Genomic DNA, 56810 nt, shown 5'->3' with positions numbered 1-56810 from the left:
CGAACGATTGCGGTCCAATGCAAGGTCCGAGATACGCGTGCAACGCGTGCGCTTCTACGCCGGCGAGTTCGGCGACGCGGCCGGCCGTCTGCTCGACGATGCCCGCAGCGAGTCCGCGCCAGCCCGCGTGCGCCGCGCCCACTGCGCGCCCTGCTTCGTCGCACAGAAGCACCGGCATGCAGTCCGCGATCATCACCACGCACGCGATGCCCGCGCGATCCGTGACGCTCGCGTCCGCTTGCGTCGGCTTGCCGTTCGCTTGCGCTTCGCGAAGCGCGTCCTCGGCTCGCACGATGCGCGCCGCGTGAACCTGATCGAGCCACGCGGCATCGGCGACGCCTGCCAGCGTGAGGAGCCGCTCCCGATTGGCCGCGACCGCGGCGGGATCGTCGCCGGACTTCATGCCCAGGTTCAGGCCGCCGGGTTCGTCCGCGCCGTCGCGCCAGCGACCGAACGGCGGCTTGCTCACGCCGCCGTTACGCGTTGTGACGAGCGCGCGCACGCGCGGCGCCACATTCCACGCGGGTTGCACGACATCGGCAAAGCTTAGTTCGGGCAGGCTCGTCATGCGCGATCGTCCTTGTCTTGCTGGGGGTTGTGGTCGTCGGGTTCGTCGGCTTGGTCGTGCTCGTCGGACTCGTCCTGCTCGTCGTATTCGCCGTGCTCGTCGTATTCGCCGTGCGCGCCGTGCGCGCCGTGATCGTCGGCGTCGTCGTGCTCGTCGTAGTCCGCGGCCTCGTAACCGTCTTCCTCATAGTACGTCTCGTCGAACTCGCCCGCATCGTCGCGACCGAGGCCGAGCGCCGCCGACAGCGCCGCGATATCTGCCGGCACGTCCGCGCGCCATTGCATCGTGCGGCCGGTCTTCGGATGAATCAGACCGAGGCGCCATGCATGCAGCGCCTGGCGCGCGAACTCGCCGGGCAGCGGCGTCACCGAGCGCTTGCCGCGCGCGCGCCCATACACCGGATCGCCAAGCAGCGGATGGCCGATATGCGCGCAGTGCACGCGGATCTGATGCGTGCGGCCGGTTTCGAGATCGCAGTGAATCGCGGTGACCGGCTGACGCTGCCAGATCGCCGTATCGACGCGCCGGAAATGCGTGCGCGCCGGTTTGCCCGATGCGCCCGTCACCACGGCCATGCGCGTGCGCTCGCGGGGATCGCGGCCGATGGGTGCGTCGATGGTGCCTTCCTCGGGCATGTTGCCCCACACGAGCGCGAGATAGCGGCGCTTGACCGTGCGCGCCTGCAACTGGCGCACGAGGTCGGTCTGCGCCTCGAGCGTGCGCGCGACCACCATCAGCCCCGATGTTTCCTTATCCAGCCGATGCACGATGCCCGCGCGCGGCAAGCCCGCCGCGGCGTCGCCGTAGCGGTACAGCAAACCGTTCAGCACCGTCCCGCTCCAGTTGCCGGCCGCCGGATGCACGACCATGCCGGCGGGCTTGTTGATGACGACGAGCGTGTCGTCTTCGTAGACGATCTCGAGCGGCACCGGTTCGGGCGTGAACGCGAGCTGTTCGGGCAGCAGGTCCGGCACGAGTTCGATCGTCGCGCCAAGCGGCACCGGCTGGCGAATCTTTGCCGGCTTGCCGTCGATCCGCACGCGCTCCGCCTCGATCCAGCTTTGCAGACGGTTGCGCGAGAATTCGGGGAAAAGGCGCGCAAGCACCTTGTCGAGGCGCTCGCCTGCCAGTTCGTCGGGCACCACGACACTGCGCGGCGTTTCGTCCGCGACACGGTTTGCCACACTCGGCACCATGCTGGCGAGCGCGGCTTTGCCGAGCGCGTCGGCGGGGAGGTCGTCGTCGAGCGAATCGGGGCCCAACGCGTCGGAGGGGTCGGCGCTTACGTTATAATCTTCGTTGCTATTCCGGGCACCGGTTGCAGCGCCTGGAGTATTTGAGCGGGTCATTGAGTCTGGGTCACCTGGACGTAAAGCTAGACTGGAAAATGCGAGCCTTGAACACCATCACTAAAGCGGCGATCAATTTGAAGGCCATGAAGAGCGCGGCCCGGAAAGTGGCCGGATACATTGCGTGTGCCGCAGCCGTCGCGGTTGTTGCGGCTTGCCACGGCCTGCCGGAGAAGACCGACGAAACGGCAACGTGGAACAACAACAAATTATATACGGAGGCGAACGACGCCCTGAGCGGCGGCGACTTCGGCAAGTGCGCGAAGTACTTCGAAATGCTCGAAGGCCGCGACCCGTTCGGCCACTTCGCCCAGCAGGCGCAGATCAACGTCGCGTACTGCAACTGGAAAGACAATGAAGCCGCGGCCGCCGATCAGGCTATCGACCGCTTCATCCAGTTGCACCCGGATCACCCGGACATCGCCTATGCGTACTATCTCAAAGGCATGATCCACTTTAACGACGACCTCGGTCTCTTCGGCCGCTTTTCCGGCCAGGACATGAGCGAGCGCGATCCGAAGTCGCTGCGCGAGTCGTACGACGCGTTTAAGGTCGTGGTCGACCGGTATCCGAACAGCAAATATGCGCCGGACGCCGCCCAGCGCATGCGCTACATCGTGAACGCGCTGGCGTCGCACGAAGTCCATGCGGCGGATTACTACTACCGCCGTGGCGCGTATGTGGCTGCGATCAATCGCGCGCAGCTCGCGTTGAAGGAATACAAGAACGCACCGGCTATCGAAGACGCGCTGCACATCATGATGCTGTCGTATCAGAGGCTGAACCAGCCGCAACTCGCCGACGACACCAAGCGCGTGCTCGCCGGCACCTTCCCCGACAGCCCGTACGTCACGGGCCATGCAAGGCCGGGTAAGGAAAAATCCTGGTGGCAGTTTTAAGCCGCGCCGCGGTTTGAACCGCGGCTGAACACGAGTTGCAAAGCAAAACGCCACGACTTCGGTCGTGGCGTTTTGCTTTATGCGTTAGCGGGATGGGTTGGCCATATCGACTAGCCGAATCAGTCCCGCTCGAACAACGCAATCGACTCCACATGCGACGTATGCGGGAACATGTTGACGACGCCCGCACCCACCAGCCGGTAGCCGGCCTCGTGCACGAGCAACCCGGCGTCGCGCGCGAGCGTCGACGGATTGCACGACACGTAGACGATGCGCTTCGGCAGCGGTCCATCGCCGCTTTGCGCGATTTCCGCCAACGCCTTCGCGACGGCCAGTGCGCCTTCGCGCGGCGGGTCGACCAGAAACTTGTCGAAGTGGCCGAGCGCGCGCATGTCGTCGGCGGTGACTTCGAACAGATTGCGGCATGCAAACGACGTGTGCGCCGCCACGCCGTTCAGCTCGGCATTGGCCAGCGCGCGCGAGGTCAGCACGTCGCTGCCTTCGATGCCCACCACTTCCCTCGCGATGCGCGCAAGCGGCAGCGTGAAATTGCCGATGCCGCAGAACAGATCGAGCACGCGGTCCGTGCGCGCGGGCGCGAGCAGGCGCAGCGCGCGGCTCACGAGCACACGGTTGATCGCGTGATTGACCTGCGTGAAGTCGGTCGGCTTGAACGGCATGCGGATGTCGTACTCGGGCAGCGTGTAGTCGAGCTGCACGTCGAGCGGATACAGCGGCGTGACCGTGTCCGGGCCGCCTGGCTGAATCCAGAACTGCACCTTGTGTTCGTCGGCGAACTCGCGCAGCACTTGTTCGTCGGCGGCAGTCAAAGGCTCGAGATTGCGCACGACAAACGCCGTGACCGACGAGCCGACCGCCAGTTCGAGCTGCGGCATGCGGTCGTAGATGGACAGCTTGCGCACCATGAAGCGCAGCGGCATCAGCATCGCCGACACATGCGGCGGCAGCACTTCGCAGGTTTTCATATCCGCGATGTAGCTGCTCTTCTTCTCGTGAAAGCCAATGCGCATGCCGCCTTTTTCCGGCAGAAAACGCACGGCGAGACGCGCGCGATAGCGATAACCCCAGGCCGGTCCGTGAATCGGCCGGAACACCGTTTCGGGGCGCAGCTTCGCGAGATGCTGAAGGTTGTCCTCGAGCACGCGCTGCTTCACCGCGACCTGCGCGCGAATGTCGAGATGCTGCATCGAACAGCCGCCGCAAATGTCGAAGTACGTGCATTTTGGCTTCGTGCGCATCACGCTTTCGCGGAACACCTGCACCACTTCGGCCTGTTCGAACTTCGGCTTGCTGCGATGTGTCGAGTAGCTCACGCGCTCGCCGGGCAGCGCGCCTTCGACGAAAATCACCTTGCCGGGCGTGCCGTCTTCGGACTCGATGCGGCCGACGCCGCGCGCTTCCATATCGAGCGAAACGATTTCGACGACCGGCTCGTTGCCGGTAATGACGGGCGCCGGAGCCGGCGCGGCTTTGTGGTATTTCGACGTGCGCTTCGGCGAGCGACGATGGTGGGCAGTTCGGGACACCTGCTACTTCCTGACAAACTTGGGGGAAAGGCGAGATTGTAGACGAAGCCGGCGCGAGCGACGCCCCGGCTCCGTACACACAGCCGCACTGCTATTGATCGAACGCCGCCAGATATTCCGCCCATTGCGGCGCGGTTTCGAGCGCGAGCGCGTTCTTGACGAGATTGATCTCGTCGGCGTATTCGGCGGCGGAGAACGCACCGCGAATCAACTGAAAGCGGCAATACAGCAGATACGTATTGACGACGTCGGTCTCGCAGTAATTGCGGATTTCCTCGATGCGCCCTTCCTGATACGCCTGCCACACCTGGCTGCCGTCCATGCCCATCTTGCCGGGAAAGCCGCACATCTTCGCGAGCGCGTCGAGCGGCGCGTTGGCGCGCGCCTGGTACATCGCGAGGACGTCCATGAGATCGGTATGGCGCGCGTGGTAGCGGCTGATGTAGTTGTTCCACTTGAACTCGCGGTCGTCCTCGCCGAGATCCCAGAACCGGTAGGCGGGAATGCCGTTGACGAGCGCGCGGTAGTTCAGCACCGGCAGGTCGAAGCCGCCGCCGTTCCACGACACGAGCTGCGGCGTGTACTTCTCGATCACGCGATAAAACGACTGCACCAGCGCCGCCTCGCCGTCTTCGAGCGTGCCGAGCGAGCGCACGCGAAAGCCGTTGTTATCGCGAAACACGCAGGAAATCGCGGCGATGCGTTGCAGATGATGCGGCAGAAAATCGCCACCGGTCTTTTCGCGGCGCGCGGCGAACGCGTGCTCGGCGACTTCGGCGTCGCTCATCGTGGCGGGCAAATCTTCGAGACGGCGGATGCCGGCGACATCGGGAATCGTCTCGATGTCGAAAACAAGAATCGGTGTCATCAAGTCAGAGAACGGCGTCTTTGCGAACGCCATTAGAGGCGAAGAAGCGCTTTAACCGCACGAGCGCTTCCTGTTGGATCTGGCGCACACGCTCGCGCGTGAGGCCCATTTCATCGGCCAGCTCTTCGAGCGTGGCGGGTTCGATGTGATTCAGACCGAAGCGGCGTTCGATCACATGGCGATGCTTGTCCGACAGACGCGCGAGCCATGCGCGCGTGAGCGTTTCCAGTTCGCGATGCTGAACCTCGGCATCCGGCGACTGGCTCTGGTCGTCCGACAACAGATCGAGCAGACTGCTGGCCGGATCGAGATCGAGCGGCGCGTCGAGCGAGGCGGTGTGCTCGTTCAGCGCGAGAATGTCGGTGACTTCGTCGGTGGTCTTGCCGGTCAGATAAGCGATGTCGTCAATGCTGGCGTCGCGGCGCTCGGCCGCTTCGCCGGAGTTCATCGAATTCTTTTCCAGATGGCGCTTCGCACGCAGCACCTGATTGAGCTCGCGAATCACGTGCACCGGCAAGCGCACGGTGCGCGCCTGGTTCATGATCGCGCGCTCGATGCTCTGTCGGATCCACCACGTCGCGTAAGTGGAAAACCGGAAGCCGCGTGTCGGATCGAATTTCTCGATGGCGTGCATCAGGCCAAGGTTGCCCTCTTCGATCAGATCGAGCAGCGGCACGCCGCGATTCAGATAACCCTTAGCGATGCTGACGACCAGCCGCAGATTGCGCTCGATCATCACTTGCCGCGCTTCGAACTCGCCCGCCTTCGCGAGACGCGAGTACTTCTGCTCTTCCTCGACGGTGAGAAGCGGCTTCACGCTGATGCGATTCAGATAATGCTGGATCGTGTCCGCTGTGAGCTCGGCTTGCAACAGCGCGCGGAAGTCGTCCGCGTCGGGCACGACCTCGGCTGCGCCTTCGCGCGCGTCGCCGCCTTCTTCGGCGCTCGGGCGCTCGTCGAGCTCGCGCTCTTCGACGAGCTCCTCTTCCGCTTCCGAAGCGCCGCTGTCGTCCACCGAAGCGGACGTGGCATTGCTGATCGTTTCAGATTCGGCTTGCGGCAGGCGGCGCTTCGGTTTCGGCATGGTCGTATCGCTTATTGCGGCGGCAAATACTTCAGTGGGTCGACAGGTTTACCCTGCCGGCGAACTTCGAAATGCAACATGACACGGTCTGAATCGCTGTTACCCATCTCGGCGATTTTCTGCCCCTTCGTGACCGCATCCCCCTCTTTTACCATCAAAGAGCGGTTGTGTGCATACGCGGTGAGATAAGTTGCGTCATGCTTGATGATAATTAGATTGCCGTAACCACGCAGCCCATTTCCGGCATAAACCACGCGGCCGTCCGCGGAGGCCTTCACCGCTTCGCCCGCCGCGCCGCCGATATTGACGCCCTTGTTGGTCGAATCGTTGAAGGTGCCGAGCAACTGGCCGCGCACCGGCCAGGAGAAGCTGATGTTGCTCGACGCGCCGGCAGTCGAATCGCTTGCAGCAGCGGCGCTCGACGGCGGCGTGAGCGCCGCGCTGTTCGCGCTCGAGCCGTAGATGGGCGGCGCTGCCACGCCGGCTGCCGCGCCCGTCGAAGGCGCCGCGCCATTGAGCGGCGCGCTTTGCACGGCGCCGTTACTGCCGAGCGGCGCAGTCGCGACACCCGGCGTCAGCGCAGCGGTGTTCGCGCCCGGCGGCACCACGCGCAGCAGTTGATCGACCTCGATCTGATTCGGGTTCGTCAGGTTGTTCCACGCGGAAATGTCGCGGTAGTTCTGGCCGTTCTCGAGTGCGATCCGGTACAGCGTGTCGCCCGGCTTCACGCGATAGTAGCCAGGCGGCGGCGGGCCGAGCGGCACGGCCGGTTGCTGCCCGGCCTGCGCAGCTTGCGTGCCGAGCACGCCGCCGCCGGAGCGGTCGACGACCGGCGCCTGATCGAGCCGGGATGCACAGGCTGTCATCAACAGGGACAAGGCGAGCACGCACACGCTACGCTGGGTTACGGACATGGGGACATTCAGGCTGGTTCTTTGCATCGCGCGCAACATACTCATCGGTGTCAAATCACTCCGGATTTTAAGGGTACAAAGAAAACGCGATCAAGCTGCGACTCGCGCCACTGCGCCGGCCCGAGGCGCTCGACGAGCGTCAGCACCTGGTTCTGGCCTTCCTGCGAGCCGACCGGCGCGATCAGGCGGCCGCCGATCGCGAGTTGTTCAAGTAATGCTTGCGGCACGTCGAGGCCCGCGGCGGCGATCAGGATCGCATCGAAAGGCGCCGCCGACGGCAGCCCCAAACGTCCGTCGCCATAGTGCAGCCGGATGTTCGGAATTCGCAGCGGACGCAAGTTTGTCTTCGCGCGCTCGGACAACGGCTTGATGCGTTCGATCGAATACACCTCGCGCGCGACCTGGCTCAGCACCGCCGCCTGATAACCGCAACCGGTGCCGATCTCGAGCACGTTGTTCAGCGCGCGGCCGGTTGCTGCGAGCTCGATCATTCGCGCGACCACCGACGGCTTCGAGATAGTCTGGTGATGGCCGATTGGCAACGCCGCATCTTCGTAGGCCTGAACCGCGAGGCCGGGATCGACGAACATATGGCGCGGCACCACGGACATCGCGCTCAACACGCGCTGATCGGTGATGCCGTTCGCACGCAGGCGTTCGACCATGCGTTCGCGAACCCGTTCCGACGTCAATGCGGTTGCACGGTTCAGCGCGACGTTCGGCGCGGCGCCGCGCTCGTTCGAGCGGCTTGTCACGGACTTGGCGGACGGCGAGGACGGTGCAGAGGAACTCACGGCCTTGCTCGCGGCTCGCGTAGACGACGACGCTGCACCCTTCACCGCGGACGACGGACGCGCGCCCGTGCTCTGCGCAATCGGCCGCGCCGGCGTCTTCACCGCAGGCGCGGCGAGCGCCCTGGGCGGCGTCACGATGAGCGGCCTCGCTGGCGTGCCGGCCGGCAATCTGTCCGCGACCGAAGCCGGCGCTCTCGCCTGCTTCGGCTGCGTCTTGCCAGCCGAACCGGGCTGCCCATGCTTCGCCGGCTGCTGCCGCGCATTGAGCGCGGCACTCGCGGCAAGCGCCGCCGCGCGCACTTCCCCTGGACGGCCTTCGGGCCGGCGCGGCTCGCGCACCAGATCTTCGAGGCCGAGTGGAAAGCGCTTCGCGCGCTCGCTCGTCATGAAGCGCCGCTGCCCGCGCGCGCCCAGTCGTGTGCGGCCGGGAGCATTTGCGTGTGCGTCAGATCGAGCTGCAGCGGCGTGATCGACACATGGCCGTTCGCGACTGCGTGGAAATCCGTCCCTTCGCTCGCATCGCGCGCGCTGCCCGACGGCCCGATCCAGTAGATCGGCTCGCCGCGCGGATTGGTCTGCCGGATGACCGGCTGCGACGGATGCCGCTTGCCCAGACGAGTGACGCGCCAGTCGCGCAGTTGCTCGTACGGCAGGTTCGGAATGTTGACGTTAAGAAGCGGATGCCCCGGCAGCGGCTGCGCGAGGTAATGCGCGACGATTTCCGCGGCGACGCGCACCGCGTCTTCGAGATGCACCCAGTCTTTATCGACGAGCGAAAAGGCGATGGCCGGCACGCCGAACATGATGCCTTCGGTAGCCGCCGCGACGGTGCCCGAATAGAGCGTGTCCTCGCCCATGTTCTGACCGTTGTTGATGCCCGATACGACGAGATCCGGCGTGTGGTCGAGCATGCCCGTCAGCGCGATGTGCACCGAGTCGGTCGGCGTGCCGTTCACGTAGTAGAAACCATTGGCCGAGCGCAAAACCGAAAGCGGCCGCGACAAGGTCAGGGAATTCGACGCGCCGCTGCAGTTCTGCTCGGGCGCCATCACGGTCACGTCGGCGAGCGGCTTGAGCGCTTCGTAAAGCGCGCCGAGGCCGGGCGCCAGGTAACCGTCGTCGTTGCTGAGTAGGATTCGCATGCGGCGATTGTAACCGAGGAAAGATGGCGCGCGAACGACACGGCAAGCGCGTTGCGCAGGCCACGCAAAGCGCTTGCGCTGGTGTGTGAATGCGGGCTTGTTGTCTTGTCCCTATGCGCTCGTGCGCAGCGCAGTAAATGCAGATCGATGCGCGGCGCCCTGCTTCCGCCGAACCGCGAACCCGCGAAACGTACGGTCGTGCGCATGCATTACACTCGAAGCCATTGCGAACTCTGATCGAATGGAGACACGATGCGCGCGATTCGCTGCAATCAGTACGGCCCGCCGGAGAGCCTCACCGTCGAAGAGTTGCCTGATCTGGAACCGCCGCCAGGGCATGTCGTGATCGACGTGAAGGCGGCCTCCGTCAACTTTCCCGATGTGCTGATCATCCAGAACAAGTATCAGTTCAAGCCGCCGCTGCCTTTTACGCCAGGCTCGGAAGTCGCGGGCATCGTGCGCGCGGTCGGTGCGGGCGTCACGCAGTTCACGCCCGGCTCCCGCGTGGTCGCGTTCACGGGCGCGGGCGGCTTCGCGCAGCAGGCGCTCGCGAGCGAGTCGGCCTGCGTGCCGCTCGCGGAAGACGTCGACCTGGAACTGGCCGCGGCCTTCACGCTCGCGTATGGCACGTCGCATCACGCGGTGGTGGACCGCGCCGCGCTACAAGCCGGCGAGACGATGCTCGTGCTGGGCGCGGCGGGCGGCGTGGGACTCGCGGCTGTGGAAATCGGCAAGGCGCTCGGCGCGCGCGTGATCGCGGCGGCGTCGAGCGATGAAAAGCTCGCGGTGTGCTTGCAACATGGCGCCGACGCGACGATCAACTACACGACCGAGGACCTGCGCGAGCGCATCAAGACGCTCACCGACGGCAAAGGCCCGGACGTGATCTACGATCCGGTCGGCGGCGTGTATGCGGAGCCGGCGTTTCGCAGCATCGGCTGGCGCGGTCGCTACCTGGTGGTCGGCTTCGCGAACGGCGAGATTCCGAAGCTGCCGCTCAATCTGACGCTGCTCAAGGGCGCGAGCGTGGTCGGCGTGTTCTGGGGAGACTTTGCGAAGCGCGAGCCCGAGCGCAATCATGCGGCGTTCCGGCAGATGGTCGGCTGGATCGGCGAAGGCAAGCTCAAGCCGCATGTGTCCGCGCGTTATCCGCTCGATGAAACGGCGCGCGCGCTGCGCGATATGGCCGAGCGTCGCGTGATCGGCAAGGTGGTGATCACGCCGTAGCCGGCCTCGCTGAGAAGCGGCGCTCGCTCAAACAAAAACAGCGTGCGGCTCTGCGAGCCCACGCTGTTTTTTTTGGCGCTTTGAAGTTTGCGGCGCCTACAGTTTTTCGGTGTCTCCGGTCTTCGGCTGCCACTTCATCAGATGCCGCTCGCCGACGCCGACGATCGCATCGAGAATCAGCGCGAACGCGGTCAACACGAGAATGCCGGCGAACACGGTATTGATGTCGAACGTGCCTTCGGCCTGCAGAATCAGATAGCCGACGCCGCGCGCGGAGCCGAGATACTCGCCGACCACCGAGCCCACGAACGCGAGACCCACCGACGTGTGCAAGCTCGAAAAGACCCAGCTCATCGCGCTCGGCAAATAGACGTAGCGCAGCAGTTGCTTGCCGTTTGCGCCGAGCATGCGCGCGTTCGCGAGCACGACCGGACTCACTTCCTTCACGCCCTGATAGACGTTAAAGAACACGATGAAGAACACGAGCGTGACGCCAAGCGCGACCTTCGACCAGATGCCAAGACCGAACCACACGCCGAAGATCGGCGCGAGAATCACGCGCGGCATTGAGTTCGCGGCCTTGATGTACGGATCGAACAGCGCGCTCGCGAGCGGCGACAGCGCGAGCCATAAACCGACGCCCAGTCCGAGCGCCGTGCCGAGCGCAAACGCGAGCACGGTCTCGAGCAGCGTGATCCACAGGTGCAGATAGATCTCGCCGGTCGTGAACCATTCCCAGATCCGCAGCAAGACTTTTTGCGGTTCACCGAAGAAGAAAGCCGCCTTGTTCGGGTCGTCGAAATAAAACGCGGGCAGCAGTGTCGGACTCGTCAGCACGTACCAGAGCACGAAGCACAGCACGAGCAGCAGCCACTGCCAGATCACCAGATTCGCCCGGTTCGGGCGCAACGTCTTCCACATGACTCGGTTTGCCTCGGTTTGGCTTGGACGGTTGATAGACGTAAAGCGCGTTGCGTTCAGAGAGCGTTCAATGAGACGTCATACAGCGGTGAGTTGCTGTTGATAGCCTTTTAGCACCTCGTCGCGCAGCACGCTCCAGATCTGCGCGTGCAACTCGACGAAGCGCGGATGCGAACGGATTTCGGCGACGTCGCGCGGACGCGGCAAGTCGATCGTGAATTCGCCGATGGGATGCGTGCCCGGCCCCGCCGAGAGAACGACCACGCGATCCGACATCGCAATGGCCTCGTCGAGATCGTGCGTGATGAAAAGCACGGCCTTGCGTTTTGCGGCCCACAGGTCTAGCAACTCGTTTTCCATGAGTTGCCGCGTCTGGATGTCGAGCGCGGAAAACGGCTCGTCCATCAGGATGATGTCGGGGTCGAGAATCAGCGTTTGCGCCATCGCGACGCGCTTGCGCATGCCGCCCGACAATTGATGCGGATAGCGGTCGCCGAAACCGCCGAGACCCACGCGCTTGAGCCACTCCTCGGCTTTGGCACGCGCTTCCTGCTGCGCCACGCCGTGAAACGCGAGACCGGCGATCACGTTGTCGATAGCGGAGCGCCACGGCATCAACGCGTCGGCCTGGAACATGTAGCCCGCGCGCCGGTTGATGCCGTTCAACGGCTCGCCGAATACGCTGACCGTACCCGCCGACGGCCCGAGCAAGCCCGCGCCGACATTCAGCAACGTGGACTTGCCGCAGCCGGTCGGGCCGACCACCGAGACGAACTCGCCGGGCGCGATCCGCAACGTGGTGTCCTTGACCGCCGTATAGCGCTGCGCGCGGTTGTCGCGTGCGGCGAAGGTGCAAGTGATGTTTTCGAGCGCCAGAGCTGCAACGGTCATGGTTCGACTCGCTTCGAGGATCGGTTGTTCGATGATAGGCTGACACGCGCCGCGCGCGGCATGTCGTCGTCGCGCGGCGCTCGAAGTTTTACGCCTTGACGGTGGCGAGCGCTTTCTTGACGAAGTCGTTGGTCCACGTCTTCGACACGTCGATCGGCTTGCCCTGCACGGTCGCGTCGAACGCCTGCAAGGTCTTGAGCGCGGTGCCGGGGCCGTCGGTCGGCATGAGGCCATCGGGCGACATGGCTTCCTTGACGTGCTGCCATGCGTCGAGATAAACGGCGCGATCGCCGAGCAGATAGCTCTCCGGCACGGTGTTGATCAACTCGGTGCCGGTCGCCGTCTGCAGCCACTTCAGCGCACGCACCATTGCATTGGTCAGCGCCTGCGTGGTGTTCGGATTCTTCGTGATGAAGCTTTGCGACGCATACAGGCAGCCTGCCGGCATGTCGCCGCCGAATACGCTGCGCGTATCGGCAAGCGTGCGCGTGTCGGAGACGATACGAATGTCGCCGGTGCGTTCGAGCTTGGTCATCACCGGGTCGAGGTTCGCCAGCGCGTCGATCTGCCCGGACTGCAGCGCGGCAATCGCGCCCGCGCCCGCACCCACGCCGATGAACGCGACGTCTTTCGCGGTCAGCCCGCCCTTGGCCAGCACGAAGCTCGCCATGATCGACGTCGACGATCCGGGCGCGGTCACGCCGATCTTCTTGCCACGCAGATCGGCGATCGACTTGTAGTTGGGCATCGTCTTCTTCGACACCGCGAGCACGATTTGCGGCGCGCGCCCTTGCAGCACGAATTCGCGGAACGACTGCTTTTGCGCCTGCAACAGCAGCGTGTGTTCGAACGCGCCGGACACCACATCGGCGCTGCCGCCCACCGCCGCCTTCAACGCTTGCGAGCCGCCGGCGAAGTCGGAGATTTCGACGTCGAGTCCTTCGTCCTTGAAGTAATTGCGGCGCTCGGCAATCGTGAGCGGCAAATAATAAAAGAGGTTCTTTCCGCCGACGGCAATGGCCACCTTCGTGGTTTCCAGTTTGCCCTGCGCGAAGGCGAGCGGCGTGGCCGTGAGCGTGGCGCCGGCAAGCGCGGCCGTACCGGCGAGGAAGCTTCTGCGATGCATGTTGGTTGTCTCCGAGGCTCTTGCAATTCTGCTGTTGCGATTTTATTGGCAGGTTGCTGCAGGCGTTGTGCGTGCGTGCGCGGCGTTCATGTGTCGGTCACATGGCTCACATGGCGCTCATGTCTCTCACGCCGCACTCACACAACTTGTTGCGCATGCAACCTTGCGATGTGGTCTGCATCATAACCTAGCGACTGCAGGACTTCATCCGTATGTTCACCCAGTTCGGGGCCGAGCCAGCGCGTTTCGCCGGGCGTCTGCGAGAGCTTCGGCGTGACCGCGGGCAGCGTGATCTCGCGGCCGTCCTGCCACTTGAAGCGCTGAATCATCTGACGCGCGAGGTACTGCGGATCGGTGAACATATCGGCCACGCTGTAGATGCGTCCCACCGGCACGTCGGCGGCATTGAGCACTGCGAGCGCTTCGTCGATGGTGCGCGGCGCGAGCCACTCGGCGATCGCCGCGTCGATTTCCCCGGTGCGCGGCACGCGGCCGTCGTTGTGTGCGAGAGCGGGATCGTTGGCGAGATCCTCGCGTTCAACGGCGATCATCAGCCGCCTGAAAATCGGATCGCTATTGCCGCCGATCACGATGCTGCCGTCGCGGCACGGATACGTATTCGACGGCACGATGCCCGGCAGCGACGCGCCGGTGCGCTCGCGCACCATGCCGTACACGCCGTATTCGGGCACCACGCTTTCCATCATGTTGAAGACGGCCTCGTACAACGCGACGTCGACGACCTGCCCTTTGCCGCCGTTCACCTGCCTGTGATGCAGCGCCATCAACGCGCCGATCACGCCGTGCAGCGCCGCAATCGAATCGCCGATCGAAATGCCGATGCGCGGCGGCGGCAATTCCGGGTAGCCGGTAATATGACGCAGACCGCCCATCGACTCGGCGATCGCACCGAAGCCAGGCCGGTCGCGATACGGCCCGGTCTGGCCGTAACCGGAAAGCCGCACCATCACGAGTCCCGGATTTTCCGCCGATAGCACGTCGTAACCGAGCCCCAGCTTTTCGAGCAAGCCAGGCCTGAAATTCTCGACGACGATGTCCGCTTCACGCGCGAGGCGGCGCACGATCTCCTTGCCCTCCTCGGCCTTCAGATTGATCGTGACGGACTTCTTGTTGCGCGCCTGCACGGCCCACCAGAGCGACGTGCCGCCGACTTCCGGATAAAGCTTGCGCCACTTGCGCAGCGGATCGCCGCCTTTCGGATCTTCGATCTTGATGACGTCGGCGCCGAACTCACCGAGAAAGCGCGCGGCGAATGGGCCGGCGATCAGGGTGCCGAGCTCGAGGACTTTGACGCCGGCGAGCGGACCGGGGCCGGGCCGGTTTTGCGGCGCGCCGTTCGCGCCCGAATCGGGAGTTGCGCTCATAGTCTCCTTCTCTCTTTTTGCTGTTTTGGCTGTTTCGGCGGCAGCGCTGGCGTCCACTCGTGCGGCTTGCCGCTACATCGAGCGGCGGTCGAGCATCGCGCGCGCGATGGTGCCCGCGTCGACGTATTCCAGTTCGCCGCCCACCGGCACGCCGCGGGCGAGGCGCGTGACGGCCAGACCGCGCGCCTTCAGCGTTTGCCCGAGATAGTGCGCGGTGGCCTCGCCCTCGTTGGTGAAGTTGGTGGCCAGCACGACTTCTTTAACGATGCCGTCCGACGCGCGCTTCACCAGCCGGTCGAAATGTATCTCCTTCGGGCCGATGCCGTCGAGCGGACTCAGACGCCCCATCAGCACGAAGTAGAGGCCGCGATAGGTCATGGTCTGCTCGAGCATGATCTGATCGGCGGGCGTCTCGACGACGCACAGCAACGTTGGATCGCGCTCCGAATCGAGGCACACTTCGCAGATCTGCGCTTCGGTGAAGGTATTGCACTTCTCGCAGTGCTGCAGATGCTCGGTCGCGAACAGCAACGCGCGGCCGAGCTTCTCGGCGCCGTCGCGGTCGTGCTGCATCAAATGGTAGGCCATGCGTTGCGCGGACTTCGGCCCGACTCCAGGCAGTACGCGCAGCGCTTCGACGAGCGCCGACAAGGCGGAAGGTTGTTTCATGCGGATCGGCGTCGAGGTGAGTGAGGCCCGGGAATGCGGATCGGAACGCGTTTTTTGCGAACGTGGTACGAGCTTGTTTCAGCGGACGAGGCCGCGCGTGGCGATCTTCCGGCAGGTGGCATGGAGCGGCTCTTCACCGGCGAGTCTGGTCAGACAGCGCGCGGCAGCAAACGGCAACGATGCGCAACCAGGCGCGTCCGCGCTCGTCTCTCGCCAGGCGCACGGTCAGGCATCGCGCGGTGGGACCGACCACGAGTTCGACGCGTGCCGCGCTCTGCGTCGGCCCTCTTTACTCAGCCGCTTTGTGCACGCCCGGCAGACGACGTTGCCAGTTTGCCGCGTCGCCTGGAAGCGTCGCTTAGAACGGCAGTTTGAAGCCGGGCGGCAGCGGCAGGCCCGAGGTCATTCCGCCCATCTTTTCCTGCGCGGTCGCTTCGGCCTTGCGCACGGCGTCGTTGAATGCAGCGGCGACGAGGTCTTCGAGCATGTCCTTATCGTCGGCGAGCAGGCTCGGATCGATCGACACGCGACGCACGTCGTTCTTGCAGGTCATCGTCACCTTGACGAGACCGGCGCCCGACTGCCCTTCGACTTCGATCTGAGCGAGCTGCTCCTGCATCTTCTTCATGTTTTCCTGCATCTGCTGAGCCTGTTTCATCAGCCCGGCGAGTTGACCTTTCATCATGGAAATGCTCCTTCTTGATAGCGTGAAATTCGGGAATCGGGCGCGCTTTTAATGTGCTTGCGTTCAGCGGCGCGGCGAATCAGTGAACCTGGGACGCGCCGTTCTGGCCGGCGTCCGGAGTAATCGGGCGGATCGAGCCCGGCACGATGCTCGCGTCGAATTCGCGGATCAGCGACTGCACGAACGGATCGGCGCTGATCTCGCGCTCGGCTTCCTGCTGACGTTGCGCGCGCATTGCGGCGTCGTGAGCGGCTGCAGTGCGGCGGGCCGGGCCGACTTCGACCACCACGTCGACATGCTGGCCGAGCTTGTCGGCGAGCGCCGCCTTGAGCTTCGCGACTTGCGAGGTTTCCGCGTACTGCGGCACGGGCACGTTGAGTTTGAGCGTGTTGCCTTCGAGCGCCATCAGTTCGCTGTTGAACGCAAGCTGATACGAAATGCCCTTGAGCGGCAGATCGACGGCGAGCGCCGGCCAGTCGCCGTTGAAGCCCAGCGGGTCGAGCGGCACGGCGGGCGGCAGCGGACGCCGATCGACGGCCGGTGCCGGGGCGGACGGCGTCGACGCGTTCACGCGGACGTCGTCCGGGCCGCTGTCGAACACGGGCATGTAGTTGTCGTCGGGCGGGCCGTAGTAGCCGTCGTCCGATGCGGAAAGCGGCATGTAGTCGTCGGGCGGCATGTCGTCCCACGGCGGAACCGGCGAGCCGTTTTGCTGCGCGTCGTTGCGGGGCGCTGATTGTGCTGATTGTGCTGATTGTGCTGATTGCTGTGCCGCGGTCGATTGCGCTGACGCGCGCGCGGTCGACGCGGGCGGCTGCTGCGCAGCAGCGCCGCGCGGCGCGCCGGGCGTCGGCACCGGAACTACCACGCGTGGCGCGGCTGGCTTCGGTGTTGCGGGCGCCGCAGCTTTCGCGGCCGTGGCACTCGCGCGGCCACGATCGGACGATACCTTCAGCCCGGCGCTGCGCAGAACATCGAGCGCTGCGCTCGCACCGCCCGCGCGGCGCGGCGGTACGTCGGATTCGGCTCCGGCGGCGTTGTGGCCTGCGGCTTGATCGACCGCTTCGCTCGCGCGTGCGAACGCGGCGGCGGCGGGCGGGTTCAATGCGGCGGGAGGCGCATCCTCGGCGAGCTTTGTGTCGGTGGAGGCGGAGTCGGATGCAGCGGTAGTTGCTATGTCAGGTGCGGACGGCTGCGCCGTATTCAAAGGTGTCGGCGCAGAAGACGCCTGTCCGGCATCAGAAGATGCGGTGGCGGATGCCTGCCCCACTTCCGAAGATCCGGTGGCGGATGCCGCTTCCGATGATCCGGCGGCGGACGCCTGCGCCGCATCGGAAGGCCGCGCGGTGGATGCCTGCGCCGCATCGGAAGACGCAGTGCCAGCGGATGCAGAAGCAGAGGCATCCGATGCGTCTGCGGCGGCGGGTCTATCAGCTGCGCGCTCAGCCGGCGCGTCCTCCCACGGCGCCAACGGCGGCGCGGCAGCGGCCTGCGCTGCGGCAGGCGTTGCGCTGGACGGCGCGGACGCCGGAGCACTTGCCGCCGATCGCTCCAATTCTGCGCTCTCTACCACTGACGAAGAGGCGGCCTCGACCGCTGACTCAGACGCCGCAGCCGCTGTACGCGCCACATCGCGCGCCGCACGCTCCGCTGCATTCCCGCCATCCCGTCCCGCTGCCGACTGCGCATCCCGCCCAGCGGGCTCCATCGAATCGGCTCGACGAACCGGCTCGGCTAACGCAGCGGGTTCGGAAGACACCTTAGCTGCCACATCTCGCGACTCACCAACCGGCGACGCAACCGCAGCCGCAGCAACGCCGCCCACCCCCGCCGTGCCCGCCCCGCCCATCGACGCAACACTCCCAGGCGAAGCCAACGCGCGTGGCTGCGCGGCCACCGCCGGCGCGCCCGCCCGCTTCGATCCACCCGCGCCCGCCTGCCCGGCTTGCACACCAGAGCCGCCGACGCCGCCACCGCCGCCCGTCGGCGCCGGCTCGAAAGCCAGCATGCGCAGCAGCGTCATCGTGAAGCCCGCGTATTCGTCGGGCGCGAGGCCGAGCTCGCTTCGTCCGATCGTCGCGATCTGATAGAACAACTGCACCTGCTCGGCGCTGAGCGTCTCGGCGAAACGCCGCAGATCGCCGGCTTCGGGCCATTCGTCCAGTACCGACGACGGCGCGAACTGCGCCCACGCAATCCGATGCAGCAAGCTCGCGAGATCCTGCAGCGCCGTGGAAAACGACAGACTGCGCAGCGCCATTTCGTCGGCAATCGTGAGCACCGTTGCGCCGTCGCCCTGCGCGAGCGCATCGAGCAGGCGAATCAGGTAGCTCTGATCGAGCGCGCCGAGCATGCCGCGCACGGCTTCTTCATTGACCTGATTCGCCGAGTACGCGATCGCCTGATCCGTCAGCGAAAGCGCGTCGCGCATCGAACCGTCGGCGGCACGCGCGAGCAGACGCAACGCCTGCGCCTCGTAAGGCACTTTCTCTTCGCCGAGAATGTGTTCGAGGTGCGAGACGATATGGCCGGCCGGCATCTGCTTCAGATTGAACTGCAGACAGCGCGACAGCACCGTGACCGGAATCTTCTGCGGATCGGTGGTGGCGAGAATGAACTTGACGTGCGGCGGCGGTTCTTCGAGCGTCTTCAACATTGCGTTGAAGGCGTGATTCGTCAGCATGTGCACTTCGTCGATCATGTAGACCTTGAAGCGCGCGTCGACCGGCGCGTACACCGCGCGCTCGAGCAGCGCCGCCATTTCGTCGACGCCGCGATTACTCGCCGCGTCCATCTCGACGTAATCGACAAAGCGCCCTTCGTCGATCTCGCGGCACGCCCGGCACACGCCGCACGGCGTGGACGTCACGCCCGTTTCGCAATTGAGCGCCTTGGAAAAAATGCGCGACAACGTCGTCTTGCCGACGCCCCGCGTGCCGGTAAACAGATAGGCGTGATGCAGACGGCCGCCGTCGAGCGCGTGCGTGAGCGCGCGCACCACGTGCTCCTGTCCGACGAGCGACGCGAAATCCTTCGGCCGCCATTTGCGTGCGAGAACTTGATAGGTCATCCGGAAATTGTATCAGTAACAATGCCGCGCAAAACCGATTCGGCTGGCCGCGCGAACGCGCGTCGCCCGTCGATTGAAAGTGACTAATGGAACGATAGAAAAAAATAGTCGCGCGGCGCGCAGTGCGGGTTGCGTGCGGGTCCGTGCGCGTTGCGTGCGTTGTGCAGAGAGTACGCCCACCGCCGCGCGGCAAAGGCCAAGGGCCAAGACACCGCGAGCACGCTTGCGAAGCGAACGGACGAAGCAAAGCGAACCGGCATCTGAAGCAGATGCAATGTCGGCAAACGCAAGGGGGAGAAAAGCAGGACAAACAGAAAGAGGAAGGTGACGAGCCTGACCCTCGGCACTGGTGGAAAACGGCTGTGGCTGCTTCGTTCCCGACCTGACCAGGTTGACCATCCCTCCATGCGAGGAGGCCCGTCACGAAACATTCTATCATCGCGTGGCGCTTTGTGCGACTGTTAATACGACCAAACCGGCAAGCACACGCCGAATCGCGAACCCGGCGATTCCATCGCGACGCGCGCGCCGCTCACTTGAGTTTGTCCGCCGAGCCTCCACATAGGCTACGTCGCAGTTGATGAAATACGGTGGCACTTCATCGGCAGCCGTTGGCCCCACTGCCTGTGATGACTACTATCGCCCCCGGCAACGCATAGCGAATTAAGCTAAACTGCCGTACGGATGACCCGCAAACGCGGGCCCTTTGCCGAAGCCAGAAAGTCTCGTACTTTTCAGGCGCCGGCAGCGGGGCTCCGGGTGCGGCTAAGCGAACGGAAGTTTCCCCAGGTTTTGACGTATCGTGGCGAGCAATTCAGGCGGGCCTCGAACCGATAGAGGTATTCATACAATGAGCGAACAAATCAAGCATATTAGCGACGCATCGTTCGAACAGGACGTCGTGAAATCCGATAAACCCGTGCTGCTCGACTTCTGGGCTGAATGGTGCGGTCCGTGCAAGATGATCGCGCCGATCCTCGACGAAGTCGCCAAGGATTACGCCGATCGCCTGCAAATCGCCAAGATCAACGTCGACGAACATCAGTCGACGCCGGTCAAGTTCGGCGTGCGCGGCATCCCCACGCTGATCCTGTTCAAGAACGGCGCGGTCGCCGCGCAAAAGGTTGGCGCATTGTCGAAGTCGCAACTCACCGCGTTCCTCGACGGCAACCTGTAAAACAGCGGCGCGGGCGCGCCGCGCGGTCCGCCCGGACCCGCGCGCGCCCGCGTTGTTCTGCTTGCTGTCCTGGCTTGCCGTGCTGTTGTCAGCCGGCAACGTTTCGAAGAAGAAAGATGCCGCGCCGGCGCACTGGCGGAAACTGGCGTGTGCTATGCTAGAATCCGCAAAACGTCGAAAAGACGTGTAAGTCCTTGAGCGGTTCCGCTCACTTCTCCTCCCAGATTCCATTTCGTCGCACCTTCTCCTGCGGGTTCTCCGTATGCATTTATCCGAGCTTAAGACTCTGCACGTGTCCGAATTGATCGAGATGGCCAATGGCCTCGAGATCGAAAGTGCGAACCGCCTGCGCAAGCAGGAATTGATGTTCGCCATTCTAAAAAAACGAGCCAAAACGGGCGACACGATTTTCGGCGACGGCACGCTCGAAGTGCTGCCGGACGGCTTCGGCTTCCTGCGTTCGCCGGAAACCTCCTATCTCGCCAGCACGGATGATATTTACATCAGCCCGTCGCAAATCCGCCGCTTCAACCTGCATACGGGCGACACGATCGAAGGCGAAGTACGCACGCCGAAAGACGGCGAGCGCTATTTCGCGCTGGTGAAGGTGGACAAGGTCAACGGCCAGCCGCCGGAGGCCTCGAAGCACAAGATCATGTTCGAAAACCTGACGCCGCTGCACCCGAACAAGGTGCTGCTGCTCGAACGTGAAATGCGCGGCGAAGAAAATGTCACGGGCCGCATCATCGACATGATCGCGCCTATCGGCAAGGGCCAGCGCGGCCTGCTCGTCGCGTCGCCGAAGTCCGGCAAGACCGTGATGCTTCAGCATATCGCGCACGCCATCAAGCAGAACCATCCCGACGTCGTACTGTTTGTTCTGCTGATCGACGAACGTCCGGAAGAAGTGACGGAAATGCAGCGTTCGGTGGCGGGCGAAGTGATCGCGTCCACGTTCGACGAACCCGCCGCGCGTCACGTGCAGGTCGCCGAAATGGTGATCGAAAAGGCCAAGCGCCTCGTCGAAATGAAAAACGACGTGGTGATTCTGCTCGACTCCATCACGCGTCTCGCGCGCGCATACAACACGGTTGTGCCGGCTTCGGGCAAGGTGTTGACGGGCGGTGTCGACGCGAACGCGCTGCAACGGCCGAAGCGCTTCTTCGGCGCGGCGCGCAACATCGAGGAAGGCGGTTCGCTGACCATCATCGGCACGGCGCTGATCGAAACGGGCAGCCGCATGGACGACGTGATTTACGAAGAGTTCAAGGGCACCGGCAACATGGAAGTGCACCTGGAACGCCGCCTCGCCGAGAAGCGCGTGTATCCGTCGATCAATCTGAACAAGTCCGGCACGCGTCGCGAAGAACTGCTGATCAAGCCCGAAGTGCTGCAGAAAATCTGGGTGCTGCGCAAGTTCATTCACGACATGGACGAAGTCGAGTCGATGGAATTCCTGCTCGACAAGATCCGCCAGACCAAGAGCAACTCCGAATTCTTCGACATGATGCGTCGTGGCGGCGGCAGCTAAGCTGTTTGCCGACCAACGCAGCATCGGATGTGAAAACCGCTCGTCGCCGACGAGCGGTTTTTTTTCGTCTGGCGGTTTTGCGTGGGCGTATAGGGGCAGCGTTTCGGATCGCATCGTCTAACTTGTACGTGAACGTACAGGTTGAAGTACAATCACCCCGCCGCCACTCCGAACGCCACCGCTCATGCCGACCGAGCCGCCTGCCCTGCTGACCGTCGCCGATGCCGCCGAGCGCCTCGGCGTCACGCCGCGCACACTGAAGTACTACGAGGAGCGCGGGCTTGTTTCGCCGACGCGCAGCGAAGGCCGCTACCGTCTCTACGACGAGGACGATTTGTCGCGCTTCGGGCGCATCCTGCGTTTGCGTTCGCTCGGTTTCTCGCTGCACGGCATCACCGAAATGCTGAAACGGCCGCTCGAACCGGTGGAAGGCAAACACCGCTTTTCGACGGAATCGCTGCAGCAGATTCATGGCGCCTTGGCGGCACAAGTCGACGCGTTGAACGCGCGTATCGAAGCCATGCGCCGCGAGCTGAAGGAAGCGCAGAAACTGCGCGACGAATTGAGCCCTGATCTCGACTATCTGAAGCGCCGTCTGGCCGGCGAAAATGCGGACGCGTTGCTCGAGCAGCGCCGCAACGCGCTGACGAAAAACGCCAACGCGCGTAAAACAGCGAGCGCCATCAAAACCGGCAAGGCTGACGCAAAGCCCACAGCAAAACGCGCCAAAAAACCGCGCGCCTCGGCGTCGCGCGAGCGGTCATGAACACATCGCGGGCTCACGCAGGCTGGCTCAGTGCCGACAAGCTGCGTGGCGATTTTTTCCCGTGGGTGCTCGCGGTCGTCACCGGCCTCGACTACTTCGACAATTCCGTCTTTTCGTTTTTCGCGAGCTATATCGCCGGCGGCGTGAATGCGTCGCCGGATGAACTCGTCTGGGCTTCGAGCGCGTATGCCGTGGCTGCTGTGCTCGGTATCCTGCAGCAGGAATGGTGGGTCGAGCGTTTCGGCTACCGGCGCTATGTGGCAGCCTGCATGTTGTTCTACGCGGCCGGCGCGGTGGCCGCCGCGCTCAGCGAATCGTCGGTTGAACTTGCGTTTGCGCGCGGCTTTCAGGGCTACTTCATTGGCCCGATGATGGGCACCTGCCGCATTCTGATCCAGATGAGCTTCACACCCAGAGAGCGCCCCGCCGCAACCCGCGCGTTCCTGATACTGATCGTGTTGAGCAGCGCGCTGGCGTCGTTGATCGGCGGTCAGTTAATTGGGTATTTCGGCTGGCGCGCGCTCTTTGCGTGCACGGCGCCCGTGGGCGCGCTGTTCGCCGTGCTTGCGTTCGCCGCGTTGCCCGACGCGGGCAACCGTCTGCCCGAGGAGCGTGGCTCCGCGCATTTCTGGCCGTACATCATCTTTGCGTTTGCGCAAGGCGCGCTGCAGATCGTGATGCAGCAAGTCCGCTTCCAGTTGTTCAGCGCGTCGCCCGGTCTCATTCTGCTGACGGTCGCCGGCATCGCCGCACTCGGCTGGTTCGCGTATCACCAGTGGCATCACCCCGCCCCGCTCATGCGTCTGCATGCGTTGCGCGAAAAGGTGTTTCAGGTGGGCCTCGTGCTCTACATGTTCTACTACTACCTGTCGACCGCGTTCAGCTACCTGGTGTCGCGTTTTCTCGAAAGCGGGCTGGGTTATCCGGTCGAGAATGCCGGGCAACTCGTCGGCGTCACGTCGCTGATTTCGGCGAGCGCGCTCTTCGTCTACCTTCGCTATGCAAAGCTGCTCACGCGCAAGAAGTGGATCATCGTGCCGGGCTTCGCGATCGCCGCGCTGACGGCCGCGTGGATGACGCGCATGTCGCCCGCCGCCGGCGAGGCCGCGCTCGCGGGACCGCTGCTGTTGCGCGGCCTGCTGTTATTGTTCATCGTGCTGCCGGTCGCGAACCTCACGTTCAGAATCTTCGCGATAGAAGAGTTCTCGCACGGCTACCGGCTCAAGAATGTCGTGCGCCAGTTGACCATCTCGTTTGCGACGGCGTCGGTGATCATCGTCGAGCAGCATCGGCAGGCGTTGCATCAAGCGCGCCTCGCGGAGTTCGTGAATCCGTACAATCCGGTGTTTCAGGACTCGCTGGCCGCGCTCACGCGGGCGTTTTCGGCGGCCGGACATTCGCCCTCGGACGCGCATTCGCTTGCCGTCGTCGAGATCAGCCGGGCCGTGGCGCGGCAGGCGAGCTTTCTGAGTTCGCTGGACGGCTTCTATTTCCTGATCGGCATCGCGATATGCGGCGGGATTTTCGCCGCGTTGCAAAAACAGATCGACTAACGGTTTCATCGCCCATGCTTTCGAAACTCACTGGATGGCTCGGCTCACGCCCGGCGCGAGCGCGCGCTGCGCGACTATGCGATCGGCGACACGCTGTGGCAAGCCACGCTCGACGGCCTGCCGTTCCTCGCGCATCTCGATGCGCCGGACCTCGCGCGCCTGCGCGAAATGAGCAGCCTGTTCATCGCGCAAAAGGAGTTCTCCACCGCGCACGAGCTCGAACTAACCGACGCGATGACCGTCGCGATCGCGGCCCAGGCGTGCTTGCCGGTGCTGAATCTGAGCCTCGACCTGTATCGCGGATGGGTCGGCGTGATCGTCTATCCGGGCGAATTCGTGATCCGCAAGACCGTCGAGGACGAAGACGGCGTCGTCCACGAAGTCGAGCACGACGCGAGCGGCGAAGCATGGGAAGGCGGCCCCGTGATCCTGTCGTGGGAAGACGCGCAGATGACCGACGGGACGGACGCGTACAACGTGGTGATCCACGAATTCGCGCACAAGATCGACATGCTGAATGGCGAAGCGGACGGCCATCCGCCGCTCGTGCGCCGCTGGCATGCGCCGCTCGACTCAGAGGCGTGGGCGGACGTGTTCGATTCCGCCTACGACCAGTTCTGCGCCCGCGTCGACGCCGTGCCGCAGCGGCGCTGGACGCGCTTCGAGCGCGAGTCGCTGATCGATCCGTACGCCGCGGACCATCCGTCGGAATTCTTCGCGGTATGCAGCGAAGCGCTCTTCGTCAAGCCGCATGCTTTCGAGGCGGAGTATCCGGAACTGTACAGATTGCTCGCGCGCTATTACCGCCAGGACCCGGCGCGAGCCGGTCTGACGTTCGCCGCGCAGTGAGTTTCCGAATAGCGGCTGAATTCAGGCGGAAATGGGTCAAGAAAGGGGTCAAGAAAGCGGTCAAAAACCTCGTCAAATTCGTCAAGCGACTGATTTTCTGGCATAATCGCCGTTTTTCGACCATAGGCAAGTGGCTCGCGCCTAAATGCGGTCCGCGCAACAGCGGCCTCACGCGGGTTGGCTACCGCCAGATTTAAGGAAAGATCATGAAAGAAGGCATTCACCCGAATTACCGCGAAGTCCTGTTCATCGACGTGTCGAACGACTTCAGGTTTGTGACGCGCTCCACGATCCAGACGCGTGAAACCGCCGAATTCAACGGCAAGACGTACCCGCTCGCCAAGATCGAAGTGTCGTCGGAATCGCATCCGTTCTACACCGGCCAGCAAAAGATCATGGACACGGCAGGCCGCGTCGAGAAGTTCCGCAACAAGTTCGGCTCGCGCGCTACCGGCAAGGCAGCAGCAAAGTAATACGCGCTTTGATCACCGCTTCGCCGGTTTCGGCCGGCAGCGGTGCAGCGAAACGGAAGGGCAGCGCAAGCTGCCCTTTTTTGTCGCCTGCGAGCGGGCGGCTTGCGTCGCATGGCTATGCTCACGCGCCCATCGCGCTCACGAGCGGCATCGCGCAACTCGCGCCTGAGCGCCCATGCGGGCCGATTGCAGCCCCGTTGCACGCGATTACTTGCCGTGACGCGCACAGTGCCGCCCGACTACAATGCCGGATGCTCCAATCGGGCCATCGCCGGCAGGAAGGTAGTCCGGTGACGGCTTTCGCTTATCCACTATCCCAAACCGCATGAGACCTGTCGTTCGCCTCACTGCCTCCGCGACCAGTGCGCTGCCACGCTGGCTGCTGTTGACCATCTGTATCGTCTACGCGTCGTTCGGCCTGTTCGGCCGCGATCCGTGGAAGAACGAGGACGCAGCCGGCTTCGGCGTGATGTGGACCATGGCGAACGGCAGCGCGCACGACTGGCTGCTGCCGAATCTCGTCGGCAAATACCTCACTGAAGACGGCCCGCTCGGCTACTGGCTCGGCGCGATCGCGATCCGCGTGCTGGCGCCGTGGGTCGACGCGAGCAATGCATCGCGCGTCTTCACAGGGCTGCTGTTCTGCGCGGGCTGCGCGTTCGTCTGGTATGCGGCCTACCTGCTCGGGCGGCGCGCCGAAGTGCAGCCGTTCAAATACGCATTCGGCGGCGAGCCGGAGCCGCGCGACTACGGCCGCACGCTCGCCGACGGCGCCCTGCTGATCCTGCTCGCCTGCTTCGGCCTCGCCGAACGCGGCCACGAAACGACGCCGCAACTCGCGCAATTCGTCGGCATCGCGATGCTGGTGTACGGCCTCGTGCGGATGATCGACAAGCCGATTCAGGGCGCTTCGATCTGGGGCCTCGCACTCGGCCTCGTGACGCTCGCGAGCAGCCCGGTGCTGGTCGGCGCGCTGCTGCTCGGCACGCTCGCGATGACCTTGATCGTGCGCGAAACGCGCTCGCGCTGGCTGCTGCTGGCCGGCCTGCCGATCGCTCTCGGGCTGTCGGTCGCATGGCCGATTGCCGCGCTGGCCGCGTTTCCCGTCGACGCCGTCTGGTATCTGAACCAGTGGGTGCACGTGAGCCTGAGCTCGTTCGCCGGCCCGCCCGGCTCGGTGGCGGCTTACGCGCTCAAGAACCTGCCGCTCTTCACGTGGCCCGCGTGGCCGCTCGCGCTATGGGCGTGGTTTAGCTGGTCGGGGCTGCGCCGCGGGCCGCACGTGGCGATTCCGCTTTCGGTGATCGGGCCGCTGTTCGTGCTGGTGGTGCTGCAAAGCCATCAGTCGAACCGGCTCTATATGCTGCTGCTGCCGCCGCTCGCGGTGCTGGCCACCTTCGCGCTGCCTACGCTCAAGCGCGGCGCAATCAACGCAATCGACTGGTTCGCCCTGCTCAGCTTCACGATTCTCGGCAGCTTCGTGTGGCTCGTTTATGTGGCCGGGCTGACCGGTTTCCCGCATCCGCTGGCGCGCAATCTCGCGCGTCTCGCGCCGGGCTTCGCGCCGCAGTTCAAGATTCTCTCGTTCGTCTGTGCGGTCGCGGTGACGGTGTGCTGGTTCGTGCTGGTGCAATGGCGTCTCGCGCGCCATCCGAAGGTGTTGTGGCGCAGCGTGGTGCTCTCCAGCGCGGGAACGACGCTGATGTGGGTGCTGCTCATGACCTTGTGGCTGCCGGTCGTCAACTACAGCCGGACATATAAGGACGTGGCCCAACAGATCTCGAGCCATCTGCCCGACGACTACACCTGCATATCGCCGGTGCGCCTCGGCAATGCGCAGATCGCGACCTTCGCCTATTTCGGCGACATGCACTTCGCGTTCAATGAGGATTGCGACGTGATTCTGCGTCAGGACACGCAGGACTACGGCGAGCCGAGCGCAATGTCCAACTTCGTGTGGAAGCTCGTGTGGGAAGGCCGCCGTGCGGCCGACCGCGACGAACGCTTCCGCCTGTATGTCCGCATCGACCGGCCGAAGCCGCCCGTCGTCAAACGGCGCAGCTGGCACAAGAAAGCCGACTGAACGACGATGCTCGCCGACCTACGGAAAATCGCAGCGCTCGCGTGGCCGGTGCTGATCGGCCAACTGGCGATCATCGCGTTCGGCGTGATCGACACGGCCATGGTCGGCCGTTATTCGGCCGTCGATCTCGCCGCGCTCGGCCTCGGCTCGTCCATCTACATTTCGGTGTACATCGGCCTGACCGGCATTCTCACGGCGCTGCAGCCGATCACCGCGCAACTCTACGGCGCGCGCCGCTATGAAGAGATCGGCGAGGAGATCCGCCAGGCGCTGTGGCTCGCGCTTGCGCTGACAGTGATCGGCTTTCTGATCCTGTTCTTTCCGGGCCATCTGCTGAAGCTCGCGCGCGTGCCGGAGGCGCTGCACGAGCGCACGGTGTCGTATCTGCGGATACTCGCGTTCGGTCTGCCCGCCGGTCTCGTCTTTCGCGTTTACGGTTCGATCAGCAATGCAGTCGGCAAGCCGCGGCTCGTGATGATTCTGCAGATCGGCGGCCTGTTGCTGAAGGTGCCGCTCAATACGTGGTTTATTTTCGGCGGTCTCGGTGTGCCGGCGCTCGGCGGTCCTGGCTGTGCGCTGGCAAGCAGCCTGATTAACTGGGCGCTCGCGCTCGTCGGCATGCTGCTGCTCACGCGCGTCGACGTGTTCACGCCCTTCGCGATCTTTCGGCGCTTTTGCTGGCCGGTCTGGCGGCGCCAGGCGGCGCAGTTGCGGCTCGGCGTCCCGATGGGACTGTCGTATCTGATCGAAGTCACGTCGTACACGTTCATGGCGCTTTTCATCGCGCGCTTCGGCACGACGACGCTCGCCGGGCATCAGATCGCCGGCAACATCGGCGCGGTGTTGTACATGACGCCGCTGTCCATCGGCATTGCTTCGTCGACGCTCGTCGCTCAGGCGCTCGGCGCGCATCGCCCGGAAGCGGCGCGCACGCTGTCGCGGCACGGCATCATGATGGCCGTCGCGATCGCCTGCTGTTACGGCGTCATCGTGCTCGCGCTGCGCCCGTATGTGATCGAAGGCTATACGCCGAATGCGCAAGTCGTGGCCGCGGCGATGCCGCTCGTGCTGATCGTCGTGTGCTACCACGCGTTCGACGCGTTGCAGATCACCACCGCGTTCGTGCTGCGCGCGTACAAGGTCGCGGTCGTGCCGACGGTGATCTACGCGGTGGCGCTGTGGGGCGTAGGCCTCGGCGGCGGTTATCTGCTCGGCTTCAATGTGAGCGGCACGATCCCGCCGTGGTTGACCGGCGCACGCGGCTTCTGGGTGGCCAATACCGCGAGTCTCGCGATTGCCGGGATTGGCTTGCTGCTTTACTGGCGAGTGGTCAGCAGGCGGCACGTGCGCGCGGCCGCGGCGTTGCGGACCGATGCTGGGGTTTGATAGCTGAAGTCGCGGGCGGCGGTGCGGCGGTGCGGTTGGTTGGAAGCGCGGATTGTTTCTATGTCCGCCCCCCGTACCGGGCGCGGGCGGGCCGGGCATAGGTGCAGTGCGTGTGTTGAGCGCAGGTTCCGAACGCCGGTTCCAGGCGACGACTAAACGCAGCCGCTCAAATACGCGGCCCGCATCCACCGCTTCAACCCGCATCCGCCGCTTCAACCCGCGCCTCCGCCCCGCCCGCCTCCCGATCATGCCGCTCGAAAATCTCGCGTGCGGCAAAGAGCGCGTTCAGCGCCGCCGGAAAGCCGGCATACAACGCCATCTGCATGAACACTTCGACGATTTCCTCGCGCGAGCAGCCGACATTCAGCGCTGCTTCGATATGCACCTTCAACTGCGGCTGCGCGCAGCCGAGCGTGGCAAGCGAAGCGATCGTCGCAATTTCGCGCGCGCGCAAATCGAGCTGCGGACGGCTGTAAATATCGCCGAAACCGAATTCGATCAAAAGACGCGCGAAGTCCGGTGCGATCGGCGCGAGCGCGGCGATGACCTGCTCGCCCGCCGAGCCGTCGATTTCCCTCAGCTTGTTCCAGCCTTGCGTGTAGCGGTCGTTTTGTGCGTGGTCCATGGTGAGTCCTTTTCCGAGTGTGATAGGGATGATGTGTCGTCGATCCGCCGTGTCCGGCCGCCCGCCGCGGGCGTCTGGCCGGCCGCTTCGCCTTCGTAATACGCGATCTTGTCGGTGATCGCGCCGAGGTTCGTCTGCAACTCGGCGATCCGCGCCAGCACCGCATCGCGATGCGCGGCGAGCAGGTCGCGACGCGCGCCCATCGTCTGCTGACCTTCCGCCCGCAGCGCCGCGAAGGCCTGCATGCCGGCGATCGGCATGCCGGTCGCCTTCAGGCGCATCAAGAACCGCAGCCAGTCGAGGTCGGCCGGCGAGTACAGGCGATGCCCCGCCTGCGTGCGGCCGACCGCGCGAATCAGCCCGGCCTGCTCGTAATAGCGCAGCGTGTGCGTGGAGACGCCGATGGTCTCGGCGACCTGCCCGATGGTGAGTGCGTTCGACGTTTTCGACATGACAGGACTCAGGTTAGGACTTCGAGTGCACTCTAAGTCAAGCGCGCCGCGCTGTCATTCGCGCTGTCGTTCATTGCCGCTCATTTCGTCGACGCGGCCACGCGCGCGCGGACGATGTGAGCAATCGGCGCACAACCGCCTTATATCGAGGCAAAAGGTTTAAAGATTGTTCATGGCGATTTACTTGCCATCAATCGATCGGTATAAATCGTCGGCGTTCGCAAATAAAGGGGCGCATTTGTCCTATGCTTATGCGCAGCGCCTGCTGAGCGATGCGTCGCCCGTTTCCGGCTAACTTTTTGCCCCCAATGGAGTGCTTGCCATGCTGAAAAAGCTCGTGATGCTTTGCGTTGCTCTCGCGTTCTCGCTGTCGGCCGGATTCGCGGCAGCAGTGGAAGTCAACTCCGCCGATCAGGCGGCGCTCGAATCGGTCAAGGGCATCGGGCCCGCGCATGCGAAGGCGATCATCGAAGAACGCAGCAAGAACGGCCCGTTCAAGGACGCCGACGATCTGGCCGCGCGCGTCAAGGGCATCGGCAGCAAGTCGGTCGTGAATCTGGAAGCGGCGGGCCTGACGATCAACGGCTCGTCGACGCCGCCCACGGGTGCAAAGGCGGCCGCCAAACCTGCGGCTACGCCGTCCGCGGCCACGAAGCCGACGGAGACAAAGGCCGCGCCCACGGCTAATACGACCGCGACCGCGGCCACAACGCCGGCAACCGCGGCGCCGGCCACGCCTGTCGATGCTTCGGGTGCTAAGGCGTCGAAGTCCTCGAAGTCATCCAAGTCGTCGAAGAAGGCTAAGGAGGCCGCAGCGGCATCGGCGCCTGCTGGCACCGCTACTACCGCCACAACCACGGCCACCGCCGCCACGGCTGCAAGCGCGCCGGCCGACGCGTCGGGCGCCAAAGCATCGAAGAAGAAAGCGAAGAAGAGCAAAGCCGCGTCGGCAGCGGCGGCTTCCGGCGGCGCATAAAGAACCCGTCCGATGCAAACCGTGTCGGACATTGATCGAACAGCAAGGCAGTGCGCCGCGCAGCGATGTTTGCGCCGTGGGCGCACCCAGTGCAGCCGGCACAGTTGGCGCACCACGGGCACCACCGCACCGCACGCACTACCTTCTTTCCCCTCGACGCCGCGCAGCCGCGCGGCGCCTCACCCGCCGGCCCGTCATCGACGTGCCGGCATTCAAGAGAGACCCATCATGAGCCTACTCGATACCCTCGGTTCCCTGGTCGGTAAATCGCCCGAAGGCGGCGGCCAGGCAGCGCTGATCACAGCCGCACTCGAATTCGTCAACAGTCAGCCGGGCGGGCTGAACGGCCTGATCCAGCGCTTCCAGGAAAAGGCCCTCGGCGAGGTCGCATCGTCGTGGGTCAGCAACGGCGAGAATCAGCCGATCGCCGCCGACGCGCTGCATAGCGGGGCTCGGTTCCGACGCCGTCGCTGGGCTCGCGCGAAAGCGGCGTGCACGATCAGGTCACCGGGCTGCTCCGCACAAATCCTGCCGCACGTGTCAACGCGGCCACGCCGAGGCGAAGTGCCGCCGAAGCAAGCTGAACGCACGACCGTGCTGGCGCGCTCGGCGGTTTGTCGGCGCTGTTCGGCAAGAGCACGGCTGAGCGAATCGGGCTGGCGCGAGCGGCGTGAGCGATTGAAGCGCGCCTCGACGCACCGAGCGGACCGCTGAAGCAAGCGGCCCTGCCCGCGAACACGAGCAGCAAAAAAAAGCGGCAACGAAGTCACCTTCGTTGCCGCTTTGCCATCTACGCGCGCTTGATTACCGCGCGTGAGATCGTTCGTGACGTGTGGCTCAATGCACCACGCGCTCGAACACGAGGTTGCCGTCTTCCAGTTCGACCGGAATCACATCCTTCGGACCGAACTTGCCCGCCAGAATCAGCTTGGCGACCGGGTTCTCGATCTCCTGCTGGATCGCGCGCTTCAACGGCCGCGCGCCGAACAGCGGATCGTAGCCGACCTTGCCCACGTGCTCGAGCGCCTCGTCGGAGACCACCAGTTGCATGTCGAGCTTCGCGAGCCGGTCATGCAGACGCTGCAACTGAATCCGCGCGATGGACTGCACGTTCGAGCGGTCGAGCGCATGGAACACCACGACGTCGTCGATCCGGTTCAGGAACTCGGGCCGGAAGTGCAGCTTCACCTCCGTCCACACCGCGTCCTTCACGGCTTCCTGCGGCTCGCCGACCATCGCCTGGATGACCTGCGAACCCAGGTTCGACGTCATCACGATCACCGTGTTCTTGAAGTCCACGGTACGCCCTTGCCCATCGGTCATACGGCCGTCGTCGAGCACTTGCAGCAGCACGTTGAACACGTCCGGATGTGCCTTCTCGATTTCGTCGAGCAGGATCACGCTATACGGCTTGCGACGCACCGCTTCCGTCAGATAACCGCCCTCTTCGTAGCCGACATATCCCGGCGGCGCGCCGATCAGACGCGCGACGCTGTGCTTCTCCATGAATTCGCTCATGTCGATACGGATCAGATGATCTTCCGAATCGAACAGGAACGCCGCCAACGCCTTGCACAGCTCGGTCTTGCCCACGCCGGTCGGCCCGAGGAACAGGAACGACCCGTACGGACGGTTCGGATCGGACAGACCCGCGCGCGAGCGGCGGATCGCGTCGGCCACCGCGCTGATCGCCTCGTCCTGGCCGATCACGCGCTCATGCAGCTTGTCTTCGATCTGCAACAGCTTCTCGCGCTCGCCTTGCATCATCCGCGAGACCGGAATGCCGGTGGAGCGCGACACGACTTCCGCGATTTCCTCGGCGCCGACCTGCGTGCGCAACAGGCGCGGACGCGTCGGATTGTTCTGCTCCTTCGCCTCGGCCTGCGTCACTTCCTTCAGCTGCGCCTCGAGACCCGGCAGCTTGCCGTATTGCAATTCGGCGACTTTCTCGAGCTTGCCTTCGCGCTGCAAACGCGTGATTTCCGCACGCGTCTTGTCGATCTCTTCCTTCAACTGCGCGCTGCCCTGCACCGCTGCTTTTTCCGCGGTCCAGATTTCCTCGAGGTCCGAATACTCGCGATCGAGCCGCTCGATTTCCTCTTCGATCAGTTGCAGACGCTTTTGCGACGCTTCGTCCTTCTCTTTCTTGACGGCTTCGCGTTCGATCTTCAACTGGATCAGCCGACGGTCGAGCCGGTCCATTTCTTCGGGCTTCGAATCAATTTCCATCTTGATCTTCGACGCGGCTTCGTCGATCAGATCAATTGCCTTGTCCGGCAGGAAACGATCGGTGATGTAGCGATGCGACAGCTCGGCCGCCGCGACGATCGCCGGGTCGGTAATGTCCACGCCGTGATGCAGTTCGTACTTTTCCTGCAAGCCGCGCAGGATCGCGATCGTGGCCTCGACCGTCGGTTCGTCGACGAGCACCTTCTGGAAGCGGCGCTCGAGCGCGGCATCCTTCTCGATGTACTTGCGGTATTCGTCGAGCGTGGTCGCGCCGACGCAATGCAGTTCGCCGCGCGACAGCGCCGGCTTGAGCATGTTGCCCGCGTCCATTGCGCCTTCGGCCTTGCCCGCGCCGACCATCGTATGAATTTCGTCGATGAAGACGATGGTCTGCCCTTCGTCCTTCGCGATGTCGTTCAGCACGGCCTTCAGGCGCTCCTCGAATTCGCCGCGATACTTCGCGCCGGCGAGCAACGCGGCCATGTCGAGCGACAGCACGCGCTTGCCCTTGAGCGTCTCCGGCACTTCGCCATTGACGATGCGCTGCGCGAGCCCTTCGACGATCGCGGTCTTGCCCACGCCCGGCTCGCCGATCAGCACCGGATTGTTCTTGGTGCGGCGCTGCAGGATCTGAATGGCGCGCCGGATTTCGTCGTCACGGCCGATCACCGGGTCGAGCTTGCCGGCCCGCGCGCGCTCGGTCAGGTCGACCGTGTACTTCTTCAGCGCCTCGCGCTGGCTTTCGGCGTCCTGGCTGTGCACTTGCGAGCCGCCGCGCACCGCCGCAATCGCGCTTTCGAGCGACTTGCGCGACAAGCCATGCTGACGCGCGATGCGGCCGGCCTCGCCCTTGTCGTCGGCGACCGCGAGCAGAAACATTTCGCTCGCGATGAACGTGTCGTTGAGCTTCTGCGCTTCCTTGTCGGCCTGGTTTAGCAGTCCGGTCAACTCGCGGCCGATCTGCACATTGCCGTCGGTGCCCTGAACTTGCGGCAGACGCGTGATGGCGTCGTCGAGCGCGGTTTGCAGCGCCTGAACGTGCACGCCGGCGCGCGACAGCAGCGAACGCGCGGACCCGTCCTGCTGCGCGACGAGCGCGGCGAGGACGTGAACCGGTTCGATGTATTGATTGTCATGGCCGACCGCGAGACTCTGCGCGTCCGCCAGCGCTTCCTGGAATTTAGTGGTGAGTTTGTCGATTCTCATGCGAGACCTCCAATTTCGATTACCACCAAAATGAGGCGTTTTATTCAGGTTTCAAGCGCTTTTTTGTCCTCAGGACGTAGTTTTTAACGTTGCACGCGAAGAAAAATGCGCGACGCTTCGCGCGAGCCGCGTTCAGGCGACCGGCAGCGGGTTGTCGCTCGCCGGCTCGACGGGCACCGCCGGCACGACCGGGATTACCGTGCGTATGCCGAGCAAGGCCGCCAGCGGCCCTTGCGGACCCGCGACTTCATCGATCGTATGGCGATCGAGTTCGGCGAGAAAGGCGTTACGCGCGGCTTCCAGCACGTTGCGCAACCGGCATTGAGGCGTAATGACGCAAGGACGGCGTTCGCCGTTCTGGTCCGGCAGGCAGGCGACCAGCGCGAAGTCGCTTTCGGTCGCGCGCACGATCTCGCCGACCGTCAGCTTGCGGGTGCGCTCGGCAAGCCGCAAGCCGCCGTTACGGCCGCGCACGGTTTCCACCCAGCCCAGTTCGCTCAACTGCTGCACCACCTTCATCAGGTGGTTCTTGGAGACGCCGTACGCGTCGGAAATGTCCTGAATGGTCGACAAGCCCTCGCCGCGAATAGCGAGGTATAAAAGGACGCGCAGCGAATAATCGGTGTAATCGGTCAGTCTCATGGTTGCAGTATCACAATGAGCGCAAGCCGCGATCCGTGGGATAACCGCGTCGATGCAAGGGTTGCCGGGGGCCGCGGCTTCGCCATAAGATGCAGGGTTGGCACATGTTTAATTATGCTGCATCGATGAATCCGGGCCTTCGACGCCATGGTAACGTTTCGCGCCGCGCCTATTCACACCAAAAGCGCGCTATTTTGAGCTGACTTCCGCGGAACTGGTAGTTTTTATGGCAGTTCCGGACGCCCGGTGGCGCCCGGTGGCGCGCTTTGACGAATCGCAGCGCAATCGTCGCATATTTCTGGAACCCGCATGAAACCGTCTTTTCCGGCCGCGCCGGTTGTCGAGCGCGCCGCCGAGCCTACCGAAACGAACATCCGCGAGCTGGTGTACGCGTTTTATGACCGCGTGCGCGCCGATCCGCTGCTCGGGCCGGTGTTCGACGCAACGCTCGCGGGCCGCTGGGACGACCATCTGCCGAAGATGTGCACGTTCTGGGCGAGTCTCGTGCTCGGCGCGAAGCAGTACCGCGGCAATGTGCAGCAGGCGCATCAGCCGCTCGAGGGAGTCGAACCGCAGCATTTCAGCCGCTGGCTGTACCTGTTTCTCGACACCGTCGAATCGCGCTACGAGCCGGCTGCGGCCGTGCGCTTCATGGAACCGGCGCTGCGTATCGCGCAGAGCTTGCAGCTAAGCCGCTTCGGCTGGGACTACAAGATTCCGGCGGAACAGCAGGCGTTGCTCGAACGCGTGGCGCCGAAGCGGCCTCGGGCGGACGACGAACCGCATCTTCCGGAACGGCCCGCCGGGGAACCGTTTCCGACGCGCATTATCGGTAAATCGCGGGACGAGTGAGAGCGGTTGGCGCCGTGCCGAGCGAGCGCCCGGCGCTTACTCCAACCCGCCGTTGCCCGACTCGATGCCCCAGCGCGCAAGCGCCGCGTCATCGGTCACGCGGGCGTCGACCCAGCGCTCGCCCGCCTCAGTTTTTTCCTTCTTCCAGAACGGCGCCTGCGTCTTCAGATAATCCATCACGAATTCGCACGACGCGAATGCGTCGCCGCGATGTGAAGCGGTGGTCGCGACCAGCACGATCTGGTCGAGCGGATAAAGCTTGCCGACGCGGTGCACGATCAGCACCTCGATGCCCGGCCAGCGCTCGCGCGCGCTCACGATGATCGCTTCAAGCGACTTCTCGGTCATGCCCGGATAGTGCTCGAGTTCCATCGCCTCAACGGTGCTGCCGTCGTTCAGATCACGCACCGTGCCGACGAAACACGCCACCGCGCCGACCTTCGGATTGCGGGCGCGCAACGCGGCGACCTCGGCGGTGAGATCGAAATCTTCGGTCTGGACACGAACGGGCATAGCGGGCTCCTTGCGGCTCAACCGCCCGTGACGGGTGGGAAGAACGCGACCTCGCAGCCTTCGGTGATGCGCGTGCCGGCGTCGGTCATCACGTGATTGCAGGCCATGCGCAGCGCGCGGCCTTCGGCCAGCGTGTCGGCCCAGATGCCGCCGCGCACGCGCAGCCATGCGCGCACGTCGCCGACGGTCGCGATGCCCTCGGGCACCTCGACGGTTTCGTCGGCCAGGCCGAGCGCTTCACGCACGCTCGCGAAATATCGCAGTTGAATCTTCATGGGATGCCGCCGGCTCAGCCGGCCTCAATTCAGCAATTCGGAAAAAGGGATGAAGCGCACGGTTTCGCCCGCGCTGATCGCGTGATTGGGCGGATTGTCGATCAGCCCGTCGCCCCATACCGTCGACGTCAGCACGGCCGAGCTCTGGTTCGGGAACAGATCGAGGCCGCCCTCGGCATTGATGCGCGCCCGCAGGAATTCATTGCGGCGATCGGCCTTGCTCTGCGTGAAGTCCGCGCGCAGCGACAGCGCGCGCGGCACGACGGCCTGCACGCCGGCAAGACGCAGAATGAACGGACGCACAAACAGCAGGAAAGTGACGAAGCTCGATACGGGGTTGCCTGGCAGGCCGATGAAAAACGTCTCGGCTGAAGGGGCAGCGGGAGCCGCGGCTGAATCTTTTGCCGAGCCGCTGTCCGCGCCGCGGCGCACCGCGCCGAACGCCAACGGCTTGCCCGGCTTCATCGCGATCTGCCACATCGCGAGGCGCCCTTCCGCCTCGACGGCCGGCTTCACATGATCTTCCTCGCCGACCGACACGCCGCCGCACGTCAGAATCAGGTCGTGCGCCTGCGCGGCTTCGCGCAGCGTGGCGCGCGTCGCATCCAGACTATCGGCGACGATGCCGAAATCGCTCACCTCGCAGCCGAGCTTCTCGAGCAGGCCACGCAGCGTGAAGCGATTCGAGTTGTAGATCGCGCCGGGCTTGAGCGGCTCGCCAGGCATGGTCAGTTCGTCGCCGGTAAAGAACACGGCGACTTTCACGCGACGGCGCACGGGCAGTTCCGCGCAACCGACGGACGCCGCGAGCCCGAGCGCCTGCGGCGTGAGCCGCGTGCCGGCCGGCAGGATCACCGAGCCGCTGCGGATGTCCGCGCCTTGTGCGGTAATCCATTCGCCCGGCTGCGGGCTGTGCAGGATAGTGACTTCGTCGGCGGCGGCTTCCGTTTGCTCCTGCATCACGACCGCGTCCGCGCCCGGCGGCACGGTCGCGCCGGTGAAAATGCGCGCCGCCGTGCCCGGCTTCAGCGGCTCGGGCGCGTGGCCGGCGGGAATGCGTTGCGATACCGGCAGGCGGCGGTTGACGTGAGCCGTCAGGTCGGCGGTGCGGATCGCGTAGCCGTCCATTGAACTCGTGTTCATGGGCGGCACGTCGAGCGGCGACACGACGTCGGCCGACAGCACCCGGCCCGACGCTTCGAGCGTCGGAACCGACTCGCTGCCGTCGACGGCGCGCGCGGCGCCGAGCAGGGTCGCGAGTGCGTCGGCAGTGGCGAGCATCGGAGCGCGGGGCGTGGGAGTGGACATCTGTGGTTTCAGGCCGCTGGTCAAAAGAACATTGTAGCGGGCCAACGGCGAGCCCTGTCGGGTCGGCGATGCTGGCGCCGACCCGCCCTTCGATACTCAGGCGCCCGTATTCGCGGCAATGAAGTCCTTCACGCGCTGCGCGTCCGCCGGCAACACTTCGAAGCGCTGCGGCAGCGACTCCAGTCCCGCGAACGCCGCCGGACGCTCCGGTTCGCGCAGCAGCGCTTCGCGAATCGTTTCGCCGAATTTGATCGGCTGCGCGGTCTCCAGCACGATCATCGGAATGCCCGGCTGCAGATGTTCGCGCGCGACCTTCAGGCCGTCGGCGGTATGCGTGTCGATCATCGTGTCGTAGCGCTGGAACACGTCGCGGATCGCCTCGACGCGATCGTCGTGACTGCTGCGGCCCGACACGAAACCGAACTCCTTCACGCGCGCAAAGTCGCCGCTCGCCGCAAGGTCGAACCCGCCCTTTTCCTCGACGTCGCGGAACAGTTGCAGCACGCGCGACGGATCGCGGCCGAGCAGATCGAACACGAAGCGCTCGAAGTTCGACGCCTTCGAAATGTCCATGCTCGGGCTGCTGGTGTGATACGTCTCGGCCGCCTTGCGCACGCGATAGATGCCGGTGCGGAAGAACTCGTCGAGCACGTCGTTTTCGTTCGTGGCGACCACGAGCTTTTCGATCGGCAGACCCATCATGCGCGCGATGTGCCCTGCGCACACGTTGCCGAAGTTGCCCGACGGAACCGTGAACGACACGCGCTCGTCGTTGCTCTTCGTCGCCGCGAAGTAGCCCTTGAAGTAGTAGACGACCTGCGCGACGACGCGCGCCCAGTTGATCGAATTGACCGTGCCGATCTTGTACTGCGCCTTGAACGCGTGATCGTTCGACACCGCTTTCACGATGTCCTGGCAGTCGTCGAACACGCCCTCGACCGCGAGATTGAAGATGTTCGGGTCTTGCAGGCTGTACATCTGCGCGGTTTGAAACGCGCTCATTTTCTTGTGCGGCGACAGCATGAACACGCGAATGCCCTGCTTGCCGCGCATCGCGTATTCGGCGGCGCTGCCGGTGTCGCCCGAAGTCGCGCCGAGAATGTTCAGCGTTTCGCCATGCTTCGCGAGCGCGTATTCGAACAGGTTGCCGATCAACTGCATCGCCATGTCCTTGAACGCGAGCGTCGGACCGTTCGACAATTCGAGCAGCGACAGCGGCGCGCCGTTTTCGACGCCAAGCGTTTTGAGCGGCGTGATCTGCGCGGCGCTTTCGTCGTCGCGCACGTTGCTGTACGTGGCCGCCGTGTACGTTTTGCGCGTGAGCGCGCGCAGGTCTTCGGCGGGAATGTCGTCGCTGAACTTCGACAGAATTTCGAAGGCGAGGTCCGCGTACGGCAGCGTGCGCCAGCGCGTGAGTTCGTCGGCGCTGACGCGCGGATAGTCGGCCGGCAGATAGAGGCCGCCGTCTTTCGCGAGACCGCCGAGCAGGATTTCGGAGAAGGTGTGGCGCTCGCCGGCTCCGGCGCCGCGCGTTGACAGGTAGTTCATAGTTGGCCTAGTTCAGCGCTTCCATGCGCAGCTTCGTGACTTGCGAGACAACGGTCTTCAATGCTTCGATCGTTTTGATCGCCGCGTTGACGTGCTTTTCGACCGTTTCGTGCGTGATCAGGATGATGTCGGTCTCGCCCTTGCCGTTGGCGTCGACCTGCTCCGATTCCTTCTGCAGCAGCGCGTCGATCGAGATACCCGTGTCGGCCAGAATGCGCGTGATGTCAGCCAGCACGCCGGTCACGTCGGCAACGCGCAGACGCAGGTAATAGCCGCTCGTCACTTCGTCGATGGGCAGAATCGGCGTGTTCGACAGACGGTCCGGCTGGAAAGCCAGATGCGGCACGCGATGCTCGGGGTCGGCCGTGTGCAGGCGCGTCACGTCGACCAGATCGGCGACGACCGCCGACGCCGTGGGCTCCGCGCCCGCGCCCTTGCCGTAGTAAAGGGTGGTGCCGACCGCGTCGCCGTGCACGACGACCGCGTTCATCGCGCCTTCCACGTTGGCGAGCAGCCGCTTGGCCGGGATCAGCGTGGGATGCACGCGCAATTCGATGCCCTTGTCGGTACGGCGCGCGATGCCGAGCAGCTTGATGCGATAGCCGAGTTCCTCGGCGTATTTGATGTCGATCGCGGCGAGCTTGCTGATGCCCTCCACATACGCGCGGTCGAACTGCACCGGCACGCCGAACGCGATCGCGCTCATGATCGTCGCCTTATGCGCGGCGTCGATGCCTTCGATGTCGAAGGTCGGGTCGGCTTCGGCGTAGCCCAATTCCTGCGCGGCCTTCAGCGCGGTCGCGAAGTCGAGCCCGCGGTCGCGCATTCCGAAAGAATGTAGTTCGTCGTGCCGTTGATGATGCCCGCGATGTACTGAATCTGATTGGCCGTCAAGCTTTCGCGCAGCGCCTTGATGATCGGGATGCCGCCCGCGACCGCCGCCTCGAACGCGACCATCACGCCGTTCGCGCGCGCCGCCTCGAAGATCTCGGTGCCGTGCACGGCGAGCAGCGCCTTGTTGGCCGTGACCACGTGCTTGCCGTTGCCGATTGCGCGCAGCACGAGGTCGCGCGCCACGCCGGTGCCGCCGATCATTTCCGCGATGATGTCGATCGACGGATCGTCGACCACCGCGTTGAAGTCGTCGGTCAGCGCGACGCTCGCGGCTTGCGCGCCGAGCGCCGCCGTCGCCTTGGCCGGATTGCGCACGGCGATGCGCGCAATCTCGATGCCGCGGCCCGCGCGACGTTTGATTTCATCCTGATTGCGGCGCAGTACCGTGAAGGTGCCGCTGCCTACCGTGCCGAAGCCCAGCAGTCCAACTTTGATCGGTTCCATGCAGCGTGGTGTCGTGTAGTGATTAAGGGAATTCGGGTGCCGGTTGGCCGGTGCGCGCAGCGGACAGATCACGCGTTGCGCACCGTATTGTGCGCTACGCCGTGTGACGTTTGCGATAACCGTCGAGGAAGCGCGCGATCCGGTTGATGGAATCGGCCAGATCGTCGACGTTCGGCAGGAACACGACGCGGAAATGATCCGGCGTCTTCCAGTTAAAGCCGGTGCCCTGCACGAGCAGCACGCGCTCCTCCAGCAGCAGGTCGAGGATGAACTGCTGGTCGTTCTCGATCGGATAAATCTTCGGATCGAGGCGCGGGAACATGTAGAGCGCGCTCGGCTCACGCAGCTCACGCCGGGATCGCGTCAGCATGTCGTACGCGAGCTCGCGCTGCTTGTAGAGGCGCCCGCTCGGCACAATCAGGTCGTTGATGCTCTGATAGCCGCCGAGCGCGGTCTGGATCGCATACTGGCCGGGCACGTTCGGGCACAGGCGCATGGAAGCGAGAATGCCGAGCCCTTCGAAGTAGTCTTTCGCGTTGCGACGGTTTTCGCCGGTGAGACCCGAAATGAACATCCAGCCGGCGCGGTAGCCGCACGAGCGGTAGCTCTTGGACAGGCTGTTGAACGTGACGGTCAGCACGTCTTCGGACAGCGCGGCCATCGACGTGTGCGTCTTGCCGTCGTAGACAATCTTGTCGTAGACCTCGTCGGCGAAAATCACGAGGCCGTGCTGGCGCGCGATTTCGATGAGGCCGAGCAGCAGTTCGTCGGAATACAGCGCGCCGGTCGGGTTATTCGGATTGATGACGACGAGCGCGCGCGTATTCGGCGTGATTTTCGCGCGGATGTCGTCGAGGTCCGGCATCCAGCGGTTCGATTCGTCGCAGATGTAGTGCACGGGCGTGCCGCCCGCGAGGCTCACGCCGGCCGTCCACAGCGGATAGTCGGGCGCGGGCAGCAGCACTTCGTCGCCGTCGTTCAGCAACCCCTGAAGCGCCATCACGATCAGCTCGGACGCGCCATTGCCGATGTAGATGTCGTCCAGCTCGACGCCGTGCACGCCCTTTTGCTGCGTGTAATGCATGATCGCCTTGCGCGCGGCGAACACGCCCTTGGAGTCCGAGTAACCGGACGAACCAGGCAGATTCAGGATCATGTCCTGAATGATTTCGTCCGGCGCTTCGAAGCCGAACGGCGCCAGGTTGCCGATGTTCAGCTTGATGATGCGATGGCCTTCTTCTTCGAGCCGCTTCGCATGTTCGAGGACGGGCCCGCGAATGTCGTAGCAGACATTCAACAACTTGTTGGATTTGAGAATCGGTTTCACGGCGGGCACTTCATCCTGGTTAAAGGGCATTGAGGGCTTCAAGGCTTGAGCTCGGGGCTGGCGGCGAACGGCTCGGCCAACCGGCTCGGGCGAACAAATCGACGGACCGGGCAGGCTCGCCGATTGCGGAATTCGGGTGCGGCAACGCCGCGGGGCCGCCCGGGGTCGGGCCGCCCATGGTGGACGAAAGCGGGCGGAACCAGGTAGGTAGCCGGTGGGTCGCACCCCGAACCCTAGCGCCACTTGTGACGGCGCATGAGCAGGGGCGCCGCGAGGCGGCTAAAAAGTTATAATTTAGCGGATTTTGGCCGACTTCCGCAATGCACCAGGCGTAACGGGAGCCTTTTGGGCCCTTTCCTGTCCCACTCGTGTAGAACCGCCCTGCTCGCCCCTCGTGCGATCAGGCCTTCAACACGCATGATGTCTCGCGACGACTTCGGAAAACGAATTTGAAATTACATCAGGATTCCAGCGGCGCCCTCAATACCGTCACCGGTTACGGCGCCGGCTATGTCGAAATCAATCTGGTGCGTCACGCGGGCAGCCTTCTCGTGCTGCCGGACGCGCCTGTCATCCCCTGGCCGGTTACGTCTTTCGAGCAGTTGAGCGCCGAGCTTTTCGCGATGCTGGTCGAGCCCGCGCCCGAGGTCGTGATATTCGGCAGCGGCGAGCGGCTGCGCTTTCCGCATCCGCGCCTGACGGCGGCGCTCACCGCGAAGCGCATCGGCGTCGAAACCATGGACTTCAAGGCCGCCTGCCGCACGTACAACATTCTGATGGCCGAGGGCCGCAAGGTTGCGGCTGCGCTGCTGATCGAAGGCTAGCGCGGCAGCCGACGCGCCTCCCGCGCGCGCCCAGGCTCGCCCTCGCCGCGTCACGCCCGATCACGTACACTGCGCGCCATCCGCGCGAGGCCGGCTGCGTGCCGCCATCTCCGAATAACAACGCGGCGCCGCGCGAGCGGCGTCGCCAGAAAGGTTTGAATCCATGAACGATACGCCGTCGAGGCTACCGCTCAACCGCACCGCCATCCTGCTGCTGGTGCTCGCCCTTGCCGTCATCTGGTTCGTGCCGCTCGGCTGGCGCCATCTGCTGCCGAGCGACGAAGGCCGCTACGCCGAAATGGCCCGCGAGATGTTCGTCACCGGCGACTGGATCACGCCGCGCTACAACGGCTACAAGTACTTCGAGAAACCGCCGCTGCAAACCTGGGCGAACGCGCTGACGTTCGCGTGGTTCGGCATCGGCGAATGGCAGGCGCGGCTCTATACGGCGCTGACCGGCTTTGCCGGCGTGCTGCTGATCGGCTACACCGGCGCGCGCGTGTTCAATGCGGCGACCGGCGTGTTCGCCGCGCTCGTGCTGGCGACCTCGCCGTACTGGAACCTGATGGGCCACTTCAACACGCTCGACATGGGCCTGTCGTTCTGGATGGAGCTCACGCTCTGCGCGTTGCTGCTCGCGCAGCGCCCCAACCTCAAGACTTCGTGCGAGCGCGGCTGGATGTGGCTGTGCTGGGGCTCGATGGCGCTCGCTGTGCTGTCCAAGGGTCTCGTCGGCGTGATTCTGCCGGGCGCGGTGCTGGTGCTTTACACGCTGATCGCGCGCGACTGGGTGGTGTGGAAGCGTCTGCATCTGATCGGCGGCCTGATCGTGTTCTTCGCGATCGTCACGCCGTGGTTCGTGCTGGTGCAGCAGCGCAATCCGGAATTCCTCAATTTCTTTTTCATCGTCCAGCAGTTCAAGCGCTATCTGACGCCTGAGCAGAACCGCCCCGGAGCGTTCTACTACTTTGTGCCGGTGCTAATTATCGGTTTCCTGCCGTGGCTTTCGGTGACGGTGCAAAGCGTGCGTCACGCGTGGCGTCTGCCGCGTCAGCCGAACGGCTTCGCGCCCGTCACGATGATGCTCGTCTGGACCGGCTTCATCTTCCTGTTCTTCAGCGCGTCGCACTCCAAGCTGCTGTCGTACACGCTGCCGATCGCGCCGGCCATCGCGCTGCTGATCGGCATGTATCTGCCGCTCGTCACGCGCGAGCAGTTGCGCCGCCATCTGACCGGCTATGTGCTGTTTCTCGTAGTCGCCGCGTTTGCCGCGCTGTTCCTGCCGCGCTTCGGCAGCGCGCGCAATCCGGCCGAGCTGTATGCCGAGTACCGCACGTGGGTGCTCGCGGCGCTCGCCGTCGCCTTCGTGCTGACGCTCGCCGCGCTGTGGCTGAATCGCCGCGGCCGCGCGAGCAGTCTCGGCGCCATCGCCAGTTTCGGCGCGGCATGGCTGCTGCTCGGCACGATCGCCGGCACGGGCCACGACGTGTTCGGCCGCCTCAGTTCCGGCGCGCCGCTCGCGCCCGCGATCAAGGCGCAAATGGCGAAACTGCCTGCCGACACGCCGTTTTACTCGGTCGGCGTGCTGGATCACACGTTGCCGTTCTACATCGGCCATACGATGACGATGGTCGAGCATCCCGACGAACTGGCGTTCGGCGTTTCGGTGGAACCGCAGAAATGGCTGCCTTCGGTGCAGGCATGGGTCGAGCGCTGGAAGGCCGACCGCTACGCGCTCGCGCTCATTCCGCCGTCCACCTACGACACGCTTCTCAAGCAGGGCCTGCCGATGCAGGTCATCGCACGCGATTCGCGCCGCGTCGTCGTGATGAAGCCGCTCGCGGCGGGAACGGCGGGCGCGGCGGCCGCGGCGCTGGAAAAACCGCAGCAGTGACCCCATATCAGGACCTGAACATTCGATGAACCCGATTTCCCTCTTTTGCATTCTTGCCGGCGTCACGTTGAACGCCGGTGCGCAGTTGTTGCTCAAAGCCGGTACGAATGCCGTTGGACACTTCGAATTCACCCGTGCGAACATCCTGCCGATCGCCTTTCGACTTGCGACGCAGCCGCCGATCATCGGCGGGCTGGCGTGCTATGTGATCAGCGTCGTCGTGTGGATCGTCGGGCTGTCGCGCGTGGACGTGTCGATCGCGTATCCGATGCTGTCGCTCGGCTACATCGTCAATGCGTTCGCCGCGTGGTATCTGTTCGGCGAAGTGCTGTCGGTGCACAAGCTCGTCGGCATCGGCGTGATTCTGGTCGGCGTGGTGATACTCGCGCGCAGCTAGGCGCGTCGCGTGGAACGCCGTGGCAAGCGCCGCGGCAAACGCCGCGGCAAACGCCGGGGTAAAGACAGCGTAAGCCGGCATCCATGCCGGCTAAGCAAAATGTAAGGTTCATCGCGGTATGCTCCGCGGTTGCACCCTTTTTCGGCCTTGGCCTCGAATCGCGCGCAGTATGTATCCACAGCGCCGTTCGGGCCCCGGCTTCATTGATCGAGCGAAGCATTCATGACCCAGTCAACCGTTGCGTCTCTGCCCTTCCTGCCGTTCGTCAAACCGGAAATCGACGAAGAAACGATTCAGGGCGTAGCCGATGTGCTGCGCTCCGGCTGGATCACCACGGGCCCGCAAAACCAGAAATTCGAGGCGGCGCTCTCCGAATTCTGCGGCGGCCGTCCGGTGCGCACGTTCAATTCCGGCACGGCGACGCTCGAAATCGGTCTGCGCATTGCAGGCGTCGGCGAAGGCGACGAAGTGATCACGACGCCCGCCTCGTGGGTGTCGACCAGCAACGTGATCTACGAAGTCGGCGCGACGCCGGTGTTCGCCGACATCGACCCGGTCACGCGCAACATCGACCTCGACAAGCTCGAGCAGGCGATCACGCCGCGTACCAAGGCGCTGATCCCCGTCTATCTGTCCGGCCTGCCCGTCGACATGGACCGCCTGTACGCGATCGCTCGCGCGCACAAGCTGCGCGTGGTCGAAGACGCCGCGCAGGCGTTCGGCTCGACATGGAACGGCAAGCGCATCGGCGCGATCGGCGACATGGTCTCGTTCAGCTTTCACGCGAACAAGAACCTCACGTCGATCGAAGGCGGCGCGCTCGTGCTGAACAATGAGGACGAAGCCGTGCTCGCGCAAAAGTACCGGCTGCAAGGCATCACACGCACGGGTTTCGACGGCATGGACTGCGACGTGCTCGGCGGCAAGTACAACCTGACGGACGTCGCCGCGCGCGTCGGCCTCGGTCAATTGCCGCATCTGGAACGCTTTCTCGCGCAGCGCAGGAAACTCGCGCACGCGTACTTCGCCGGCTTCGAGGGCGGCGCGGCACAGAAGCTCGGCGTCGGCCTGCCGTTCGCCGACTTCGAGAACAGCAACTGGCACATGTTCCAGATCACGCTGCCGCTCGACAAGCTTTCCATCGACCGCGCGGGTTTCATGAGTCAATTGAAAGACCGCGGCATCGGCTCGGGCGTGCACTATCCTGCGATTCACCTGTTCTCGCTGTATCGCGCGCGCGGCTTTACGGAAGGCATGTTCCCGCACGCCGAGCGTTTCGGCGCGACGAACGTCACCCTACCGCTCTTCACGCTGATGAACGAAGGCGACGTGCAGCGCGTCTGCCGCGCAGTCAATGAAATTTGCGAACAATACGGAAAATAAGCGGAAATGATTTATACGGAACAACGCGCCGTCACACCGGAAGTGTCGATCATCATTCCGGTGTACAACGAGGAAGCCGGGCTGGGCGCGCTCTTCGCGCGACTCTATCCGGCGCTCGACGCGCTCGGCACGTCGTATGAAGTGATCTTCATCAACGACGGCAGCCGCGACAAATCCCCCGCGCTGCTCGCCGAGCAGTTCCGCGCGCGCCCCGACACGACCCGCGTGATCCTGCTGAACGGCAACTACGGGCAGCACATGGCGATTCTCGCGGGCTTCGAGCAGTCGCGCGGCGAGATCGTCATCACGCTCGACGCCGATCTGCAAAATCCGCCGGAAGAAATCGGCAAGCTCGTCTCGAAGATGCGCGAAGGCTTCGACTACGTCGGCACGATTCGTCTGCAACGCCAGGACAGCTTGTGGCGCCGCAAGGCTTCGCGCGCGATGAACCGTCTGCGCGAGCGCATCACGCGCATCAAGATGACCGACCAGGGCTGCATGCTGCGCGCGTACAGCCGGCACATCATCGACACGATCAATCGCTGCGGCGAAATCAACACGTTCATTCCGGCGCTCGCGTACACGTTCGCGCAGAATCCGGTCGAGATCGAAGTGGCGCACGAAGAGCGCTTCGCGGGCGAATCCAAGTACTCGCTGTATTCGCTGATCCGCCTGAACTTCGACCTCGTGACCGGCTTCTCGGTCGTGCCGCTGCAGTGGCTGTCGTTCATCGGCGTGATCCTGTCGCTCGGCTCCGCGGCGCTGTTCGTGCTGCTGCTGATTCGCCGCTTCATCATCGGCGCGGAAGTTCAGGGCGTGTTCACGCTGTTCGCCATTACGTTCTTCCTGCTCGGCGTGATTATCTTCGCGCTCGGGCTGCTCGGCGAATACATCGGGCGGATCTATCAGCAGGTGCGCGCCCGTCCGCGTTATCTCGTGCAGACCATCCTCGAAGAGCGCAATGGCACGGCGGTGGCCGACATGCCGCGTCAAACCGTCGTGCAGGCTGTTCAACCGGCGCCGATTGTCGACCAGCGCGATCACCGCGACCAGGGCCCGAACCGATGAAACCGCGCGCCGTCGTATTCGCGTATCACAACGTCGGCGTGCGCTGCCTGCAGGTGCTGCTCGCGCGCGGCGTGGACGTGGCGCTCGTCGTCACTCACGAAGACAGTCCGACCGAGAACATCTGGTTTGGCAGCGTCGCGAGCGTGGCGGCCGAGCACGGCATTCCCGTCGTGACGCCCGCCGATCCGAAAAGCCCGGAACTGCGCGCGGCGGTGAGCGCGGCGCGGCCGGACTTCATCTTCTCGTTCTACTACCGCCATATGTTGCCGGTCGACGTGCTCGCGCTCGCCGCGCGCGGCGCCTACAACATGCACGGCTCGCTGCTGCCGAAGTACCGCGGCCGCGTGCCGACCAACTGGGCGGTGCTGCACGGCGAAACCGAAACCGGCGCGACGCTGCACGAAATGGCCGCCAAGCCGGACGCGGGCGCGATCGTCGCGCAAACGCCGGTGCCGATCCTGCCCGACGACACCGCCGCGCAAGTGTTCGACAAGGTCACCGTGGCCGCCGAGCAGACGCTGTGGCGCGTGCTGCCCGCGCTGCTGGCGGGCGAGGCGCCGCATCTGCCGAACGATCTGTCGCACGGCAGCTACTACGGCGGGCGCAAGCCGGAAGACGGCCGCATCGACTGGAGCCAGCCGGCGCAGCAGGTCTACAACCTGATTCGCGCGGTCGCGCCGCCCTATCCCGGCGCGTTTACCGACGTCGGCGGCCGGCGTTTTGTTGTTGCGCGCGCACGCCTCGCGACACCCGGCGCGCTTCGCCCGGATTTGCCGCCGGGCCTGCACGTAAGCGATAATGCCGTTTTCGCGATATGCGGCGACGGTCGCGCGATCGCCATCCACGAATTGCGGCACCAGCACGACGGCACCGAAACTGTCGTCACTCCGGCCGAATTCGCCCAGCTCATTCAAACTCCCCGACCTTTATGAAGAAAGTCCTGATCCTGGGTGTGAACGGCTTTATCGGCCATCACCTGTCCAAACGCATTCTCGAAACGACCGATTGGGAAGTCTTCGGGATGGACATGCAGACCGAACGTCTGGGCGATCTCATCAATCATGAGCGGATGCACTTCTTCGAAGGCGACATCACGATCAACAAGGAGTGGGTCGAATATCACGTCAAGAAGTGCGATGTGATTCTGCCGCTGGTCGCGATCGCGACGCCCGCCACTTACGTGAAGCAGCCGCTGCGCGTGTTCGAACTCGACTTCGAGGCGAACCTGCCCATCGTGCGTTCGGCGGTCAAGTACGGCAAGCACCTGGTGTTTCCGTCGACGTCCGAGGTCTACGGCATGTGCACGGACGAGCAGTTCGATCCGGAAGAATCGCAGTTGTCGTACGGCCCGATCAACAAGCCGCGCTGGATCTACGCGTGCTCGAAGCAGTTGATGGACCGCGTGATCTGGGGCTACGGCATGGAGGGCCTGAACTTCACGCTGTTCCGTCCGTTCAACTGGATCGGCCCGGGCCTCGACTCGATCTACACGCCGAAGGAAGGCAGCTCGCGCGTGGTCACGCAGTTCCTCGGCCACATCGTGCGCGGCGAGAACATCAGCCTCGTCGACGGCGGCGCGCAAAAACGCGCGTTCACGGATATCGACGACGGCATCGGCGCGCTGATGAAGATCATCGACAACAAGAACGGCGTCGCGACGGGCAAGATCTACAACATCGGCAATCCGACCAACAACTTCTCGGTGCGCGAACTCGCGCACAAGATGCTGACGTTGGCCGCGGAATTCCCGGAATACGCCGAGACCGCGAAAAAAGTGCAACTGGTCGAGACGTCGTCGGGCGCGTACTACGGCGCGGGCTATCAGGACGTGCAAAACCGCGTGCCGAAGATCGACAACACGATGCAGGAACTCGGCTGGGCGCCGAAGTCGACCTTCGACGAAGCGCTGCGCAAGATTTTCGAAGCGTATCGCGGCCACGTCGCCGAAGCGCGCGCGCTCGTCGAGCAGCAATAAGGGCTGATCCTTGGCCCGTATCGTCCTGAAGATCGACGTCGACACGCTGCGCGGCACACGCGAAGGCGTGCCGAACCTCGCGCGTATTTTCGATCGCTTCAAGGCGCGCGCCACTTTCCTCTTTAGCCTCGGGCCCGACCACACCGGTTGGGCGATGCGCCGCGTGCTGCGGCCGGGCTTTCTGAAGAAGGTGTCGCGTACGTCGGTGGTCGAGCACTACGGCATCAGGCAACTGATGTACGGCGTGCTGCTGCCGGGGCCGGATATCGGCGTGAAGGCGTCGGCGGACATGCGCGCGATTCACGAAGCCGGTTTCGAATGCGGCATTCACACGTGGGACCACGTCTATTGGCAGGACAACGTGCGCTCGAAAGATCGCGGATGGACCGCGGCGCAAATGCAGCAAAGCCATGATCGTTTCGTCGATATTTTCGGCGCGCCGCCGCTCACGCATGGCGCGGCCGGCTGGCAGATGAACGGCCACGCGTTCGAGCAGATCGACGCGTGGGGCATGCACTACGCGTCCGACGGCCGCGGGCATTCGCCGTATCTGCCGGTCGTCGACGGCAAGACGCTTGCGCATGTGCAGATGCCGACCACGCTGCCCACGCTCGACGAAGTGCTCGGCGTGAACGGCGTGGACGAACACAACGTGGCCGCGTTCATGCTGAAGCACACGGAAAACAATCCGCACGATCAGGTCTTCACGCTGCACGCGGAACTCGAAGGGCAAAAGCTCGCGCCGATCTTCGAACAGTTGCTGAACGGCTGGCGCGCGCAAGGCCATACGTTTGCGACCATGGGCGACTATTACGCGGCGCTGGACCGCGGCGCGCTGCCATCGTACCCTGTTACGTGGGGCGAAATTCCAGGGCGCTCCGGCGAGTTGATCGTCCAGCCGTGACGGGTCGGTCGGCACACTTCCAGTCGACGCAGCCTTCGTTGCCATCCGGTTGGTATTCGATTACAGACCGGCAGACTGCCCTGATGCCCAGCCGCCACGCGAGACTATGCGCGCACCGGTAGCCCCTCCCCCAAAAAGTTTCGATGCCAGGCCCGCGCCGCCCTAACGCGCACGCCGACCATAACAACCCGGAGAACCTCGTGCCCATCGCAGTCGATAAACCCATCCCCGACTTCACCGCTGCCGCTACCGGAGGCGAGATCACGCTGTCCGGCCTGCGGGGTAAGAAGGTGGTGCTGTACTTTTATCCGAAGGACAACACGCCGGGCTGCACGACCGAAGGTCTGCAGTTTCGCGATCTGTATCCGAAGTTCAAGAAGGCCGGCGCCGAAATTCTGGGCGTCTCGCGCGACAGCCTGCGCTCGCATGACAATTTCAAGGCGAAGCTCGAATTGCCCTTCCCCTTGATCTCGGACCCGGAAGAAAAACTGTGCGCGCTCTTCGGCGTCATCAAAATGAAGAAAATGTATGGCAAAGAAGTGCGGGGAATCGAGCGCTCCACGTTCCTCATCGACGCTGACGGCGTGCTGCGGCAGGAGTGGCGCGGCGTGAAAGTGCCGGGCCATGTCGACGAAATTCTGGAGGCTGTACAAGCGCTTTGAGGCGCGTTATATTGGGTTGCAATGAGTGCCTGTCCACCCCAAATATTTCGTCGCTGCGCAAGACTTGACGGTCATATCGCCGTCGTCGCCCTCATCGGGACTGGCGGAGTCGTCAGGCGCAACGCGAACACCGTAGGCGAGCCGCTTGCCCCGTACGACGGGGCGGCGGCTTTTTTAATTGCGCGCAGCCGTTCGTTCATTCGGCCACGCGTTTCCGTTAAGGAGCCGATCGAAGACCAGGCGAACCGGCATCTCTAGACCGAATGCGCGCCTCCGGGCGCAAACTGCGTGCGCAACATCGGCACCGGCAGAATGCGACAGGCGGCGCACGATATGCGACCCGATAATTTCGAGGGAAACCATGCCTTTGCCTACCCCCCCGAGCAAGCTCGGCAATCTCCTGCCCCCTGACGAATACAAGGCCAAGGCCGCCACGCCGGCGCGCTCCGCCGCGAAGAAACAGGCCGAGGGAGAATCCGCGGAGCCGGCCGACTACGGCCGCGCGAATGTCGCCACGCCCATGGCGCACGCCGCCAATGCCGCGACCACCTTGCGGCCGGTGCCGGCATCGTCGGCTGCCGCCACCGCGTCCGCCGCAGGCGAGGCCGCGCAGTCACGCGGCGCGTCGGGCTCCGGGCGCAAGACCCGGCAAACCGCCGCGCTGCTGCAGCCGGTTCCCGCAGCGCGTCCGCAGGCCGAGCCCGCTGTCGAGCCGTCCGCCGAACCGCAGCCGGCCATCGCGCGCAAGCCAGGCGCGAAGCAACCCGCCGCCAGCGCGCCCGCTGTCGCGCCAACCGCGCGCGGCACGAGCAAAAAACGCGGCACGGACGCCCAGTTGGTCGAGATGCAAAAGCTCTTCGTGCTCGACACCAACGTGCTGATGCACGATCCAAGCTGCCTGTTCCGTTTCGAGGAGCACGACGTCTATCTGCCGATGATGACGTTGGAGGAACTCGACAACCACAAGAAAGGCATGTCGGAAGTCGCGCGTAACGCCCGTCAGGTGAGCCGCACGCTCGACGCGCTGGTGGCGAACGCGGGCAACATGTCCGACGGCATTTCGCTCGCGCGGCTCGGCAGCCGCGAGGCTTCCGGGCGCCTCTACTTCCAGACGAAGCTGACGGCGATCGAACCGGTCGAGGGCTTGCCGGAAGGCAAGGCCGACAATCAGATTCTCGGCGTGGTGCGCGCGTTGCAGCGCGACCGGTCGGATCGCCAGGTCGTGCTGGTGTCGAAAGACATCAACATGCGCATCAAGGCGCATGCGCTCGGCTTGCCCGCTGAAGACTACTTCAACGACCAGGTGCTCGAGGACAGCGATCTGCTGTATTCGGGCATCCGCGCGCTGCCGCAGGACTTCTGGACCCGCCATGCGAAGGGCATGGAGAGCTGGCAGGACACCAAGACCGGCACCACGTATTACCGCGTGACCGGGCCGCTGTGTCCGTCGATGCTCGTCAACGAGTTCGTGTATCTCGAGCCGCAGAACGGCGAGCCGGCGTTTCATGCGCTCGTGCGCGAACTCAACGGCAAGACGGCGTTGCTGCAAACGCTGCGCGATTACGGCCATCACAAGAACAACGTGTGGGGCATCACCGCGCGCAACCGCGAGCAGAATTTCGCGCTGAACCTGTTGATGAATCCGGAGATCGACTTCGTCACGCTGCTCGGCCAGGCCGGCACCGGTAAGACGCTGGTGGCGCTCGCGGCGGGGCTCGCGCAGGTGCTTGACGACAAGCGCTACAACGAGATCATCGTGACGCGCGCGACCGTACCCGTCGGCGAGGACATCGGCTTCCTGCCCGGCACTGAAGAGGAAAAGATGCAGCCGTGGATGGGTGCATTCGACGACAACCTCGAAGTGCTGCAGAAAACCGACGACGCCGCGGGCGAATGGGGCCGCGCCGCGACCCAGGAACTGATCCGTTCGCGCCTGAAGATCAAGAGCATGAACTTCATGCGCGGCCGGACGTTCGTGGACAAGTATCTGATCATCGACGAGGCGCAAAACCTGACACCCAAGCAGATGAAGACGCTGGTCACGCGCGCCGGGCCGGGCACGAAGATCATTTGCCTCGGCAATATCGCGCAGATCGACACGCCTTATCTGACGGAAGGCAGTTCGGGTCTGACGTACGTGGTCGACCGTTTCAAGGGTTGGGCGCACAGCGGGCACGTGACGCTGGCGCGCGGCGAGCGTTCGCGCCTCGCCGACTACGCATCGGAAATCCTTTAAAGATCAACCGGCTGGCCGTCAGGCCGGTTACCGCTCAAGCCGCGCCCCGCTTTGCCGGGGCGCGGTTTTTTTATGGCTGCGGCGTCTTTGGCAGGCAACACTTAGCGTGTGAACTTCAAGTAATTTGTCAAGAATTCTTGCCGGTTGCGCGTTTCACCGGCTACCATCCGGACATCGTCCGCCTTTAAACGAGCGTTTACCGCCTTCCCTTTCATGCGCCGACTCGCCCTCTCGCTACTGACCGTCGTGCTGCTCGCCGCGTGTGCCGGCGCGCCGCAGAAGACGTCGTCGCGCGCGGGAAGCTCCGTCGTCGTCGCAAACGGGGCGTATCGGCCGCCGCCGCCGGGCTTTCCGAACTTCGTGGACCACAGCATCGGCCGCGAGGAGATTTCCATTCAGGCGATGAGCCTCGTCGGCGTGCCCTACCGCTGGGGCGGCAACACGCCCGATAGCGGTTTCGATTGCAGCGGCCTGGTTCGCTACGTGGTCGCGCGCGCGGCTTCGGTGAATTTGCCGCGCACGACCGCGGATATGAGCGGACGCGGCGAATCGGTCGAACCCGACGAGATAGCGCCGGGCGATCTGATCTTCTTCAACACGACTGGACGCCCGCACTCGCATGTGGGCATCTACGTGGGCAAGCTGCGCTTCGTGAATGCGCCGTCGACGGGCGGCACGGTGCGGCTCGACTACCTGACCAATCCGTACTGGGCAAAGCGCTTCGACGGCATCCGCCGTATGGCCGGCCCGGCCGCCAAGCCGGCGCCGTTCGACGCGCCGAGCTATCAGGCTGCGGCGCCGCAGCCTGAGCGCTCCGCTGCGACTGGCTACGGCAGCGATCAAGGCGGTGCCCGCGCGAGCGCCGCGAATACGCCGTCTGTGACGGCGAAGACGGGTTCGGACTACGCCGCCGATGCTGGGCTTTCGCAAACCACCACGGCTCGGGTTGCCGGACAACCGCGAGTGACATCGAACGCGACTGGCGATTCGGCCGCGCTCTCGACGGTCTCAACGGCAGCGACCCGCGCGCCGCAAGCCGATCCGTTCGAGCCGCCGCCGCCCGCGATGACCGCAGCGCAATTGCAGGCCCGCGCGGCCGGCGCCGTCTCGCCGACGCCGGTTGCGTCGACGCGGGCAAGCGCCTATGGCAGCAACAACGACAGCGGCGGCAGTGGAACGCCCGTTCAAGCGCAATCGACAGCCACAGCGCGCGCGATGCCGCAGACGGCGAGCGCCGCTACACCGGACGCCATCGATGCAGCCGCCGACGCTTTCGAACCGCCGCCACCGGCTTCGATCGCCGCCCGCCAGGCGCGCCTTGCGCAGCAGACTCAACAGACGGGGCAAGCCCAGCGCGCAGGTGAAGCACAGGCGGATGACGGCGCCGTGCAAATCATGCGCGCCTCGACGGCCTCGCGACCCACACCCGCTCCTTCGCAGACCAACGACGACCCGATCGCCCGTTTCGCCAACGGCAAGTTCTAGCGCAAAAGCGGCGAACCCAGCACGCGCCAACGCGCGCCCCCCTATACATGCTGGTTAGTTGCCTGGAGCACAAAGCATCCGCCATCTGCAGTACCGTCAATTTGCTTCGCAATGCTGATAAATACGCGAACTAAACGCGCACACATTGTCCCAGCGATGAATCGGATTCGTCCGATCGGCACGTCCAGAAACACCGCGCGCAGCCTGGCTCGGTCAGCACGCGGACGCCGCCGATCTGCTATCGTCATCGGTATTCTTCCGAAGCGGGTGACGACAATGGATCTCGGGCTGAAAGAAAAAGTGGTCTTGATTACGGGTGGCAGCAAGGGCATTGGCTTTGCGTGTGCCCGCGCGTTCGCGATCGAAGGTGCGAAGGTCGCGATCGTTTCGCGCGATCCCGCCAACCTGGCGCGCGCCTACGAGCAGCTGAAACAGGAAGGCTTGCACGTGCATCGCACGCGCGCCGATCTGCACGAACCGCACAGCGCCGCGGACATCGTCGAGGAAGTGACTACCGCCGTCGGCCCGATCGATGTGCTGGTCAACAGCGCCGGCGCGGCGCGCCGCTACGACCCCGAAACGCTCGATGCCGACGCGTTTCGCGCCACGATGGAAGCCAAGTATTTCCCGTACATCTACCCGCAACAGGAAGTGCTGCGCCGGATGGCGGAGCGCGCGAAAAGAGGCGATGGCGGCGACCCGGGGACGATCGTGAATATCATCGGCATGGGCGGCAAGATCGCGAGCGACATCCATATTGCCGGCGGCGCCGCAAATGCCGCGCTGATGCTCGCCACGGTCGGCCTCGCCCACTACTACGCGCGTTACGGCATCCGGATCAACGCGATCAATCCGGGCGCGACGCTGACCGAGCGCGTCGAGGAAGCGGTGCAGTTGGAGGCGACGCAGCAAGGCATCGGGAGCGCGGAAGCGCTGGCGCGCGGACAGGCGAAGGTGCCGCTCGGGCGCTATGCAAAACCGGAGGAAATCGCGGACGTCGCGCTATTTCTGGCGAGCCGCCGCGCGAGTTATGTGACGGGCGCGATCGTGCCGATGGATGGTGCGAGCGCGCCGTTGATATGAGGTGAGGCGTCGAGCCTGGCCGTTGAGCCTGGGCGTTGGGCTTGGCCCGTTCATCCGCCCGCGGCGGTAGAGCCGTTGACCTGCACCGCTGCCACGCTGTGTTACGCCTACCGTGTTACGCCTACCGGGCGGACGACAACAGCGTCCCCCGCCGGCAGGCCATGAAACTTACAGGAAATGGTGGCCGAGCCACCATGCGACGGCGGCGAGCGCCGCCGAAGCCGGGATCGTCAGAATCCAGGCCCACACGATGTTGCCGGCCACGCCCCAGCGCACCGCGCTCAGTTTCTGCGTTGCGCCGACGCCGACGATCGCGCCGGTGATCGTATGCGTGGTGGACACCGGAATACCGAGCCACGAGGCGGTGAACAGCGTAATTGCCCCGCCCGATTCCGCGCAAAAACCGCCAACCGGCTTCAGCTTCGTGATCTTCTGCCCCATGGTGCGGACGATTCGCCAGCCGCCGAACAACGTTCCTACGCCCATCGACAGATAGCAGCCGCCGATCACCCACAACGGCGGCGCATCGGCGAGCGACGATGCATAGCCCGTCGCGATCAGCAGCATCCAGATAATGCCGATGGTTTTTTGCGCGTCATTGCCGCCGTGCCCAAGACTGTACAAACCGGCGGACACCAGTTGCAGGCGGCG

Annotated in this window: 48 protein-coding genes, 1 other RNA gene and 3 pseudogenes (2 of these 52 cut by a window edge); 25 read left to right on the top strand and 27 right to left on the bottom strand. The window is 64.3% G+C overall.

All coding sequences use genetic code 11. The features are described from left to right. Together pgeF and BGRAMDRAFT_RS11360 are read right to left on the bottom strand one after the other, a co-directional pair. On the bottom strand, positions 1–568 hold the 5' portion of the coding sequence (gene pgeF, locus BGRAMDRAFT_RS11365) for a peptidoglycan editing factor PgeF (protein WP_006048881.1). The gene continues 293 nt to the left of window position 1, outside the view; the window shows 568 of its 861 coding nt (coding positions 1–568); its start codon is at positions 566–568; its stop codon lies off the left edge, out of view. Beyond that, positions 565–1917 carry an RluA family pseudouridine synthase gene (locus BGRAMDRAFT_RS11360; RefSeq protein WP_006048880.1) on the bottom strand — a complete coding sequence of 451 codons (1353 nt, stop codon included), beginning with the start codon at positions 1915–1917 and terminating at the stop codon, positions 565–567. Before BGRAMDRAFT_RS11360 ends, pgeF begins: the two co-directional genes overlap by 4 nt. Before the next feature lie 38 nt (positions 1918–1955). On the opposite strand from BGRAMDRAFT_RS11360, the gene BGRAMDRAFT_RS11355 reads away from it, so the two are divergent. Beyond that, a complete protein-coding gene (locus tag BGRAMDRAFT_RS11355; protein ID WP_006048879.1) occupies positions 1956–2816 on the top strand; it encodes an outer membrane protein assembly factor BamD in 861 nt (286 codons plus the stop codon). 119 nt (positions 2817–2935) lie between these two features. Here BGRAMDRAFT_RS11355 and rlmD read toward each other — a convergent pair whose 3' ends face one another. The 6 genes from rlmD to surE form a co-directional block, all read right to left on the bottom strand. Further along, entirely contained in the window at positions 2936–4363 is a 1428-nt protein-coding gene (gene rlmD / locus BGRAMDRAFT_RS11350; RefSeq protein ID WP_006048878.1) for a 23S rRNA (uracil(1939)-C(5))-methyltransferase RlmD, read from the bottom strand. Positions 4364–4454: 91 nt separating this feature from the next. Beyond that, positions 4455–5231, bottom strand: a complete 777-nt coding sequence (locus BGRAMDRAFT_RS11345) for a 3'-5' exonuclease (RefSeq protein ID WP_029968289.1) — start codon at positions 5229–5231, stop codon at positions 4455–4457. A gap of 4 nt (positions 5232–5235) precedes the next feature. After that, a complete protein-coding gene (rpoS, locus tag BGRAMDRAFT_RS11340; protein WP_006048876.1) occupies positions 5236–6315 on the bottom strand; it encodes an RNA polymerase sigma factor RpoS in 1080 nt (359 codons plus the stop codon). Between the two features lie 11 nt (positions 6316–6326). After that, on the bottom strand, positions 6327–7274 hold the full coding sequence (locus BGRAMDRAFT_RS11335) for a peptidoglycan DD-metalloendopeptidase family protein (RefSeq protein WP_006048875.1): 948 nt from the start codon (positions 7272–7274) through the stop codon (positions 6327–6329). A 5-nt stretch (positions 7275–7279) separates the two neighbouring features. Continuing rightward, positions 7280–8410, bottom strand: coding sequence for a protein-L-isoaspartate(D-aspartate) O-methyltransferase (locus tag BGRAMDRAFT_RS11330; protein ID WP_006048874.1), 1131 nt, complete (start codon positions 8408–8410; stop codon positions 7280–7282). Then, entirely contained in the window at positions 8407–9165 is a 759-nt protein-coding gene (gene surE, locus BGRAMDRAFT_RS11325) for a 5'/3'-nucleotidase SurE (RefSeq protein ID WP_006048873.1), read from the bottom strand. The genes BGRAMDRAFT_RS11330 and surE overlap by 4 nt, the downstream gene beginning before the upstream one ends. Positions 9166–9417: 252 nt before the next feature. Between surE and BGRAMDRAFT_RS11320 the strand changes: the two genes are divergently transcribed. Further along, the gene (locus tag BGRAMDRAFT_RS11320; RefSeq protein WP_006048872.1) at positions 9418–10392 is read left to right on the top strand and encodes an NADPH:quinone oxidoreductase family protein; all 975 of its coding nucleotides are present in this window, start codon (positions 9418–9420) and stop codon (positions 10390–10392) included. A gap of 96 nt (positions 10393–10488) precedes the next feature. On the opposite strand, the gene BGRAMDRAFT_RS11315 is transcribed toward BGRAMDRAFT_RS11320, so the two are convergent. The 8 genes from BGRAMDRAFT_RS11315 to ffs form a co-directional block, all read right to left on the bottom strand. Beyond that, on the bottom strand, positions 10489–11313 hold the full coding sequence (locus tag BGRAMDRAFT_RS11315) for an ABC transporter permease (RefSeq protein ID WP_006048871.1): 825 nt from the start codon (positions 11311–11313) through the stop codon (positions 10489–10491). A 78-nt stretch (positions 11314–11391) separates the two neighbouring features. Then, on the bottom strand, positions 11392–12204 hold the full coding sequence (locus BGRAMDRAFT_RS11310) for an ABC transporter ATP-binding protein (protein WP_006048870.1): 813 nt from the start codon (positions 12202–12204) through the stop codon (positions 11392–11394). Positions 12205–12292: 88 nt separating this feature from the next. Further along, the gene (locus tag BGRAMDRAFT_RS11305; protein ID WP_006048869.1) at positions 12293–13330 is read right to left on the bottom strand and encodes an ABC transporter substrate-binding protein; all 1038 of its coding nucleotides are present in this window, start codon (positions 13328–13330) and stop codon (positions 12293–12295) included. 137 nt (positions 13331–13467) lie between these two features. Beyond that, complete coding sequence (locus tag BGRAMDRAFT_RS11300) at positions 13468–14715, bottom strand: CaiB/BaiF CoA transferase family protein (RefSeq protein ID WP_006048868.1); 1248 nt, start codon at positions 14713–14715, stop codon at positions 13468–13470. 72 nt (positions 14716–14787) lie between these two features. Further along, positions 14788–15384 (bottom strand): recombination mediator RecR, encoded by a 597-nt coding sequence (gene recR / locus BGRAMDRAFT_RS11295; protein WP_006048867.1) that lies wholly within the window; start codon positions 15382–15384, stop codon positions 14788–14790. A 358-nt stretch (positions 15385–15742) separates the two neighbouring features. Beyond that, positions 15743–16069 carry a YbaB/EbfC family nucleoid-associated protein gene (locus BGRAMDRAFT_RS11290; protein ID WP_006048866.1) on the bottom strand — a complete coding sequence of 109 codons (327 nt, stop codon included), beginning with the start codon at positions 16067–16069 and terminating at the stop codon, positions 15743–15745. 79 nt (positions 16070–16148) lie between these two features. Further along, positions 16149–19139: a DNA polymerase III subunit gamma/tau gene (dnaX, locus tag BGRAMDRAFT_RS11285; RefSeq protein ID WP_006048865.1), complete on the bottom strand. Its 2991-nt coding sequence runs from the start codon at positions 19137–19139 to the stop codon at positions 16149–16151. Between the two features lie 323 nt (positions 19140–19462). Then, an RNA gene (gene ffs, locus BGRAMDRAFT_RS33395) (signal recognition particle sRNA small type) lies at positions 19463–19561 on the bottom strand. Between the two features lie 428 nt (positions 19562–19989). Between ffs and trxA the strand changes: the two genes are divergently transcribed. The 8 genes and pseudogenes from trxA to BGRAMDRAFT_RS11245 all read left to right on the top strand — a co-directional run bounded on the left by trxA (position 19990) and on the right by BGRAMDRAFT_RS11245 (position 28957). Next, positions 19990–20316, top strand: a complete 327-nt coding sequence (gene trxA / locus BGRAMDRAFT_RS11280) for a thioredoxin TrxA (RefSeq protein ID WP_006048864.1) — start codon at positions 19990–19992, stop codon at positions 20314–20316. Positions 20317–20578: 262 nt separating this feature from the next. Beyond that, entirely contained in the window at positions 20579–21847 is a 1269-nt protein-coding gene (gene rho / locus BGRAMDRAFT_RS11275) for a transcription termination factor Rho (RefSeq protein WP_006048863.1), read from the top strand. Between the two features lie 184 nt (positions 21848–22031). Next, entirely contained in the window at positions 22032–22613 is a 582-nt protein-coding gene (locus tag BGRAMDRAFT_RS11270; RefSeq protein WP_006048861.1) for a MerR family transcriptional regulator, read from the top strand. Then, positions 22610–24166 (top strand): MFS transporter, encoded by a 1557-nt coding sequence (locus tag BGRAMDRAFT_RS11265; protein ID WP_006048860.1) that lies wholly within the window; start codon positions 22610–22612, stop codon positions 24164–24166. The genes BGRAMDRAFT_RS11270 and BGRAMDRAFT_RS11265 overlap by 4 nt, the downstream gene beginning before the upstream one ends. A gap of 14 nt (positions 24167–24180) precedes the next feature. After that, positions 24181–25015, top strand: a pseudogene (locus BGRAMDRAFT_RS11260) (M90 family metallopeptidase). Positions 25016–25221: 206 nt separating this feature from the next. Further along, the gene (locus tag BGRAMDRAFT_RS11255; protein ID WP_006048858.1) at positions 25222–25488 is read left to right on the top strand and encodes a type B 50S ribosomal protein L31; all 267 of its coding nucleotides are present in this window, start codon (positions 25222–25224) and stop codon (positions 25486–25488) included. A gap of 325 nt (positions 25489–25813) precedes the next feature. Continuing rightward, complete coding sequence (locus BGRAMDRAFT_RS11250) at positions 25814–27571, top strand: ArnT family glycosyltransferase (protein ID WP_006048857.1); 1758 nt, start codon at positions 25814–25816, stop codon at positions 27569–27571. Between the two features lie 6 nt (positions 27572–27577). Next, on the top strand, positions 27578–28957 hold the full coding sequence (locus BGRAMDRAFT_RS11245; protein WP_006048856.1) for an MATE family efflux transporter: 1380 nt from the start codon (positions 27578–27580) through the stop codon (positions 28955–28957). A 193-nt stretch (positions 28958–29150) separates the two neighbouring features. Here the strand turns inward: BGRAMDRAFT_RS11245 and BGRAMDRAFT_RS11240 are convergent, their stop codons facing one another. Both BGRAMDRAFT_RS11240 and BGRAMDRAFT_RS11235 read right to left on the bottom strand, forming a co-directional pair. Further along, the gene (locus tag BGRAMDRAFT_RS11240) at positions 29151–29582 is read right to left on the bottom strand and encodes a carboxymuconolactone decarboxylase family protein (RefSeq protein ID WP_006048855.1); all 432 of its coding nucleotides are present in this window, start codon (positions 29580–29582) and stop codon (positions 29151–29153) included. Then, positions 29534–30034: a MerR family transcriptional regulator gene (locus tag BGRAMDRAFT_RS11235; protein ID WP_006048854.1), complete on the bottom strand. Its 501-nt coding sequence runs from the start codon at positions 30032–30034 to the stop codon at positions 29534–29536. The genes BGRAMDRAFT_RS11240 and BGRAMDRAFT_RS11235 overlap by 49 nt, the downstream gene beginning before the upstream one ends. A gap of 322 nt (positions 30035–30356) precedes the next feature. Between BGRAMDRAFT_RS11235 and BGRAMDRAFT_RS11230 the strand changes: the two genes are divergently transcribed. Further along, the gene (locus BGRAMDRAFT_RS11230) at positions 30357–31010 is read left to right on the top strand and encodes a ComEA family DNA-binding protein (protein WP_006048853.1); all 654 of its coding nucleotides are present in this window, start codon (positions 30357–30359) and stop codon (positions 31008–31010) included. 228 nt (positions 31011–31238) lie between these two features. Next, positions 31239–31684: pseudogene (locus BGRAMDRAFT_RS33230) on the top strand (YidB family protein). A 163-nt stretch (positions 31685–31847) separates the two neighbouring features. Here the strand turns inward: BGRAMDRAFT_RS33230 and clpB are convergent. Continuing rightward, a complete protein-coding gene (gene clpB / locus BGRAMDRAFT_RS11220) occupies positions 31848–34445 on the bottom strand; it encodes an ATP-dependent chaperone ClpB (RefSeq protein WP_006048851.1) in 2598 nt (865 codons plus the stop codon). Between the two features lie 132 nt (positions 34446–34577). Continuing rightward, positions 34578–35087 carry an Rrf2 family transcriptional regulator gene (locus BGRAMDRAFT_RS11215; protein ID WP_006048850.1) on the bottom strand — a complete coding sequence of 170 codons (510 nt, stop codon included), beginning with the start codon at positions 35085–35087 and terminating at the stop codon, positions 34578–34580. Between the two features lie 309 nt (positions 35088–35396). Here BGRAMDRAFT_RS11215 and BGRAMDRAFT_RS11210 point away from each other — a divergent pair, with 309 nt between their 5' ends. Beyond that, a complete protein-coding gene (locus tag BGRAMDRAFT_RS11210) occupies positions 35397–35939 on the top strand; it encodes a group III truncated hemoglobin (RefSeq protein ID WP_006048849.1) in 543 nt (180 codons plus the stop codon). Between the two features lie 36 nt (positions 35940–35975). Here the strand turns inward: BGRAMDRAFT_RS11210 and BGRAMDRAFT_RS11205 are convergent, their stop codons facing one another. From BGRAMDRAFT_RS11205 to BGRAMDRAFT_RS11180, 6 genes and pseudogenes are all read right to left on the bottom strand, one after another. Continuing rightward, positions 35976–36452: a molybdenum cofactor biosynthesis protein MoaE gene (locus BGRAMDRAFT_RS11205; RefSeq protein ID WP_006048848.1), complete on the bottom strand. Its 477-nt coding sequence runs from the start codon at positions 36450–36452 to the stop codon at positions 35976–35978. Between the two features lie 17 nt (positions 36453–36469). Next, entirely contained in the window at positions 36470–36727 is a 258-nt protein-coding gene (gene moaD / locus BGRAMDRAFT_RS11200) for a molybdopterin converting factor subunit 1 (protein WP_006048847.1), read from the bottom strand. A gap of 24 nt (positions 36728–36751) precedes the next feature. Beyond that, positions 36752–38008: a molybdopterin molybdotransferase MoeA gene (locus tag BGRAMDRAFT_RS11195; protein WP_006048846.1), complete on the bottom strand. Its 1257-nt coding sequence runs from the start codon at positions 38006–38008 to the stop codon at positions 36752–36754. Positions 38009–38131: 123 nt separating this feature from the next. Further along, positions 38132–39583: a threonine synthase gene (gene thrC, locus BGRAMDRAFT_RS11190; RefSeq protein ID WP_006048845.1), complete on the bottom strand. Its 1452-nt coding sequence runs from the start codon at positions 39581–39583 to the stop codon at positions 38132–38134. Between the two features lie 7 nt (positions 39584–39590). Continuing rightward, positions 39591–40921, bottom strand: a pseudogene (locus BGRAMDRAFT_RS11185) (homoserine dehydrogenase). A gap of 94 nt (positions 40922–41015) precedes the next feature. Continuing rightward, entirely contained in the window at positions 41016–42278 is a 1263-nt protein-coding gene (locus tag BGRAMDRAFT_RS11180; RefSeq protein ID WP_006048842.1) for a pyridoxal phosphate-dependent aminotransferase, read from the bottom strand. 419 nt (positions 42279–42697) lie between these two features. On the opposite strand from BGRAMDRAFT_RS11180, the gene BGRAMDRAFT_RS11175 reads away from it, so the two are divergent. From BGRAMDRAFT_RS11175 to BGRAMDRAFT_RS11120, 12 genes are all read left to right on the top strand, one after another. After that, complete coding sequence (locus BGRAMDRAFT_RS11175) at positions 42698–43072, top strand: Mth938-like domain-containing protein (protein ID WP_006048841.1); 375 nt, start codon at positions 42698–42700, stop codon at positions 43070–43072. Positions 43073–43235: 163 nt separating this feature from the next. Then, positions 43236–44966, top strand: coding sequence for a glycosyltransferase family 39 protein (locus tag BGRAMDRAFT_RS11170; protein WP_006048840.1), 1731 nt, complete (start codon positions 43236–43238; stop codon positions 44964–44966). Positions 44967–44991: 25 nt separating this feature from the next. Next, positions 44992–45363: an SMR family transporter gene (locus BGRAMDRAFT_RS11165; RefSeq protein ID WP_006048839.1), complete on the top strand. Its 372-nt coding sequence runs from the start codon at positions 44992–44994 to the stop codon at positions 45361–45363. A 222-nt stretch (positions 45364–45585) separates the two neighbouring features. Continuing rightward, positions 45586–46746, top strand: a complete 1161-nt coding sequence (locus tag BGRAMDRAFT_RS11160; protein ID WP_006048838.1) for a DegT/DnrJ/EryC1/StrS family aminotransferase — start codon at positions 45586–45588, stop codon at positions 46744–46746. Positions 46747–46752: 6 nt separating this feature from the next. Next, positions 46753–47814 carry a glycosyltransferase gene (locus tag BGRAMDRAFT_RS11155; RefSeq protein WP_006048837.1) on the top strand — a complete coding sequence of 354 codons (1062 nt, stop codon included), beginning with the start codon at positions 46753–46755 and terminating at the stop codon, positions 47812–47814. Continuing rightward, entirely contained in the window at positions 47811–48746 is a 936-nt protein-coding gene (locus tag BGRAMDRAFT_RS11150) for a formyltransferase (RefSeq protein ID WP_006048836.1), read from the top strand. The genes BGRAMDRAFT_RS11155 and BGRAMDRAFT_RS11150 overlap by 4 nt, the downstream gene beginning before the upstream one ends. Next, the gene (locus tag BGRAMDRAFT_RS11145; RefSeq protein ID WP_006048835.1) at positions 48743–49789 is read left to right on the top strand and encodes a bifunctional UDP-4-keto-pentose/UDP-xylose synthase; all 1047 of its coding nucleotides are present in this window, start codon (positions 48743–48745) and stop codon (positions 49787–49789) included. Before BGRAMDRAFT_RS11150 ends, BGRAMDRAFT_RS11145 begins: the two co-directional genes overlap by 4 nt. Positions 49790–49799: 10 nt before the next feature. Continuing rightward, positions 49800–50693: a polysaccharide deacetylase family protein gene (locus BGRAMDRAFT_RS11140; protein ID WP_006048834.1), complete on the top strand. Its 894-nt coding sequence runs from the start codon at positions 49800–49802 to the stop codon at positions 50691–50693. Between the two features lie 200 nt (positions 50694–50893). Further along, entirely contained in the window at positions 50894–51355 is a 462-nt protein-coding gene (locus BGRAMDRAFT_RS11135; RefSeq protein ID WP_044020841.1) for a peroxiredoxin, read from the top strand. A 361-nt stretch (positions 51356–51716) separates the two neighbouring features. Then, positions 51717–53591: a PhoH family protein gene (locus BGRAMDRAFT_RS11130; protein ID WP_006048832.1), complete on the top strand. Its 1875-nt coding sequence runs from the start codon at positions 51717–51719 to the stop codon at positions 53589–53591. A 213-nt stretch (positions 53592–53804) separates the two neighbouring features. Further along, a complete protein-coding gene (locus tag BGRAMDRAFT_RS11125) occupies positions 53805–55076 on the top strand; it encodes a C40 family peptidase (RefSeq protein WP_006048831.1) in 1272 nt (423 codons plus the stop codon). Between the two features lie 276 nt (positions 55077–55352). Further along, positions 55353–56159, top strand: a complete 807-nt coding sequence (locus BGRAMDRAFT_RS11120; RefSeq protein ID WP_006048830.1) for an SDR family oxidoreductase — start codon at positions 55353–55355, stop codon at positions 56157–56159. A gap of 168 nt (positions 56160–56327) precedes the next feature. On the opposite strand, the gene BGRAMDRAFT_RS11115 is transcribed toward BGRAMDRAFT_RS11120, so the two are convergent. Further along, positions 56328–56810 carry the final stretch of an inorganic phosphate transporter gene (locus BGRAMDRAFT_RS11115; protein ID WP_006048829.1) on the bottom strand. It continues 528 nt past the right edge of the window, so only the last 483 of its 1011 coding nucleotides appear in the window; its start codon lies beyond the right edge, outside the window — the gene reads right to left on this strand; its stop codon occupies positions 56328–56330.

It is taken from the genome of Paraburkholderia graminis C4D1M (genome assembly GCF_000172415.1).
Taxonomy (GTDB): domain Bacteria; phylum Pseudomonadota; class Gammaproteobacteria; order Burkholderiales; family Burkholderiaceae; genus Paraburkholderia; species Paraburkholderia graminis.
This window is presented reverse-complemented; position numbering and strand designations above follow the sequence as displayed.

Excerpts from the sequence above, each read along its gene's own strand:
- BGRAMDRAFT_RS11360 (WP_006048880.1), bottom strand. The coding sequence starts at position 1,917 with ATGACCCGCTCAAATACTCCAGGCGCTGCAACCGGTGCCCGGAATAGC.
- BGRAMDRAFT_RS11355 (WP_006048879.1), top strand. The coding sequence starts at position 1,956 with ATGCGAGCCTTGAACACCATCACTAAAGCGGCGATCAATTTGAAGGCC.
- BGRAMDRAFT_RS11345 (WP_029968289.1), bottom strand. The coding sequence starts at position 5,231 with ATGACACCGATTCTTGTTTTCGACATCGAGACGATTCCCGATGTCGCC.
- rpoS (WP_006048876.1), bottom strand. The coding sequence starts at position 6,315 with ATGCCGAAACCGAAGCGCCGCCTGCCGCAAGCCGAATCTGAAACGATC.
- BGRAMDRAFT_RS11335 (WP_006048875.1), bottom strand. The coding sequence starts at position 7,274 with ATGAGTATGTTGCGCGCGATGCAAAGAACCAGCCTGAATGTCCCCATG.
- BGRAMDRAFT_RS11330 (WP_006048874.1), bottom strand. The coding sequence starts at position 8,410 with ATGACGAGCGAGCGCGCGAAGCGCTTTCCACTCGGCCTCGAAGATCTG.
- surE (WP_006048873.1), bottom strand. The coding sequence starts at position 9,165 with ATGCGAATCCTACTCAGCAACGACGACGGTTACCTGGCGCCCGGCCTC.
- BGRAMDRAFT_RS11320 (WP_006048872.1), top strand. The coding sequence starts at position 9,418 with ATGCGCGCGATTCGCTGCAATCAGTACGGCCCGCCGGAGAGCCTCACC.
- BGRAMDRAFT_RS11315 (WP_006048871.1), bottom strand. The coding sequence starts at position 11,313 with ATGTGGAAGACGTTGCGCCCGAACCGGGCGAATCTGGTGATCTGGCAG.
- BGRAMDRAFT_RS11310 (WP_006048870.1), bottom strand. The coding sequence starts at position 12,204 with ATGACCGTTGCAGCTCTGGCGCTCGAAAACATCACTTGCACCTTCGCC.
- BGRAMDRAFT_RS11305 (WP_006048869.1), bottom strand. The coding sequence starts at position 13,330 with ATGCATCGCAGAAGCTTCCTCGCCGGTACGGCCGCGCTTGCCGGCGCC.
- BGRAMDRAFT_RS11300 (WP_006048868.1), bottom strand. The coding sequence starts at position 14,715 with ATGAGCGCAACTCCCGATTCGGGCGCGAACGGCGCGCCGCAAAACCGG.
- recR (WP_006048867.1), bottom strand. The coding sequence starts at position 15,384 with ATGAAACAACCTTCCGCCTTGTCGGCGCTCGTCGAAGCGCTGCGCGTA.
- BGRAMDRAFT_RS11290 (WP_006048866.1), bottom strand. The coding sequence starts at position 16,069 with ATGATGAAAGGTCAACTCGCCGGGCTGATGAAACAGGCTCAGCAGATG.
- dnaX (WP_006048865.1), bottom strand. The coding sequence starts at position 19,139 with ATGACCTATCAAGTTCTCGCACGCAAATGGCGGCCGAAGGATTTCGCG.
- trxA (WP_006048864.1), top strand. The coding sequence starts at position 19,990 with ATGAGCGAACAAATCAAGCATATTAGCGACGCATCGTTCGAACAGGAC.
- rho (WP_006048863.1), top strand. The coding sequence starts at position 20,579 with ATGCATTTATCCGAGCTTAAGACTCTGCACGTGTCCGAATTGATCGAG.
- BGRAMDRAFT_RS11270 (WP_006048861.1), top strand. The coding sequence starts at position 22,032 with ATGCCGACCGAGCCGCCTGCCCTGCTGACCGTCGCCGATGCCGCCGAG.
- BGRAMDRAFT_RS11265 (WP_006048860.1), top strand. The coding sequence starts at position 22,610 with ATGAACACATCGCGGGCTCACGCAGGCTGGCTCAGTGCCGACAAGCTG.
- BGRAMDRAFT_RS11255 (WP_006048858.1), top strand. The coding sequence starts at position 25,222 with ATGAAAGAAGGCATTCACCCGAATTACCGCGAAGTCCTGTTCATCGAC.
- BGRAMDRAFT_RS11250 (WP_006048857.1), top strand. The coding sequence starts at position 25,814 with ATGAGACCTGTCGTTCGCCTCACTGCCTCCGCGACCAGTGCGCTGCCA.
- BGRAMDRAFT_RS11245 (WP_006048856.1), top strand. The coding sequence starts at position 27,578 with ATGCTCGCCGACCTACGGAAAATCGCAGCGCTCGCGTGGCCGGTGCTG.
- BGRAMDRAFT_RS11240 (WP_006048855.1), bottom strand. The coding sequence starts at position 29,582 with ATGGACCACGCACAAAACGACCGCTACACGCAAGGCTGGAACAAGCTG.
- BGRAMDRAFT_RS11235 (WP_006048854.1), bottom strand. The coding sequence starts at position 30,034 with ATGTCGAAAACGTCGAACGCACTCACCATCGGGCAGGTCGCCGAGACC.
- BGRAMDRAFT_RS11230 (WP_006048853.1), top strand. The coding sequence starts at position 30,357 with ATGCTGAAAAAGCTCGTGATGCTTTGCGTTGCTCTCGCGTTCTCGCTG.
- clpB (WP_006048851.1), bottom strand. The coding sequence starts at position 34,445 with ATGAGAATCGACAAACTCACCACTAAATTCCAGGAAGCGCTGGCGGAC.
- BGRAMDRAFT_RS11215 (WP_006048850.1), bottom strand. The coding sequence starts at position 35,087 with ATGAGACTGACCGATTACACCGATTATTCGCTGCGCGTCCTTTTATAC.
- BGRAMDRAFT_RS11210 (WP_006048849.1), top strand. The coding sequence starts at position 35,397 with ATGAAACCGTCTTTTCCGGCCGCGCCGGTTGTCGAGCGCGCCGCCGAG.
- BGRAMDRAFT_RS11205 (WP_006048848.1), bottom strand. The coding sequence starts at position 36,452 with ATGCCCGTTCGTGTCCAGACCGAAGATTTCGATCTCACCGCCGAGGTC.
- moaD (WP_006048847.1), bottom strand. The coding sequence starts at position 36,727 with ATGAAGATTCAACTGCGATATTTCGCGAGCGTGCGTGAAGCGCTCGGC.
- BGRAMDRAFT_RS11195 (WP_006048846.1), bottom strand. The coding sequence starts at position 38,008 with ATGCTCGCCACTGCCGACGCACTCGCGACCCTGCTCGGCGCCGCGCGC.
- thrC (WP_006048845.1), bottom strand. The coding sequence starts at position 39,583 with ATGAACTACCTGTCAACGCGCGGCGCCGGAGCCGGCGAGCGCCACACC.
- BGRAMDRAFT_RS11180 (WP_006048842.1), bottom strand. The coding sequence starts at position 42,278 with ATGCCCTTTAACCAGGATGAAGTGCCCGCCGTGAAACCGATTCTCAAA.
- BGRAMDRAFT_RS11170 (WP_006048840.1), top strand. The coding sequence starts at position 43,236 with ATGAACGATACGCCGTCGAGGCTACCGCTCAACCGCACCGCCATCCTG.
- BGRAMDRAFT_RS11165 (WP_006048839.1), top strand. The coding sequence starts at position 44,992 with ATGAACCCGATTTCCCTCTTTTGCATTCTTGCCGGCGTCACGTTGAAC.
- BGRAMDRAFT_RS11160 (WP_006048838.1), top strand. The coding sequence starts at position 45,586 with ATGACCCAGTCAACCGTTGCGTCTCTGCCCTTCCTGCCGTTCGTCAAA.
- BGRAMDRAFT_RS11155 (WP_006048837.1), top strand. The coding sequence starts at position 46,753 with ATGATTTATACGGAACAACGCGCCGTCACACCGGAAGTGTCGATCATC.
- BGRAMDRAFT_RS11150 (WP_006048836.1), top strand. The coding sequence starts at position 47,811 with ATGAAACCGCGCGCCGTCGTATTCGCGTATCACAACGTCGGCGTGCGC.
- BGRAMDRAFT_RS11145 (WP_006048835.1), top strand. The coding sequence starts at position 48,743 with ATGAAGAAAGTCCTGATCCTGGGTGTGAACGGCTTTATCGGCCATCAC.
- BGRAMDRAFT_RS11130 (WP_006048832.1), top strand. The coding sequence starts at position 51,717 with ATGCCTTTGCCTACCCCCCCGAGCAAGCTCGGCAATCTCCTGCCCCCT.
- BGRAMDRAFT_RS11125 (WP_006048831.1), top strand. The coding sequence starts at position 53,805 with ATGCGCCGACTCGCCCTCTCGCTACTGACCGTCGTGCTGCTCGCCGCG.
- BGRAMDRAFT_RS11120 (WP_006048830.1), top strand. The coding sequence starts at position 55,353 with ATGGATCTCGGGCTGAAAGAAAAAGTGGTCTTGATTACGGGTGGCAGC.